The sequence below is a fragment of the Brevibacillus brevis genome (genome assembly GCF_031583145.1).
In the GTDB taxonomy this organism is placed as follows: Bacteria; Bacillota; Bacilli; order Brevibacillales; family Brevibacillaceae; genus Brevibacillus; species Brevibacillus brevis_E.
The window spans coordinates 4,102,027-4,159,697 of sequence record NZ_CP134050.1; the positions used below are offsets into that span (position 1 = coordinate 4,102,027).

The window sequence follows — 57,671 nt, forward strand, 5'->3', positions numbered from 1 at the left end:
CATCCTCCAACATGATCTGAATGAATGACTTCCTTTCTGCGGTTTTCCGAATGATCGCCTTAAGGGTTGACATGGTAAGGACTCCATTGATTACGAAATGAACCTGATACTGAACCATGAGAGAAGAGCTATCGTCGAACGGTTTCATCCCGCTTTTTAGGGTTGAAAGCAGTAAACTAATCACATTCCAGATTCGTTCGTTTGTTGATTGTCCTACTGTAATCGACTCTTCGGGTTCAATATAGGTTTTCCATAAGGCAGAAGAGACCGCTACCGGAATTCTGATCCCAATCTCTTTAGCCGTATCCGATACGTCGACTAATCTTCCTTCGCATATGGTGTTTATGGCAGGATAAAAGTGCAGAGAATTGCGGCGGAAAACTGCAGAGTTCCACCGCAATTCTGAGGCCATGAAAAAGGCACTTGCCAACATCCCCCTACAAAATCTACCCTTGGATTTGGCGAAAATCTGAGGGAGTGAGAGGAATGTTGAAAGTGCCACAACAACAGTATATCCGATTTTTGCGAGAAGTCGAAGGGTGTTCGATTCAGGAAATTGCGGAACGTGTCCAGGTGAATTGGCGAACCGCCAAGAAATATGCGGATCGCGACGATTGGAATGAACCGGTATGCAAGCGAAAAGGCCGCCATCCGGTGTTGGGACCGTACTTAGAGATTATTGACACATGGCTGGAGGATGATGAGCGTCTTCCACGCAAGCAACGCCATACAGCCGTCCGCATGTTTCAGCGGTTACGGGATGAGTACGGCTTCCCTGGCGGGCAGCGAACGGTATCCGAATATGTCTCCAAACGGAAGAAAGCCATGGCAGCCGAACGAGCCGAACATTTTGAGCGTTTGGAGCATCCAGGTGGAGAAGCTCAGGCTGACTTCGGGACGGTGTACGTGGTCAAGTCGGGAGAACTGGTGGAGCGGAAAGTATTGACCCTGTCGTTTCCGTACAGCAATGCCGCCTTTGTGTTCCCGGTTCCGAAAGAAAACACGGAATGCTTTCTGGAGGCCTTAGGGCGGCTATTTCAGCAAATGGGAGGGGTTCCTCGCAAGATTTGGTTTGACAACTTGTCCGCTGCTGTTGTGTCCATCCAGCAAGGCGGAAAACGAGAGTGTACGGAAGCGTTTCGGCGTTTCTGCGCCCATTACCGCTTTGAGCCCCTGTTTTGCAATCCATACAGCGGCCATGAGAAAGGCCATGTGGAAAACAAAGTGGGGTATGGACGCCGGAACTGGTGTGTTCCGCCACCGGTTATCGATACGCCGGAACAACTGGAGACGTATTTGGCGGAAGCTGCCCGTGCGGATATGCAGCGCCCTCACTATGTGAAAAAGCAAACCATTGCCGAGTTGTGGGAGCAAGAAAAATGCAAGCTGCTGACGCTGCCGACGACACCGCTGGAGATTTTCCGGCTGGAGACGTGCCACCTGAACAAATACGCTGAGCTGTCGTTTGACGCGGCTCTCTTCCCGTTGCCGCAGTGTCGGGCCATGCAGCCGGTTTTGGTGAAAGTCAAGTGGGATGTGCTGGAGGTGTTAACGGCAGACGGGACATATACCCCGATTGTGACATTGCCTCGTCCCTATACGGAGAAAGTCATTTCAGTAGATTGGAAGGCGGTATTGAAGAGATATGAAAAACGCCCGCGGGCGGTGATGTATTCTTCCTTTACCAACATGATGCCTCAGGCGCTCCAAACGTTTTTGACGGTGGAAGACATGAATGCACGAAAAGCACGAATTCGCCTGCTCCATCGATTGCTCGACACCTATACGTTGGAGGAAATCGGGCAAGTACTGGGAGAATTGTCGCATCAGCAAGAGCATCTGGCTGTTGCCTTGGAGCATGCCCTTTACGCGATAAAACACCCTGTTTTCCGCCCGGAACCGTTTTCAGAGTCGCATACACCCCCTGCCCTTCACGGGCAGATACCCATGCTGGATGAGTACGACCGGATCCTGGGGGTGAGGGTGGAATGAGAGAAGAGCTGGCAAAGGTGTGCAAAACTTTGCATTTGGCGCATGTGATGGAAACCTATGAACAGGTGCCGTTTGAAGATCGGGAGAGCTTCTTGCTGGGAGTCTTGCGGATGGAGATTCAACGGCGGGAGGAGACAAAGCTGAAGCGACTGATAAAGAAAGCCGCGTTTCCCCAACTGAAGACACTGGAAGATTACGCTTTTGAGGCAGTCACCTTACCGGAAACATGTACAAAGGAGGGATTGATCGACCTACGTTTTTTGGAGCGCAAGGAAAATGTGCTGATGCTGGGAAAAGTGGGCACGGGGAAGACCCATCTGGCAACAGCGCTTGGCGTAGAGGCGTGCCGAAGGGGATATGCCGTTCGATTCTTCCGTGTTCCCGATCTGGTTGCGCTCTTGCAGGAAAAACACGCGAATGGGGCACTGATGCGGTTTCAAAAAGAACTGGCAGACTGTGAGTTGTTGATTTTGGACGAGGTTGGGTTTGTTCCCTTTCACCAAACGGGGGCTGAGCTGTTGTTTCATGTTATCTCGGCCTGCTATGAGAGAAACAGTGTGATTGTGACGTCGAATTTGGAGTTTGGGCAGTGGAATACGGTGTTTGGAGATACGCGATTGACGGCAGCCCTTGTGGATCGCCTCGTCCACCACGCCCATATTCTGGCGTTTACCGGAGAAAGCTACCGACTGCGCCATGCTCTATCCAGCATGAAGTCTTCCTAAATTCTTTTGTATTGATGTTGGCAGTGTTCTGCATAAATTGGCCGCCAAACTCTGCATTTTTGAGTTGCAAAATACACGCATATGGCTCGTTGGAAATCCTCAAACGTTTCCAATTTCATGACTGGCAATCCTCCCCCTCGGATAAATAAAATAAGCCAGCACCTCCTTTGAGATACTGGCTTACGGTCCTTTGCAGTTTCCGCTGCAATTAATATACAAGCTCTTCTGGTATTCCCTTCTCCGTTATTTCACCTTAGAGGAACGGAATTGCTTACCGGACATGACACGAAAGACACCGTGTTCTTTCATCTGCTCTTCATCCCATCCCGTCTTTTTCATGAGCTTCGTTGCCTCAGTTGATCCCAGCTTGAAGAAATCAAACGGATTCAACCCTTTTTCCCGTATATGTCGGGCAAGAGCTTCCCAATTCCCTTCCCACGAATACGACGGAACAAAATCAAATTGGGTGTCTCCCACTACGACTTTTCCATTTTGCTCAACATACTGCTTTAGCTCTTCCTTCTTGGCTTTCAATATCGCTTCCAAATGTAGAATCTCAGCCGCCAATTGTTGAGCCTGGTTGTGATTTTCTTCTTTGTTTTCTTCCGGAAGATCCACTGGGATTGTTCCTTCATCAACCAACGCTGCCGCTTCGATATCCATCGGTTCATCCCATGGAAAAATCACCGTTTGACCGTTCATGTTCATGCAATATTCCTCCTCCATTTTGATCATGGGAGAAGCCGACCCATGCAGATCGGCTTCTTCGTTTTCGTTCTGTTAGACAGCCACCTTGGTAAGCAGTTCGCCGGCATCTTGTTCCAGCTCCACCCGAGCATCCCCTTGAAGAGTTTGGGCGGCACGGGTCATGGCCTGCATGACGTAGAACAGGTTGTCACCAGGTTCTACCATGTAATTACTGGTGATGGTATCCGTCACGGATTGACTGTATTTTTTGTCCTTGGCGAGCGTTTTGATGAAATCCAGCGGGTTTTCCACCTTGACCTCTTTGGCAGCCAAAGCCCGTTCCAACATGTCATCCCCGGCTTTGACGGCAGACGTAAACGCTTCTGCTACCCGGGCGTACATCTCCTTCTCCCGCAGGTGAATGTGGCGCTGCTTGAACACGTCCCCGTCATTGGTCCAGCGCATCAAGCCATTCGAGCAAACCAGGCGGTATACCATCGGTTGGATCGTAACCGAGCGAGCCCCCACTTCGGAGTTGGACAAATGGACCCCTACCATGTGGACATCCGGTCGACCCTCCAGTGTTCTCCCGATATTTCTTGTCAGATCAGGGAACACAATACGCAGGTGCATGCCGCGCTCATCGCGGTACCAGTATGAAATCCGATGGTCTTCCTCTGTCCCAATCATGGATTCGATCATGCCGAGGAACTGATCATCATCAAACCGACTATAATCCTTGGACAAGGCACCACGAATCATGGGGCCCAGTTGTTCGGACCGAGACCGATACGTACGCAACATCCATTCCTCGTCCCCTGGCAGCCGCTCTGCGAAGTAGTTAAAGTTCGTTGCCCTCAAATCACTTGGGCAGCGGCGCATGAAGCGAGCCGGCAGCTCCAGTTTTTGATACATCTGGTTTTCCGCCCATTCGGTTGCCGGGCTGGTGGCCTCATTCGTAAAGAGTGTCTGGAACGTAAAGTTTCCATCGTCACGCATCCGAATCTGATTGGCCGGTACAACGAAATCTTCCTTTTGCTGTGCTTGACGGTTCAGTTCGTCTAAAATCCGCTTGAAATTTTCTCCTGCATTGTGCATGTAATTCATGATTCATTCCTCCTCAATGAACTTGGTATTTTTTCGTCATGGGACATTCGCGGATATAGCTGCAGTTGGTGCAGCCACTTCCTAATTTGGGCGGGAATGCTATCTCCGGTGGGGTCCCTTTTTTTAGTTCCTGATAAGCGTGTCTCGCCTGATGAATCTGCGTCTTGGCCCAATCAAGGGTTTCCGCAATCGCTTCAGGCGTTACCTGTGCTGTTTTGATTTCATTCTTTCTCGGAAACAGATAAGCGACCTCCGAAGCGTAAAGGCCGGATTGCCATGCGCTCCAAGCATAGAGAAGCAGTTGTTTGGGCTTTTGCATGACCTCATAAACTGCCCAGGATGTTTTCCAGTCGTAAATTGAGAGGGAAAACATATCGTATTGGACAATGAGATCAATCACCACATGGAACAGATCCGTTTCCGTAATGGGAGTGATGATTTCACGCTCGACCGCGACAATTTCCCCTTTGAAAATGTGGGTCTGCAACAGTCGATACGCCTTTATCGCCAACTCCTGCACGTCTTTCGGAATTCCCGTCGGCGGAGGCTGCCGTAAAACAGAAGAAGCAATGACTTCGTGGAATTGCTTCCCGATCGCCATTGCTTCCGTTTCCTTCTCCGGCATCCCCAACACGTACCGGAAATAGTACGCGTGGGGGCAGGAGTCATATTTGAAGAGTCGGCTATAACTCCATTTCCAGGTCACGCCGTTCTCTCCTTCATGTTTTGCAACTCTCGCTGAATGGTCCCTTCCAAATCCGCCGCTTTCTCTTCGTTCCGAATTGCTTCTACAAGTTCGCGAACGATGACATCCGCTCGTTTGGCCCATTCCGCCCACAAATCCTTGGGGAGCTGATGCATCTTCACGGCTCGCTCCCAAAGGCTTTCAATGCCGGTATCTCTCTCGGTTTTCCTGACGAAATCCTCCGCGGCTTTTTCATTCGCCAGGTATTTGCCAAGCAGAAGGACATGGAACGCTTCCTTTGATTTCTCAGACGTGAATAGTTGCCACTCCCGCCATGCCCACTGAAGAACAGCACGTGCATAATTCGGGCTGGTGTGAAACATTTTCCCGTCGATCTTCCCGAGAAAGCCCATCAATTTCCATTGGTGTGCGGAAAGCTTCATTGCAGGATGATCTTCCCATGTCTTTTTCTTCCGCTTTTTCCTTCGGGCGGCTTCATGTTTGGCCTTGTATTCATCGATCACTTCTTGTTCGCCTTTTCCCTCCAGAAGACCGATGAATTTGGCTACACCCCCTTTTTCCTGGCAGCGAAAGCAGTGATACGTATTCTTGACCGGATTCAGGTAAAGATGGAACCCGCGATCTGCTGTACCGACAATCTCTGCGCAAAACGGGCAATGGATGCGAATCTCACCTCTCGGCGCAGCCTTTTGCTGTGCCAAGAGATTAAAACGATCTGCAACGTCAAGGATTTCAGGAAAAATGCTCATGCACTGCGCACCTCCTGAATCTCTTGTCCGCTGCGGCCAGCAATTGCCTCAAAATCTCCCATCGTGCGAGTAAGGAACTTTAACAATTGTCCCCCCATCAAGTTGTTTAAGTCTTGTTGGGCCACCGGATGATCTTCCGGAATCAGGACTTTGCTGCCGTTATGCAGGAACAAAATAAAGCAAGGTGTGTCGTTGATGGCTGTTCCTTGCACATCCGTTACGGTGCCCGTAATCCAACGGGGCGTATCGGACGGAGTGATGGCAGCGTGTTCCTTGTGAGCACCAGATTGATGTTGTGGCGAATGCTTCCCTTCTTGTCCTTGCAGCCGGTTTGACGTCCTTCTGCTTTCGTTCCTGTTGTGACCGGGCGTTCCATTCTCACGTCGTTGGTTGGGTTCATCCGATGGAGCCGCTTCCGCCCAATCTTTCAAGTCCTCAACATCCTGGGTAAAGATACCTGAAGAACGGGTTGCAGAAAGCACAGCGTCAATTAGACCGCGCTTCTTGGCCATCTTCAAAACGGTGTTCCATAATGAGTGGAGATCCTCATTTTCGATCCGGTATTTGATATAGGTTCCGTTTCCGTTCTTTTTCGGAAAACTCTTCTGTACCAAGGAGTTTTTATCAATCCCCCTCGGCAACTCGTTTTCGAAGACCCAACGCCAGCGATATTGACTTTCCATGGTATTGGCTTCCCCAACACCATCAGCAATGGTTACCCCACTGCGACGATGGATCAGGCTAATCGTTACCCGAGCCCGATAGTAGCCGGTATCTCTTTCCGCCGTTTCTTCGATCATTTTTACGATCGGTGAGAACCCATACAGTTCGCATAGTTTTTCGGCACCCGCTTTCAATAGCGTTGGTTTCGCAGTACCTTCCAGAACGCCGTAATCTTGCCCCTCAATCATGACTTCCTTGAAGAATTGCTGCGTCAGATTGAGTTTTTGTTTCATCTCCTGCAAGACAGCGTGCATCTCTTGGTAACTGTAGCCCTCCATCAAGCGAGTTTCCTGTCCATCGATGACCGTCAGTTGGTTATTCATGGAATCTCCTTTCTTCGCCTCTCGGCCAACGTGCTATTGTTTTCTCCCGCACGAGGGATTTTGTGTATACAAAAAGACTTCTCCCGAACCATCAGAGAGAAGTCTTTTTTGTCCTGCGATGACCCATTCCCTAGAACGGCAAATCGTCATCCGTAATATTGATTGGTTTTCCTGAGCCACCGAACGGATCGGCAAATGGATCTCCAGGGGCAAAGGGATCATGGCTTGGTTGCTGATTGCCCGTACGAGTCTCCTCTGCTTTCTCAAGGAAATAAGCACGGTCCGCCACAACCTCCGTCACGTATACCTTTCGTCCTTCCTGGTTTTCGTATGACCGAGTTTGCAGCCTTCCTTCCACCCCAACTTGTCGGCCCTTGCGTAAGTAGGTTGCGCACAGATCGGCAAGTTTCTGCCAGGTTACGATGTTGATAAAATCCGCTTGCCTTTCTCCTTCTTGATTGGCAAACGGGCGATTCACAGCCAACGTAAACGTCGTAACAGCGATCCCGTTTGTCGTGTAGCGCATCTCTGATAGGAATAGGTAAGACTTTGATGTTATCGCCGCCTTTTCCCCTCCTTCACACCGTACGTGAGAGTTTCCCCTCATACGGCGTTCCATCTTGGGTGCTTACTTAACCGATAAGTTCCAGCCCAGCTTTCTTCCGATACTGGTTGATGCGCTTCAGTACCGTCTTTGATGGCATGATTCGTATCAGCAGGTTCCGGATCGTCTCAGGGTCTGTGGCATGTATCAGTCTATGGACAACCTTGTGGATGATTCTGAGGTTGTCGAAATCATCCGTGCCACCAAGATGCTTGGGCAGATAGTGATGGCAGTGTACATCTTCGGCGAAGAGGAACATGCCCGTTATTTCACACTTGCCCATCTTCATGCTGTAGTGGCTTAGGCGGTTGTCCATATACTGTACCGTTGCGTTTGGAATGTGGGACTTCATCAATTTGAGAAGTTCCCATTCCACGTCACCCTGTAGTCGTTTGTGGATGAGTTCTCTACCCTGCATAGTGAATGGGGTTAGTTCTTGTTTGAATTGATAACTGTTCCATTCATGCTGTACGTCTGCCAGCGGGTAGAGATAAACCCCTGCCACCTTGTACGTTCTATAGGCATTCCTATAGAATTTGGTGTACGTCGGTGGCGGGTCTTCGGGATGCTCGTATCTGGAGAGACCCTTGAGCCTGTTATACAGGAACCTGCCTAGGTCGTAGGCAATGCGTGAGAATTCAATGTTTACGTGTGTTGCCTTCTTGAAGTAGTTATGGATTCCTAGGACGAAGCTGTTGTATCGTAGCACATTTTGGGCTGTCGGGGATTTCTGGATGTTTTTGATGAGTTCCTTGGCTTGTTTCTTGATTTGCTGTTTCTTCTTGTCCCGGATGCCCGTGTGCGCCACGTATTTCTTACCCTTTTTGATCGCCCATATCGTGAAACCCAGGAATTCGGATTTTCGTTTCCGAAGGTTCACGATTTGGGACTTTTCGGGGGAGATGTCGAGTTTCAGGCGGTCTTTCAGGTACAGGCGGACGGCGTGGTACCACTTTTGGGCGGTTTTCCAGTCCCGGCAAAGGATTTTGAAATCATCCGCGTAGCGGACGATGTATCCTTCTTTGAGATTGGTTTCCTTGAGGGCTCTGTTTTTCTTTTCGTTGCTGCTGTATTGGTGCCGTGTTCGGAATGTCTCCCATTGTCCTGCTACCCATTGGTCTAAGTCGTTGAGCACAATGTTGGATAGCAATGGGGAGATGATTCCTCCCTGTGGCGTGCCCTTGGTCGGTACTCCCTCACCCTCAATGGGGGCTTTCAGTATTTTCATGATAATGCGGAGCACCTTTCTGTCCCGGATTCCCATGTTCCACATCTGCTTCATCAGCAGGGAGTGGTTGACGTTATCAAAGAAACCTTTGATGTCGATGTCAACCACGTAATGAAGTCTTGCGTGGTTTACGAGGTGTTGCACTCGTGCCAGCGCATGGTGTGCCGAGCGCAGCGGCCTGAAACCATAGCTGTGCTTGTAGAAGTGGGCTTCGGTTATCGGTTCCAGTACCTGCTTAAACGCCTGCTGGATGATGCGGTCAATCATGCATGGGATTCCGAGTGGACGTTTGCCGTTTCTGCCTTCTTTAGGGATGTACACTCTCCTTACCTTTTTGGGTTGGTAGTTGGAGAGTATCCGCCTGACTTTTTCAACCAGTTCGTCCTCTGGTATCCTCTTAATATCCTCGATGGTAACCCCATCTGTGCCGGGTGTGACCGATCCCTTGTTGCTTTTGATGGTGCGGAAGGCAAGGAGGATGTTCTCACGGCTGGTGATGATGTCATAGAGGCGGACGAACCCCTTCCCTTGCTTCGCCTCTTCATGTAGTCTGGTGAAGGTATCGGTCATCCCGTAGTACTCCCAGTATCTTAAAGCCTGCACCGTGGCATTCCTCCTTTCGGAATGTCCCCACGTTCCTACCCGACCTTTGCAGTTCGCTGGAAAATCGGTTCTTGGCGCCCAAGACTGGGGGCTGTTCCTCCGCTCCCATTACAGGAGCTTCATCAGTCGCGCCCCCGCTCTCACGGCAGCAAACGCATTTCGGCTTCCGCCTTATAGCGACCACCCCGGATGGCAGTCCGTTTGGTGTGGGTGTCTGCCGCTTTCCCTGTTCCCTGTCCCCTAGCTATCCATGCCGGTTTTAGGTGACCCCTCTGGGCCTGTGGGCTGGATACCGCCATTGTCCGGTATAGCGTGTTTCCTAAAGACCATTCGTACTCCACGCCACCCACCCAGCTCCCGCTGGCAGTGCCTTTCGGTCATCGTGACGATTTAGACCCGTACATTCGGGGATTCGTCAGTCCGCTTTGGACGTTCTCACCATGACCGGCTTTTCAGCCGCCCGGCCTATCCCGCGCCATACCTTCCCTCTCGGGTGGCTCCAGGCGCGGTTCAGCCGCCTTTACCTGGCTTCACACCCCGTGCCCTGCCAGACCCGGCGCGTGCAGGAGTCTTAGCGGTGCAGTTTCAGGCAGACATGGTGCCGTCATTCCTGCACTCAGGGACAGAGTTGGGCGATTGCCCTCCCATTTCCCGCGTTTAGGCGGTTATAGGGAAACAGGTCGCACGATCTTTCGTCAGCCGACCAATCAAGACGACTCGATTCATTTCTTCTCCTTTCCGCCGATTTCTCGGCCCGTGCTTTTGGTACGCCCGCACGAGGGACAAAATAAAAAAAGACTTCCTAACCTTAGCGGTTGAAAAGTCTTGGTTTCCTGTGCCTGATGAAAAAACTCATGACAGGCTGTATTTACTTACAAACTCCTCCGGGGTCAAAAACTCAATCTCTTGGATGAGTCTTTTCCCCTCTTCATCGGTGACGTACTCATGGAGTGTCGTTAAACTCCGGTCATTGGAGACGACCGCTTGTGCACCACCATCAATTGCGCACTCAATAAACATGGAGTCATCCGGATCGTAGCACCAGGAATACACGGTTGTTGAGCGTACCCTATTGGCCCGAAGCAAATAAGTCGCCGCTACTCTCAATGGTGGTTTCGGGTTTTGCCCTTTCTTTTCTGCGACGATGACAATCGTGGCAGCAAGCTCTTTCGCCATCTCATCCGTCAGTAGTACCTGATGTTCCCGAATGGACAACGAAAGAGCCCTTTGAGCCATCCTATTTTGTTCCAACGTCGCGCGAATGATTGTGCTGGTGTCGATTACCACGTTCATTGTTCCACCACCTTACGGATGGATCTGCGAACGTCTTTAATGATCGCATCCAGTTCCTCATCGCTTAATGGCTTCGTGTTTGCAGCCTCTTTCCAGCACTCTTCCAGTTCTTTTTCAAGAGTGTCCATGTCATCCCTCTCCTTTTGCATGTGTATTCCACCTCCTTCGATACAACGTCTTTCTACCCATTGTATCTCAGAGGAGATGTCCTGAAAACGCAAAAAGGCGTAGTACCTCTTTTTGCACGAAACAATCCTGCAAAAAGCGTACTACGCCTATGCTTCCATCGAGAACATTCTTGTGGCAAGTTCTACAGTCATGCACAACACGTCTGCAGCTTGCGACCGTTACGAGTCCGTGCCTAGCTCTCTCGTAACCACCATATCGCCTTGTCTCTGCCAGGTAACGACAAGCACGATATCTTTTCCGCCCATGTTGTCCAATCTGCTTCCCTTCGCAGGATTGGAAGAGGCGCACCATGGGTCAAAGCCTCACACATTCCATCAAGTTCTGCGCTCAACGCAGATCATTAACCTCATAGGGAACAGGTATTGCCAACTACCCAACGGTATGAGGTATCCCGTTTCTTCGCAATCTCCCATGCTCAACATGGTTGATTGTATACGAACCCCTATCCGCTCCACGGAAAAAGCCTCTGATGATTCGTATATTGGACTTGATTTGCCCATATTTTACCTAAGATTTTATCCCTTCGTCAAGAGGGAGAGAGGTACGGGCGTCCAATTTTGTTCCCACTTCATCACCATTCCCTTTTCCCATACGTCCAGGGTTGCGGCAAAGTGTCCCGGCTGAACAACCGATCGAAACTCGTCCCAATTTCCTCCGAACCATAAGACCCGCTCCCGTTCGGGAGGGTGGACATCCCCATACAGAATCCGAATGTCCACCAGATCGTCTCCAATCCGGATCGTGCCCCCGCTTGGGTTTGTCTGAATGTCAATGGGCTCCACATAGTCCAGCCAGTGGTCCAAGACACGCTCCAGGATCAGTTTTTTTACGGCCTCTTCGCCGGCAACCGGTTCGATGGCGTAAACAGTCAGCTTTTGGTTGTCCTCGGATTGGGCTTGGCCCCGCATAATGATGCCAGCCGACAGAAGCTGCTTGATCGTTTCCCGCGTTTCCCTCTTGGTGGCATGAAACCAGTCTGCAGAAGTGGCCGTGATGATTCCGATGGTTTTCATCCATTCCAGAAGCGGTGAATGAACTTCAAGAGATGAGGTTTGCGTAGGTTCCCAGTTGAATGTCCATGATTTCCCGAACATGTTTTCTCACCCGATCACTCGGGTAATTTCGCCGCTCAACCGCCGCTCTTTGTTGTTGATCCGCTGCAGCTGGATGAACACCACTTGTCCCTCTTTGAGCAAGCCTTTGTGCAGGCTCCGCTTCGGATGCAGGCAGTACACATCCAAGCCAGGCACGAGTTCGACCCAATACCCAGCATCGAATTGCCGTTTAATCACGCCTTTGTACACACCTCGGAGGTTGAACCGTGTGCCAATCAATTCCCATTTGTCCTGGAGAACAGGGGCCACGATGAGCCTAATGGACGAAGCTGGCATTTTCTCGCCTTGATCTTCCCCGGCTGCCGCTTCACTCTGCTGCGCCGCATGCCCATCCCTAATAATCTCCTTGACTTCAACGGTGAGCGTGTGGCCTACCTGATACACGTCTCGCAAATTCTTAAACGGCAATTTCAAGTCGGAATTGGTAAACGAAAATGAGAACCCGGAGGTTTCCACGACGATGCGGTTCTGCGACACTTTCGTTACCGTTGCCGTGTATTGATCCCCTACTTTCATCCGCCGCAAGGCAATTTCCTGCATCAGGTCGATGGCACGGGTACGACTGCACAGCACTTGTTCGGCATCCTGGTCAATATGCAGGATCATGACCGGAATGGTCTGTCCTAGGAATTCATTCATCTCGGACGTTTTTTCCACGCCTGTTTCCATTCGCGGAACGATGCCTTTCACAGTACCAGTCGGCTCTACTTCCAATACCCAGCAGCGAACGGATTCTCCGTTTAATTTGTGTGTCTCCAAGCCGACAACATTTGCCTGAATGGCCATGTTATTTTGTTTGGCTGCGAACAGCTCCGCCCAAAAGTTCTTCTGATCTCCTTTGCGCTCCAAAATGTTTGCCAACATGAACAATTCCTCCTTTTTCACATGAATGTGAGAAAATAAAAATAGCCCTCATCCTTATGGGAGAGTAGCTATGATCATACCTTCCAATATCTTTCTTCTCGCTCGTCCAGAATAAATGCTCCCGTTTTTATGTCCACTCGGAGGAATGGAACGAACGGTACCTCCTCACTGACTTTTGCTGATCGCTTCTTTCGAGTTGCTGGCTTCTGGGTTGCCACCATCTGTTGTTTGTTGACAGCCGCTTGACTTGCCATGCCAAATCTCCACCTTTACCAAATATCTTGAAGCCCCCACTAGGAGAATGCCTCCAGAAGGGTTAAACCCGCTACTATCGTGATTCCTACCAAAACCAGGGTCCAAAATCGCCATTTCATCCAATGGACACCCCCACTTCATTTGAGAGGAAGCCGTATTATCCCGTTTTTCGTTTGGCTTTTCGTAACGTAAACCATTTCTCTTCCCCGGAAAGATTGGCCTGCTCCGGAAACACAATCGTGATCTTCTTTCTCGGCTGATCTCCCTCCTCTTGTGAGACTGCTGCTAATGTCTCCTGTGATTCGGTTGGGGAATCCCTCGCGATCATCTCTTCCTTCCGTTTTCTCGTCACTTTCTCTACCCATGCGAATGGTTTCCGATTTGATTCTTCCTCCTTTCCTTCCGGTATTCGAACCAATTCCCCCTTCACAAGTTTGGGTACCTGTAATTGCCCGTTCTTCACAAGCCTGGCGACAAAGTGATAGGCTGGCAACTCCATGAGTTGTGTCGGGGTAAACCGCGGTACTTCCTTTTCCGTCTGCGTCACTTTGTCCGCCGTGAATGCCTTTATTCCCATATGGGTGTCGTACATTTTGGTCTGATTGACGCGTTTTTCCGTCCCAAATAAGGCACTAAACTTCTTCGCATCCGCTTCGTGTTCGCAGGCGAAAATCAATTTGTTCCGGCAGTTGGTCATAATGGTATCCTCCAACCCGGGATATCCGTCCACCTTCAGTTGGGAAATATTCTGGATGGCGATCGTACACGCGTTTCGATATTTTCGCCCCAACGTCAATAGCCGGCGAAAATCCGGATTGAGGTATTCGGGCAGCTCATCGATGAAGGTGTAATGCGGGCGTCTCGTCCATTGGTTCCCCGGCCGACGGAAAACGGCATTTTGAAACGTCATGATGGCAAACTGACCGAAAATGCTGCTGAGATTCCCCAACTCTCCCAATGCGGAGTTGATGAGAACCACGCCTCCGTTAGCCAAATGCTCCTCAAACCGGACGCTTTCCTCTTTCTTTTTCGTTAGCAGTTTCAACACCAGCTCGTTCCCCACCAAGTCTTCCAACTGCATCCGAAGACCGGTAGAAATTTTGGTGAAGTTTTCACTGTCGAAAACCTCAACCTGAAAAAACTCCACAAGGTCATCTCGCCTGTGTTTTCGTTCATACTCCGTGATGTGTTCCTTCAGCGTTTTGAGATTCCGGAGCGCGCGGACAATATGCAGCAGATCGGCATCGTCTCCGTACAGCCGCTTCAACAGCAAAACCGCATTTCGCGCGGCCATTTCCTGCACCAATGCGAAAAAGGCTTCTTGTTTGCCAAAAAGCCTTTTTAGTACGGTCCTCGTCATTTCCGCAACGACTTGAGGTTCGCCCAGCAACGGGTTCAGACCATCGCTCCCGTGCCACGTTGGATCGACGCGTCGTACCGGGATTCCATAGGCAAGGCACCCCTGGTAAATATCCTCCACAAAGTCACCACTCGGCTCCAAAATCAGCATTCCGACACGGTTTCCCCGCTTATACGACTCCAAGACCTGCATGGCCATGGGAGAGAGCAAGTAACTCGTTTTCCCACTGCCCGTTGGTCCCACAACCAAGGTGTGCAAAAACGCGTCTAAGCCGCCATAGGTGACTACCATGTTCGTTTATTTTGCCTCCTTTCAATATCGACAGCTTGAAAAAATACGTTTTAGACTTAAACGACCTACCCACAAAAAGCAGTCTAAAACAAGAAAAAAGTTTTAGACTGCTAAAGTGGTTACTTCACTATAGATTCCCGTAAGTACAATAACTCTGAATCGTATTTATTCACTGTTGATATACTATTTACGGACCTTCCGTTGGAGGATTTAACACATGGTCTGCAAAGACATCTGCCATTGGCATACCACAACCACGAATTTGCTCAGCGGCATTCTGATAATCATATTCTGTTTCACGTAGTTCTACGTGTGGACCTAATAGAGCCCAACATGCTCCTCTAGCGGCACTTTGAAGTCCAACGCTACCTGCATTGACGATACGCTTACCAAGTACAGTACGGTCAAATTGAATATGTGTATGCCCACAAACAACGATTCCTTGACTTACTGATTCAATCATCGGAGCAATTTCATTATCTGGAGTGTCTTTGCGAATCGCTTCTTCATCGCTCCTTGGTGAGCCATGAACGAACAGTACTTCACCCAATCCATCGATGGTAAGCGTCAAACTTTCTCGTAAGTTCCGTAAAAATTCCATCTGCTGATTCGATAATCGCTCTGCACACCACCGATTTATTTCTGCTATCCAATCATCTAGCCCTTGTTCGACTCCGTATCTACCCGCTACCTCTCGATCAGCATTGCCTCTAATAAAATAGACAGTACCTCTAAGCGACAAAAGCCGTTCCATGACTAATGCTGGTTGCGGTCCCCAAGCTAAGTCCCCACCAACTACAATTGCATCGACATTACAATTCTGAATTTCAGACAGCACAGCTTCTAATGCTGAAGCATTTCCGTGGATATCATAAATTGCAGCGACTCGCTTAAGCATTCTATCCCTCCTCAATGAATTCATCTGTTTTTTTATTCTACCGTCTATCTTTACAAAAGTTGCTGACTAGCCCATGCGACTTGAAATTTGTATTTCGCTAAACTGCCCTAGCTTAACAACTCTCCTCTAGTCTAAATCTCTTTTATCCTGAACAAATATACCATCGAGCAGATGCTCCTAAACTCATCCACCGATTTTCAACTTCCCCCCGCTGTGTATCAACTGATCCCCCTTATTCTCCACCTGGACGAAATGGTTCACTAGTGATTTCGTTCGTACGGTCCATCCCCAACTGGAATTCGATCAACTCCCAATCTTGCCCCATCGCCTTTTTTGCCTTTTTGGTAAATGTGCCAATGGACGTCTGTACCCATTTGGGGAGGGCAACCGTAAAGCGGTGACACATCTTGATGCCGGCCACGGCATATAAGACGGTCACCGCTAATGTGATCAACAACCAGTTCATCGCCCCATCCCCGTTCCAATACTCCAAGGCCACCTGGTACAAGACGTGACGGACTTCATCTCCCTTCCATCCCATGAGAATCCAATAGGCCGCCCCCATCCACCAGCCGGAATAGGAATCCTGTTTTTTCCATACCCACAATGTTATCCACAATATCCACAGAATCCCCAACCAGAGCAAGAGAGGAATCCAGGTCATGGGGAGGGCGTTCGCAAGAACAAATCCCGCTGTGACGATCACGAGAAATGATGCCCTTCCTTCTCCCATCACAAGGCCCCCTCCGCTTTCCAGACGTTCCTCCCTGCTTTTCTCATGGCCGCTTCCCATCCGGCGCCAAGACTCAAAATCGCCATTCCTTCATCGTAGGGGAGAACGTACTCCCAATGATCCGGAAGGCCCCATTGTTCCATGCACCACCCATTTCGGCTGAGAACGATCACACCGTCCACGATCCCCCTCACCCTACGGGATTCTTCTTTCGCCCGGTAGATCGGCAATCTCCCTCCCTGCGGTTCGATTACGAACAAGGCATACTTTTGCTCTTCCCACATGAGGATGCCGCCAATACGAGATTGCTCTCGATCTTGGCGGCCCCACCCGACAAATTCATACTTCGGTATCCACACCCAGCCGACTTTTTCGCACGCTACTGCTACGTTCATAATCCATAGGCGGTTCCATTGCGCAACTTTGCTGTCATTCCGCCATTCTTCCCATCGACGAATCTCGATCTCCAACCGTTCTAGGCTCCACCCCTCAACGTCAGCCAACATTTCCAGCCCTTTTTTCAGTAGATACCAACAGTATCCCCTCGGCCACTCCCGGTTGTAGATTGCTCGTTTAGCAATGTATCCGCGCTCTTGTAACGTTGCAATTCGTGTATACCCGTATCTTCGACCGTCAAAAATCCGTTGCCGCAGTACATCTGATGTGCATCCACGATACGCCCATATCATCCGAAACAGCGCAATGTCATTTGTCGTGATTTCTGGTGTTCTCACCAGCGTTCCCCCTTCCTCGTTGCTGTATGGCTCGCAACCGTCGAGTGCGGGGCACTCTCCCACTTGCTCGCCCGTTTTCGTTTACCGATCAACTTTCAGACAACCAACATTCCCTCTTTCTACACCCGTGGAATTGCAGTTCTTCCCCCGGCATTTTGACCTCTCCCGGCTGCTGGTCACCTGGGCAGATTAGGGGCTTCAGCCTCCGGCCTTAGCCCCTAATCCCACCGGAATTGCCCTTTGATTGCACAACCCCGACCCCCAATCTCCAAAACCCATAGAACGACATGGGATCAGGACACTTTTTTCATATGGAATCTGTCTTTTTGCTCCTACCCCGTAGTTAACCCCCGAAAGGCAGATATGGAACCAAAGAATCTTCACAACACCCGGCATCTGAATTTTGCTTTCCTTAAATAGCAAAGTTCAAACATAGGGAATCAAATGATTCTAACTAACCCCTGTTTTCACCCTCTGTATCGTATGGATTCTAAATTGATTCCATAGGATAGCCGCTAACGTCATGTGGAAATTTCTGTAGATTTTTTTAATTCCATATGAAAGAGCGCTTTGATTCCATACGTATACAACCACTGTTTTTTGGGTTTTACACCGCCAAGAACTCCATTAATTTTCGTCTGGGCAGCACGTACATTTCCGTGTGGGGGTGATCGGCGTTTGGTTCATAGTCAAACAAAAGAGACACCCGACTTTTGTTGTCGTCGGGGATGAAATAGGCGTTTACCAACGCATCGATCATCCACTTGTACACGTGGTTGTCCAGGTCAATGAGAAGATTGGCGGGATAATGGTTCCGAATCCAGATCGCCACGGGCTCCTGGAAGTAGTAATTTCCCACTCCATCCCTCGTATTAAAACCATCCCAAGCCTTCTTGCGGTCCGGCTGCCAGAATGCTCGCAAGGCTTCTTCCGTCCCTACCAACCACTCCTGCTTGATCTGCTCTCGCAGTCCCGGTGCGTGGTTCTTCAATCGACTGAACACGGGAGCCAATTCCGGATAGACCAACCGAAAACAATGGTCTTCCAATGGTTCCAACACCGGTTGAAAAGAGCATGGATCTTCCACGGGATTCCTTTCTTTCATCCATTCCTTTAACTGATACTGCGCTTGCAGGAGAAGTTCATAGGTTTGTTCCACCCCTGTACGTTCCCACATAAAACCACCTTCTCAATAGATTGGGCAGAGGATACCTTCGCCATCCGTTGGGATACTATCGGCATACGTACCGTTCGTTCCAAAATGCTGTATTCTCGGCTCTCCGTCGTAATTGGTATAGGATACCGACAGTATCCATAGGGATGCTGTTACTGGTTTTCATGAAGACGAATCTTCCGAAGGGCATCAAAGCGGTTTCCTGATCGTTGGCCAAAGCGATTCGGCTGCTCCTCTTTCTTCCCCTCCTGATTCTCATCGTCTTTGGTGACAGCCGACTGTGATCGACTGAACACCGACTGAAATCCTCCCCCAAAACCACCCCCTCCGAATTTGTTCGTTTTCGGCTGATATGGGTTGAACGTAGACTGTTTCACATTTTTGATAGCGGCAGACACATCAACATCCACTTCCGATTCTTGTTGAACCTGCTCTTGTTTTTCCTTGATCTGCTGAAGTTCTTTCGCCAGCTCGGCGAATCGGCTTGGCATCCCCATCCCGGCAAAAAAGGTGTAGATGACCGCGTAATTTTCATTCCAGATCGGGTCGCCAAACTTGCCTCTCATCTGCGTGATCGGATTGTAGTCACTGATCACTTTTTTGATCGTCCGTTCCGTGATGACATCCTTGAAAAAGTCCGCGTTGGACGGCCGCAAAATAAAACCGCCGTACATCGTCGCCGTTTGGTACTGGTGCCCGCAAGCAAAGTACCCCTTTTCGATGCTTGCTTTCATCTTGGCTTCCAGTTTTTCGATGGTAAAATCCGGTTCCAACCGCGCTTTCGCTATCGTAAGAAGCTTGCCGGAGAGCTGCATCAACTTGATGAAGTCGGACGGGTCATAGGTTACGTTGTCGCTTCCAAAGTTGGCCGGGATGAGATTGGCCTCGTGGATGGTACTAATGATCGCATTATTCCCCTCGTCCTTCCAGGACAGTGTCGTATGTTGGAGTGTCCGCGATCCTTTCTTCAATGCAAAATCATGGTAAATCTTTTTGTTGTCGGTTAACATCACGCTGGCTAACGGCTTGGTGTCAGAGGATTCAAACAACTCTTCCTGTACCTTGAGAAACTCCTGAATCTCCTTTAGCAGTAGCAATGCGTTTGCGATTTCATCCGGATCGTCAAACGGCAGCGAAATAAGTAAGGTGATCGGAACCGGAAAGAATCCTTCCTTGATCAAATTAAGGGTAAGAGAGCCCCAACCGGTTCCCACCCCACCCCCGGCTCCAAGCGAAATGATCAGATGGTCCACATTTGCAAATTTCTTTTCCATGGCCACAGCCAACTGGCTTCTCAATTCATTCGCCTTGGGGTTTAACGTCGGATCGAATAACTCGACCACAAGAGATGGAGTCCGAGCAGCTCCTTTCATTCCGTCAAAGTGAATGCGATCCTTTTCCGGGATATTTTTCAGGTGAATCATATCCGCCTGGGCAAAGTTGATTGCCAACGTTGGGTAGCATTGTGTCCCATCCGCAAAGCGATAACCGGCAAAGATATCCGCATCCTTGTTCCCTTTTTGGCCGGCGCCTATCACGCCAAATCGCAAGGACACATCTTGGATTAGGCCACTGTTTGTCATGAACTCCAATTCTTTACTGTTCATCAGGCTCATGGTATCCCCCCTCGTTTGAAGTCAGCAACAAATAATCTACAAACGCTTGTCCTTCCTCGGAGAGCGAGTAGAGCGTTTCTCGTCTTGGTGTCCTCAACTTTAGAAGACCGGAAAAATACAACGCTTCAACACAAGCATGGACGACTGTTTTGCTGTATCTACTCGTGTCAATGATCGATTGTTTATTGATCTCTCCGCTCTCTCCGATAATGCAAAGAACATCCTTCATGGGTTCAGTCAGTCGGTTAGAAAACAAGGCATAGTGTCTCGACTCGTACAATCGGGTCATATATTCACCATTCCTTTAGCTGTCTCGATTTCTTTTAGAAGCCAAAAAGGTAACTCTCGTTTGTACATAATGTTTAGCTTTCTCAGCACGGTTTGGCTGTGTTTTTCCGCAGTATAAGGAGAAACTTCCAAATGAACGGCAACTTGCGGGATGGAGTATCCTTGCAGCAGCATGGACAGCACCTTCGATTCTTGGGGAGTTAGGCTATACTTTTCGGAAACTCCGATCATCAGTTTGTCAAGCAACCGGTTTTCTGTCATCGTCAACACCTCCCTATCCGTGATCCGGAATGTACACTGGCCTGTAAGAATCGCTCAAACTGATCGGCCGGCAGTGGTTTGCTGAACAAAAACCCCTGCATGACGTGGCAGTCTTTACGCAAGAGATAGTTTTTTTGTTCCTCTGATTCGACTCCCTCGGCAACAATCTGCAGATTCAATTCATGAGCAAGACGAATTATGGCTGAAGTAATCGGAACTTCCTGCTGGCTGTTTTCGACATCTCGCACAAATACTTTGTCGATTTTCAATGTGTCTACGGGAAACACACGCAGGTAATTTAGCGAAGAGTATCCCGTACCAAAATCGTCAATCGCGATCTTTATGCCGAGCCCTTTCAACCTGGCCAATATCGAATGGGTGTGTTCTTGTCGTATTGCAATATTCTCCGTCAGTTCAATCTCCAAACACTCTGGGGGTAACCGTGTTTCTTGCAAGACATTCAAGATAACCGTGACAAAGTCGGCATGTTGTAGGGAATGCGGGGAAATATTGGTTGCGATTCGTATTGGGCCATACGTGTCTTGCCACTTCCTCGCCTGTTGGCAAGCAACTGTTAAAACGTATCGGTCCAAATCGGTAACCAGGCCATTGGATTCCGCCAGTGGAACGAAGATACGAGGCGATATGTCCCCTAACAATGGGTGTACCCATCGTGTGAGAGCTTCCGCTCCAATAACCTGACCTGTCCCAACGTGAACAAATGGTTGGTAATAAATCTCGATCCCTCCCTCCTTTCCCGCTGCCAACGCTTTTCGTAATTCTTGTTCGCATATGTTCTTCGCGTACTGGATTACCGGCAGATCCATCGGCCCCTCCTCCATTTCTTTTTCCTTGCTACCCCATAGAAATCGTCGGCAGCAGGATCACGAATGAAAACGCGATAAACGGCGCAAACGGTACCTGAACCTGATTCATCACCTTGGAAAAGATGAGCCCCGACAAAAAAGACAATAAGATCACCCAATTTACGAGCGGGAACCCAAGCGCAAATCCCAAAAAGGTAAGGAGTTTCATATCCCCTCCCCCAATGCCGTCTTGCACGAACAATGAGAGTACCATCAGCATAAAGAACACAAACAAACCACCGAATACGGAATACCCCAATTGGTCATGAACGGAATGGTACAGGATCGCAACCACCATAGACGGATAGGTCAACCAATCCGGAATGATCCGCCATTTCCAATCCGTCCAAGCGGCGATCAACAGGACAATGGTAGAGAACCCAATGAGTATCACTTCCTCACCTCATCCAGATTTGTGATGTAAACGTGGCTGATGCCCGTAAGGGAACTTGAGCCGTGATCCCGATGATCTTCAAAGACTTGAACGTGTAGGTGGACGAAACGGCAATCACGCCTTCCTCCCCTTTTGCCAATGGACCGGCTGAAATTGTCAAATCCCATTCAGCAGGGTCCAGTCCGGCATCAGCAAACCGCTGTTGCAAATAGGGGATCGTGCCATCCAACAGCCCCCCATGTTCCCCCATTTTTTGAGTCGTGTCGTTGATACAAACCTGAGCATTCAGCCATTTTCCTCCCCATTGAACAAAGTCGCCCATGAGGATGAAGAACGGGAAAATTAGGGAGAAGATGATCAAATACTCAATACTGATAAACCCACTTTGATTTCTGAGCGTTTTCATTGGAGGATCACGCTCCGAAATTCATGTACTTTCCCAGCATTTCGTACACTGGCGGTATAGTCGGAAAAATACGAGTGGATCCAAGGTAAGGCCATGGAGGCCATACCGAAGATCATCACAGCAGCAACCACCAAGATCACTTTCTTTTCCATCAGAACCGTACCTGATGTATCAAGGTACCACTGGCCGAAAAACCTTTGCATTCGCTTCCTCTCCTTTCGAAATGCATTTCATAAATAGAAAAACCGGGCATTTCTGCCCGGTCCGCCCTTTTTACCAGCTCACTTCTTCGTTAATTTGGCTATTGTTTTTAATGTTGGTGGACGTTTGGTTCCAATAGTCTTTCAGGAACGTATAGCCAAGGCCACTGAATCCAAAAACGCCTACGACAATGACGACCAACAGAATTTTCTTTTCCATCAATACCGTACCACGATCGTTACGGATCAGTTTAAACAAGCCTTTCCCTTTTTGAATCATTTTGTTCCACATAGTAATCCTCTCCTACATATTTTTTTGGTTTGACTTCTTTGGTCGGTTGTACCGTCTCCACAGGGGGGATCTCTCAACCGAATCCCCCCTTTCAAAAGGCAGGTCCTTTTGACAGCATGCTGACCAAATACAACGCCATCAGCGTGGCAATAAACAGGATACCGTCCAAGGCAATGATCATATTCATCGCCTTTACCTTGGCGGGACGAACTTGCTTTTCGCGCTCCATGAGTTTTTTGTCCAACTCCCGAAACGTCGATTCCATCTGCGCCAAGATTTCCTGTCCATCTTTCCCAGGCCCTACCGTCATGTATTGAGAAAGAGCTGCACTGAACTCAATCAATTCCGGCACTTTTGTACTCCTGGCAAACTTTTGGACGGCCTCCTGCGGTGACAGAAACTCCAAGTCTTGTTTGAGTACTTCCGCATACGCTCTCAGCCCACTACCTGTTCCGTGTTCGCAAGCAATTCGCAGCGCATCTGCTGGGGTCTTTTGCCCCTTGAGCAAGAGTCTGACCGTCAATGCAAAGTTGGGCGTTTCCTTTCGTATCTCTTCCCGCAATTTCTTCGCTTTGTTTTTTAGCTCTCTCCTCGGCTCGAAGAAAAAGTATACGGCTAAAAGGATACCCAGACCGAGTATGAACCAAGATTTCACGAACAAGTGAACAATCAGAAACAGCAACAACACACCGACCATGTACACAAATTGTTCAACGCCAATCTGCTCAGGTGTCTTCCTCGAATCAGCATCCAGTAGTTCTTGCTCAATCGCAGCTCTGGTTCGCAGCAAGTACTTGTTGGTCAGAGGAAAAAGAAACCCGAATGACCGGTGCCATGTTTGATCGGGTTTGACTTCCTCTAAAAGGATTGATGCCCGATAGGTTGACGAGGGCTGAAACAGGTAAAACAGGATTAGAAAAAGGAGGAAGGCCAGTAACCCTCCCCCAAAAACGAGAAAGATCAACGATCACACCTCTTTTCGGATAATGAAATAACTCACGACGGGGACAAAAAGAGCAATCCCCAGATACACGGTTAACAAGCATTGGCCTACCAAACTATTTGTGTACACTGCAAATATTTCTGGCTGAAAGAACCGGAAAAATGCCACTGCAGCAATGAACAAATAGGACAGCCAACGATTCTCTCGAACAGCACTTAGCATAGCATTGGCCAGCTCCATTCTTGCCAATCGCTTGGTTTGAAAGAAGGCACCCGCAACCAATACGCCTTCGGCTGCGCTGTCGCCAACCGATTGACTGATCTCGGCCATCTTCACAAACAAGTTCATTTCGGGTACTTTGAGCCGTTCCATCATCTCCTGTAGGGCTTCCCCAATCAAAACATCACTGCTGTGGAGCTGGTACACACGCATGAACTCGCTTTTCAACGGCTCGTCCAGGCTCGGAATCGTGGTCTCCAACGCACGTTTCCAGTTTTTTTGAATGCGAAAAGCGGCACCCAAATTTTGAAGCGCCGGTCCCAACTGCTCTTTCGCCAAATCCCGAATATGGCGTTCTTTATTTAAGTAAAACATCTTGATTGAGAAGTAATTGGCGACCAAAACGAGTATTGGAATAAATGGGTTGAGAAAAAGAAAAGACAAGCCAACTCCGATTCCGAAAGCAAGTCCCCACCATATGACTTGTTTCTGAACCGAAACCCCCAGCCTTTCTCCCTCGGCAAAAAAACTATTGCGCTCTCTTTTTGCTGGCTTGTGCAGTTCAATCCACTTGATCGTCTCTCTTTTCCCGGACTCAAACCATAGCAAGAGAAGGAAGCAAAATAACGTGGCTCCTACAGCTAACAAAATCGCCATGCTCATTGTTGCCACCTCATCCAGCGGGTTGGAGATACTTTTCGTATCTCGTTCTTGGAATTTCTGCATGTTGGAACATTTTGACCAGACGTTCAGAAATGGGGTTGCTGCGAACAAACTTTTTATGATCCCAGTCATACTCGAAGATCGGGTTGAGGATCAATTCTCCGTCTTTGTCAACGCCAACAATCTCCACGATTTCAAACACGCGGCGGCGGTCATCTTCAGCAAAATGCTTCTGCATCATGATAATGTTAAGCGACTTGGATAACAGCCGATTGGCGTCCTGTTTGGTCATAAACCGTGCCAAAAGCATACTAATCCGTTCTGCCAATTCTGAAGCACTGAGGCCATGCATGGTAAACCACAACGGGTGCCCAATCAAGGCAGCCTCAATCGCCGCCAAGAGATCCTTCTCTTTGCGAATCTCCCCGATGATCAACCGCTTTGGTGTCTGACGCAAACTGGTAACGACCAACTTTTGGATTACAATGTCCAACGACTCATCTTCCATGATCCGACACTCTTCCGAAATAAAGTGATAGCCTTCCTCATAGGGATACAGCTTTTCCAATCGCATTTCGGCGGTGTCTTCAATGACAACGACTCGTTCGCCTTTTTTGATGAAGCCTGCCATCAGCTTAAAGGTTGTGGTTTTTCCGGACCCGGTACTCCCGCCCATGCAAATGGAGCAGCCCCCTTGAACAATTAGTTTGATAAACTCAAACATCTCGGGCGACGCTGTTCCTTTTTCCAAAAATTCCGTTTCCGTCAACGTGATCGGAGGAAACTTTCGGATGGTCAATATGGGCCCTTTCATTTGACTGATGGGTTGCCATACCACATTTACCCGGCATTCACCGATCCGCGCATCCACAATCGGATTCTTATCCGATACCGACTTCCCGCATGAATTCAGGATTTTGGTGACAATGATGGTCTCCAGGTGCTTCTGATTGTCAAATTGAATCAGATCCCCTGCTGGGCGGTCTTTTCCGTTTTGCTTTACCCACGGCTGATCGTACCCGTTAATCATGATCTCCGTGATGGAGTTGTCCTCCAACGCATCATCCAGCGGCCCCAATGAAAAAATGTCTTTCCAAATTCGGAGAACGACATCATCGATGCCCATGCCAGCCACAAACTTTCGTTCGATCTGCAGGTAGTTGCGGATAGTCCGCTCTACCTCCGGCTTTCGTTTTTTATTGAACAGCGCATCCTGGACAAGTTTGTTATGTTCATTCATGAGAAAGTTTCGTACTTCATTTCGCACCAATTCGTAGTCGGAACTGGTGTGTTCCACACTTTGTTCTTCGTCTGGCCGAGAAGACTTCGTAGCAGCCTGCTGGCTTTGCAGTTGTTGCAGGTTTACACGTCCTCTATTTAACAAGATTGTTTCATTTGGCATTGTTGATCCACCTCACACGGTTTTTTCTCGAAACAGGGAAAATTGTGAAAGGAGGCTGCCGCGTCCTGCCTTTTTCGAGCTGGCTTCCCGTCTTTTCGCTTCCTTCTCTAGCCCCAATAACCCCTCTGCTATTTCACCAATGGCTGACTCAAATGACTTTCCACCGAGCAAGTTTAATTTGTGAATCTCGGTAATCATCTGCGGATCATACGGAATTGTATAGGTGACACGACGTTGTAGGAACTCTTCAAATATGGCGATGTTCATCTTTTCAGGAAGCTTGTTGATAATTACCTGGGCACCGTCCACTGGAACACCGGTGTTCTCCAGCAGTTTGATTCGTTGCGGAAACAACCGCACAGCAGACGGACTGGTATCCGTGACAAAGACGCGCTGATCGCAGGCTCTAAGTATGGCCAAGTGTAGCGGCTCATCCGGATCGCTTCCCATGGAAAAAATGATGTTTTCAAAGAATGGTTTGGCTCCCTCCACGATTTTTTTCATGTAGTCGGTAATCTCGTTGAGGTCCGTCCCCAAGGTTGGAAAATACTCAAAACCAAGGTCGGCCGACGGAGACAGGACGTACAACAAATCCGGCAGCTTCTTGAAGTGTTCCGCCAGATGTTTGGTGACTTGCCCCATCTTGGACTTATGCAAAAAGTAGGGCTCCATATTGGGCCGCTCTTTGCTTTGTAGGGCCTTGAGCAGTCCTTCCAACGTGTATCGCGAATCCTTATACCCGATCAGATACGGTGCCTTGGGGAATCGAATGTCCAAGTCGATGTACAGCGTTTTCTTCCCATTCATGGCCGAATAAAAAGACAAGGCTCGGGCAATCGAACCAGCTCCTACCCCCGGTTGGATTCCAAAAAAACCGATCGTTCGTTTCACGTTCAAATGGGCAATGTGCTGTTTTTGCTCTTGCCTTTGCAGGGAGGACTGAATCCAGGCGTAAATTTGCTCCCACCTTACTTCCTTCCCCTTCAAAATGGAGATAGAGGGAGACAAATTGACGGGAGGATCGTACGCTAAATAAAGAACAGGAACCCCCTGGCTCGCCAACGTATTCGCCACTTCACCGGTCGGGTCGGTTGTATCTGACAGAATGACAGGTGATTGTGCATCTCCAAGATCATACCGTTCTTCGCACACGATTCCATAAGAGCGTGCGAGCTGAGTAATCTGCTCATAGCTGCTTGCGTTGATAATCATTGGGCATCCCCCTTTGTAGTTTCGAGAACTTGAAACGTTTTACTCAATTCTGCCGTCATCCATTCCCGCATCCTCTTGACTGACCAAAGCCCGTTATCCGCAGCTGATGTTGTTTTGCCATAGTCCTTGTAACTCACTCCCACTACTTGTATGGTTCCGAGTTTTTCAGCCAGTTGGATCAATGCGATCTGTTCATTATTGACCGCGAGAAGTATCGTTTGCGGCACGACATTTGCCCCGATGGTTACCGGCTGCTGCTCATCGCTGCTGTTTTTGGTAACGGTATCTGTCGTTGGACGCGACTTTTGAGAACTGGTTGCATACGTCCCGATCACCCTCACTTTTTCCAGGAACGGGCCGATCACCGGCTTTTTATCCTCTTTGGCCACCGCTGACAGCCACAGGTCGATGTAACTCCCTTCCGTAATCTGGGCCGCTAAGGAAGAGCGCAAATTTGTGTTGATCGCAATCATCTTCTCCCCTTCATTGAGGAGCATTGCCGCGCCATCTTTCATTTCCTCGGCCGTCAATACCTTTCCGACGTACAAATAGCTGTTCGGCGGCACCGTATAGTTGGTGGCTGTAAACTTATTCAGGACGTCTTCCGGTTTTCGGAACACATTTGGCGGAACGATCTTGGCCGGGTGCATGCTCACCTTGATCACTCCGTCGTCAAACATTTTTTGGGTAATCATGGTGCGGGGAGGAATCTCTTGCGAGACGGTCAATACTGGAACCAATGCACTTTGTCGTTTCTCATACTCTGTATATCCGAAGTAAACACCCCCTCCAACCAATGCGATAAGCAATAGCAGGATGACGATTCTCACATTTCTTTGCATAAGAAAAAGGCGCCCGTTGTGCGCCCATTCACCACCTTTTATTCGTAATTTTTAACGTCATACTTCGATTCGATGATCTCCGTTGTCTGAACCGGGACGTTTACAAGAATGTTGTCCTCCTTCAGCATTTTGAGAAGGGAACTGCTATAGTTAGCATCTACAGCAAGGGAAAGAAGCGCGGGCGACGTTTGTACGTTCATCCGCACGTTTAATTCCTTCGGACCCACATTCAGGTTGTTTTGAAGTACCCGACTAATGGTATCTTCCAATCCCTCCCGCATCAGATAAGGTGGATCTCCTACTCGCAAAGCAGCCCAATCCTGATGTTTGATAATGGCCTGCCGAGCCGCGGCAATCGCCGCACTTCGAAAGTCTTCTTTTCCGAATACGACGATGCTTACGTCTTTAAAGTACGCAATCACAAAAGCCAAGCAAATAAAAAAGGCTACCATCTTGGGTATCCCTGTCAAAGTGATCACCTCCGCGCCTCTTGTGGGTAGACGGAGAATTCCTCAACCTCAATCCCGTTGGAATTTTCCTTTCCGTTGCTGTTGTACCAGGGAACAAGTTCATCGAAGTACCATTCGTGTTCCAGCCAATCCCATCCCGGCCGAATGTTGTGGGGATATGGATTGTTTGGATCGACCCGTCGATAGATATAATCATCATGGGGGCTTCCTTGAATGTTATATGCTTGGTCAATACATGTGGCGAGACGCGGAGAAACAGGTGTTACCGTCGTATTGCCCTTAATATCCGTATGAGTGATGAAGGTTACTCCTGCCCCTTCGCCCTTCACCGCAAAAGGATACGTTCCATCCTTTTGATAAAAGCTGGTGTAATACTTGTTTTGCCCATCCACGTACTGACTTTCATCGACTTCCAATGGATCAAGCGTGTGAAGGTACTCGATGGCCTCTATGTCCTTCTGTCCCCGTTCAATCTTGGCCCGTGGAAATTGCCAGATGTTTTCTGATACCGGCGGAGCGTGCTTAGGCACCAACTCAACTGACGGCAGGACAATAGTATCTCCTTGGTACTCCTCTGTATCGAACTCCGCTATGATCTTGGAAAAATCATGGTTCGATCCATTGTGGGGATTGGAGTTGTGGTACTCCGTATTCAGCTTGTAGGCAAAACCCATCCCTGCTTTCACGGTTGCCGTTTGATACTCCGGTGTAACGACGATGGATTCATAATACTTTCCTGTGCAAATGCTGCAGCCAGTGGGTGTACAATTGCAATAGTACTCATAGGTGCCCGAAACCGCTGTCGTCTGGACCTTTGCCCCGCGACAAGCTGCCCCGACCACCTCTTCGGGCAGCAAAACAACACTCGCAGATTTGATATTGTCCGCGTACGTAATCTCGTCAAATTTCCGCGGCTGAGGATGAATCTCGGCTTCCAATTTGTATGTCATCCTTTCCAATTTCCCGGTTACAGGCCTCTTCCACTCGAAAGGAACCTCCCGCTCTTCACCCGGATTCAGATGAACGGATTGCCGGCCCACCTCCTTACCATCGAAACGCAGAACGAGATCGACCGCTTCGGGCATGACACTATCTGGAATATTCCCTACCTGTACGACTGTCGTAACGTTGTCTCCCTGACGATATACCCCACCTTTGACTGATTTGACGTACAGATTCAAGTTCTTCGTCAAATCAAGCGTGGTGACTTCCAAGTTGTTATGGAATCCATACAACTCAACCGGAGGAGCATTTTCATGTGGATTGAGCCGGGCATATACGGTATTTTGTAGTGGAAACGTTGCCGAAATCAATTTTTCTTCCCCAACCCCAAGCGAGATATTCGAGATCTCGCCCAATTTTGTTGCTTCTGCCCCCAAACCGTACTCCATGGATGTGACCAACGTTTGGGTACGTCCCGGCAAATCCTTTTGCTTCACAGGAAATTCGACTGTGATTCCAGTGGCTGTCTTACCGGTCAATATACCTTCCCCGATTTCTAAGTCTGGGAAGTCAAACTGAACGAGCGTGTTCGCGTGATTATCCCCGTAATCTTTTTCCAACGGATTGTGATCGGGATTCACCTCGAATTCCATCGCTCTTTCCTTTTTCCCCTGCATGTCAAACGTGATGGAAAACGATATGGCTTGGCGCCCCAGGTTCTCATACCTCCCCGGCAAGGTTACTTCCTTGACTTCCTGCCATTGTTGATCCCCCTCCCATTTCCATGCTACCTGCGTTGTTTTCGGACTTGGTGATTGATTTTCTACGGTGACCGAGACATCTCTTGTCTCCTTATCTCGTTTGATCAGGATCGGATTGGGACTCACCTCAAGCAGTTTCAAGTTTGTGTCGCTGCCTACAATAACCGTAACCGTATATGGTTGCGCCACATTCCCTTCTTCGTCTTTCGCATGAAGCGTGACCTCATACGTTCCCTTTTGAAGTGCAAAGGTTCCGGAGTTTGTCTTTTCTTCAAGCCATTGTTCTTCAAATACTGTTGTCAGTTGATTGGTTTCAGTGTTCCGGTACTCCAGGGAGACTAACGCCTTCTTGTTCGCCGAAAAGCTTTCCAACAAAATCGAATAACTCACTTCTCCAACGTCCGCGTATACGGTCGGAGCATTTTGTCCATTGATCGTCAGCGAATAGATCACAGGAGGCTTGCTCGTTGAAAATCCGGACGCGGGAAGAACCGTGACCATCAGGAACGCAATCACGATCAAAGGGAGCAAGGTTTTTTGTCTGTTCCTCAAGTATCCCACCTCTCACTTCTTGAAATTAACAATCGCTTGAATGGCTCCCCTTACCTGGTCTGGATACGTATAACTGGCCGGCATTCCATCCCTAGTTGCTGTAGCCTTAGCCCAAAAGCCGCTGTCAACCAATGGGGACGGGAATTGGATGGAATATTCCCCCTTGTACTTCTTAGTGGGAAGTACGATCTCCACCGATTGGCCTTTGTTCACAACATACCGTTTTAAGACCTTTTCTCCTTTTGTCTCAATGAGATAGGCCACCAATGGCTTCGTATCTTTTGAGTGGTTTTCCAGGATGACCCCATTTTTGCTCTTCCCGATCTTGAATTCCCATCGGTTCAGAAAGATGCTGGTATGAATGTCCGACACCCGAATCGGTTGATTCAGTTTGTCACCAATGCCGTTGTTTTTGTTAACAGATTCAAGTACGGAACAAACCGCGGAATTATACTGCATCCCCCATACGAGCGGCCCTCCGTATTTGATGGTCGATCCATCTGACACATCCGGGAAGTAAATTCTCTGCGTCGTATCCCTCATCTTCACAAGAACGGGTTGGCAGCCTTGTGTAATTCCATTTTGAATGACAATCGTTTTGGAAGCGGTTCTCCCAAACTTGTCACTGACCGTGAGTGTGACTTGATTTTGACCCTGTTTTAGACCAGGCAGTTCCGATAAGGGGACATTTCCCTCATAAGTCACCGTGTAATTGCTGACCGGCGTATTTTTCGAAAAGAGCTGCTTGGTAGCCGTTCCATTAACGGTGACAACCCCGGTGATTGCCGTATCAAAAATCGAGTGAGCCAACGCTTTGATGTGCAGACTTCCATTCGAGTTTTGTTCCAGGATCGGGATTGATGGCCAAGGTGTCGTCAAATATGTGGTAAGGAACAGGGGCCCCGTAATACCGTCCCCTTCGGCCCTTTTCATATCTGGTGCGCCGCCGCCAGAAAGGTAAAAAACAGCCCCTATGTTTACATAGGGGGTTTGTTGGACGAGGTATGTTTTTACTATTGGGTGGGGAGATGCCTTACTGATTTGTTCCCAAACCCATTGTGAATTTCCATTTGCCTTTGCTGATAGGTCTTTGATGAGTTCTTCTTCAAGAGGAATCAAGTGATACCCCGATTTGTCCTTGAATATGTCCTTGGGTTCGACACCAGGTAAAGGTTGGATATCGAACTGGACTGTCTTCAGGTTTCCACTCGATGGGCTTTTTACCCCAGTTATCGCGTTTTGCGTGTTAAGATCATGACGATAAACAATTGATGGGCGAGTTTGGATTCCAGACAGACCAGAATACGAAAGGTCTCCTTTAAGGGGGATGTTTTTGGTTCCATACACATAGTCGCCATAAGGATAGGTTGCGGCTGCCAAAACCATTGTTGTTAATCCCAAATACAAGGCAAGTGTAAAGCCTAGAACTTTTTTACATAACTTCATTATCTTTTATTCCCCCATTCAACTTCCATTTCGGGAAGTTTAACATAAACCTCGTTCTTACCTTCGTTACCTTGATAGATCACAAAGCTAAGCGTTCCCCTGCCGACGGGAATGGAAAACGCCTGACCTTCTTTGGTGCCTGTTAGATCTTTAGTCATTGTTTTATCAACCTTGTCGGTATAGAGAAGCCCCATCAAATAACCTTCCGGCAGATCGGGAACAACACCGGATATTTTTCCGTTTTCGTATTTCAAACTTGCAACGAAAGCATCAATAGCAGGCTCTGTTTCTGGATGTTTGGGCAGTAGCATATTAGGATAAGACGGAGCGACAACCGTAAACTGCCCATCCACACCAACTTTCGATCCTACACCTGAAGTTGACGTGTTTCCACTTCCCGGATTGGTTGTTCCTGGTTGGCCGGCGCCCGGTGTTGTTGTACCCGAAGTTCCAGTCCCATCAGGCAGGTTTGTGGTTATCAGTACAAGTCGTTCAGTTGCCAACCAGTCTACTTTTGCGCCGTAGGCTTCACTGACAAAGCGCAACGGGACGAACGTACGATTGTTTTGCAGCGTCGCTGCTGCATCAAATGTGATCTGTTTGCCCGCTACAATTGCTTTCTTTTCCCCAATTTTAAGCGAGATTTGCTTACTATCTTTGGTCATAGTAACCGTTTGTTTCGCGCCATCCCACTCGACTGAGGCGCCCAGTTTTTCACTAACAAATCGAATCGGGATCATTGTCCGACTGGTAGACGGATCGATGAAAGGCTTTGCATCTGGGAACTGGACAGAGACATTGTCGACTTTTACCTGGATGTCCTTACTGTCCGCCAAAACAGCGACCGGTTTGATGGCAGCGATCATAAGAGCTGCTCCAATGAGATACTGAGCAAATCGATTCTTTTTCATACAAAATCACCTCATGAAAATTTTAATTCCCGATATTTTCCTTTCTAATTATTTCATAATCGTTCCTCCTTTGAAAGTTGTCGTAAATTGCTTCTATTTAAAAGCAAAAGCCCCAGTCTAGGAGACTGAGGCTGAATCTACCAATCCATGGTATAATATGGTTTGCACAATAGAATCGGCTCCTCAAGGGTGGTCGGCTCATCCCCTCATGAAAGGGGGTGATGCTGATGGAGGTTTATCAAGCATTGACGCTGATGTTCATGTTCGGCATGTTCATCCTCGCTTTGCTGACCTACCTCAAAAAGAAATAGACCGCCCTTGAGCTGACAACTCGCGCGGTCTACTCCGAAATGAACTTGAGCCGCCCCCTTTTGGGGAACGTCTATTGTGCAAGACCGACAGCGTTGCCGCGCTGTTGGTCTTTTTTAGTGTATACAAATGCTGTTGTTTTTAGGATACCATAAAACGCTGGTGAATAAAAGCAGATCACCCTTGAGCTTGGCAGCATGGTGATCTACTTTCCCAGAATATGAGCCGACGCCTTTGAGGGCGGCTATTGTGTAAGACCGACAGCGTTGCCGCGCTGTTGGTCTTTTTTAGTGTGCACAAATGCTGTTGTTTTTAAGATACCACAAAACCCTGAAGAATAACAGTAGATCACCCTTGGGCTTGGCAACATGGTAACCTACTCCCCCACAATGTGAGCCACGCCTTGGTTATTGTTCAAGACGGGCAACGTCCCACCGCTGTGTTGTTATTAGGATACCACAAATCACTGGAGAAAAAAAGCAGATCCCCCTTGAAGCTAATAAGCCCTCATGTAGCCAATCCTGTTACTGAGATCTTTCCTTCTGTGGTAATCGTCTTGAGTTGCAAGTACCTGAGAATTTATAGGAGATCAAAATTTAGGCACTTACTTATTGTCAATACTTATATTACCATATCCTGTGAATGGGAGCAAGCATTTTTCTTTCAACCCTGTTCAAAGATAAAGCCCCTGTCATTAAGTCAGGAACGTATTTGGGTTTTTGCCTTATGAATGCAAAGAATCTCGCATAAACTGAACTAAGTAAGACTAACGATAAAAAGGACAACATAATGAAATGCTTGGTCGAGTTCAAGCATTACATTACCAGTCGATGGATGATCTGGCTGCTTAATACCTTTTACATACATAGCCCACCAATAAAGAAAATCCCTTTTATCAATGACAAGGTGACTGAAAAAAACCAGAAAAATGGCTCCCCAACTAAAGTATCCAAGGAATAGATATGCTGCACCTAGAACCGTAGCGGTATAAATTGCACAATGTCGAATAAGGTAGCCCCAGTTCTCCGATTTGAGCCTAGCTTGTCCGTCTGTCTGAAACAAGTAATCGGCGATTTTATGAAAAATGTACAGGACGATAAACAGTTCTACGTTCAATTGAATAGGAACCACCTCCGCTTGTTATCTGAAAAATGTATCACAGAAACCGTATAAAAATAAAACCCCGAATACAACCAAAAATAACTTGACGGAATTTATCGCATCGTTTACTCGAGCTACTTTCACATTTCGAATAAATGATACCTTCTGTAGCTCTATGGCAAGCTCACATAAGATATCCTCTGCCTTAGTATCCTTAAGTTTTTCCATATAGTCAGCTGTAGTCATCTTTAACTTAGGAAGTGCACGATCATGAAATAAATGTTTACCTGTTATGCTGTTATCCAACTGATGAAGGTAAAATAGCCCTTTAGGTTCGTAACCCGTACAGTCAATTTGGGCTAGTGGATTTATCTTCGGTGTTATTACTTTTAATGCAATCCAAATACTTCTAACAAAGAAAAACAACAGGAAGAAGATGCAACTGTACACAAAAAAGCGATCAAGAAAACCATCAACTGCTTTCAACCAGGGATACCAACTTTCATTTGTCCGCAATATGCTTGTTAGGACAATTCCCCAAAAAGTAATAACTGCCCCCGCTTTTCCGTCCGTGAAGCGAACGGTGTGTTGTGTATCTTCTATCGCTTTTGTCAGTAAATCAAAGCGAAACTTATGTAAATCCTTTTCTTCCATTTTAACCTCCTGCTTTCTTTTATAAAACAATGTAAGCTTCTTTCATTATGGTATTTTGATCGTTAATGGTATAAGCGTTTGCCAAAAACTCGCCTTCCTCCAACTTAACTATGAAGTAAACAGGAAGATACGGTTTCGAAAATAAACGAAGTAACTGCGTCATGGTTTTTTTATCGACAAATGAGGGCTCTAAACCAAAAGGGGCTGGATGTGAATGCCATGTCCTATGACAAATAAATCCTCTCGTAATCTCTCTTGTGTATATTGCTGCAAATAATTCACTTCAAAAACAACACCCGTTTTTGTGCGAATTGCTTTTTCACCTGCGTCGGACACATCAAGAATTTTTATCCACGAAGGATTCATTCTCCCAAAAAGTAAGCCACCATTTTCTACATCCGGATAGGCTGCTGTTAATTGTTTCATTTTTTCATAGGAATTAGATTTTAAATACACTTTTCGTTCCATCTATATTTATCTATCCCCCTTACAAGTACAGGCTGGATGACATTGTACGTAGCCGACCTTTGCTCTTGGAATGATTTCATCTGTTCCCCAATAATAGTTGACAAAGTCAAATGGAAATCGCCCATGTCTGCTGTAATAAGAAAGGATTGATACGATTTGGGTAGCTAAAAAATCCATTTTCTCCATTTGTGAGATCGTATGTGGATTCCCGCAGATATCAAATTCTATTGATGTAGCTGCCTTTATCTCTTCCAAAGCAATTTTTTGAAAGGTGGCTAGCTCTTTATCACTTTCTGTTAATGCATAATAACAGTTAAGGCAACCTGTCACTGATGTGGTGATCACAATTTCTTGTAGGATATTATTGGGGGAAGACCATGCCCAAATAATTGGTTTTGAATGACCGAGAAGTTTACGAAATGCAAGCTTGTCAAATGCCTGCCGATCCCCAACGGTTATAACCAGGATGTCCGATATTCCAATAACTTTTTCGTCCTCATTCATGTAAAAAAAATTGTTACTCAAGGTTTTAGTATTTAATTCAAATGCCAAGCCCCTAGACTTTAAATGACCGAGATAAAATGGAGACAATTCATGACGACCGATGTTCTCCATGGAAAGTACGTCATGGTCACTCATCACAACTCTCCTGGTCTCTTTTTGCGAAAGAAGCCTTGCAACCTGACTTCCGAGGGAACCTACGCCAAGTAGCCCAACTGTCATATCTATCGCCATTGGTCTTTTGGGCATACTCTCCAGTTTCATTAAATGGATCTGAAAATCCTCTTTCCCTTCAATGTACTCTTTGCTGGCAAGAAAAGCCACAGCCTCATCGCGACCTTTATCTCCTCTATACATAACGATAACCGGCATATTTTGTGACTTTTCCAAAATTTTATTTAGGTCCGTGTTTTGTTGAATAGTTTTAAGAAGCTGATAGAGCGTCTTAAATAAGTAATTTCCAGGTAATCGCACAAGAAGTAACTTTGATGAGATGAATGCGTCTCCCAATTTAGCTTTCATCAAATGGGTAAACGGATGTTCTTTAGGAGACTCTGGAAAAAAGTAATATATTCGTTTTTGAAAACTAATCTCATTAATTGGATAGGAATTCCCTTCCTTTTTACCAGATGCTTCTCCTCCAGAAGTAAAAACATATGGTGTATGAAAAGCTGTCATCGAAAAAAAAGTCTTCGCCTCTTCCTTCCTTAGCTCCTGTAAAAAATAATCAGGAAGGTACATAATCGCATTGCTAAACTGAGGGATGATTCTCCAGGTTGGTAGATCTTCATCCACATTCCAATTGTTAGTTACATTGGACTGAAGCCAGCTTAATATTCGCTCATAAATAAACTTTCCACCACGATCTGACCTAGCGCTCCAGTTATGCATGGAGCAGATATAAAATTTGGTACTTTTAGGGTCGGATGAAAAAATAAATTCATCCAAGTGTCTCCACGTTTTTGGAACACTTTTATACAGTTCACTATCGTCATTAATGGAGATGAGCCTTACCTCTGGTTGTTTAATCGGAAAACCGGTAAGCGAAATTTCGACCTGTATATATACACCATGAACATCCCCGTCTTGTGGAACCCGACCAGACAGTGTATTTTCGTTGATAAAAGAGAAGCCGAGTTGTAATAACTCAGCTTCTGCCATTTGTCGTTGTTTATCCATGTTGAACCTTCTCTTCTCCCCGCATAATACTAATACTTGCCATTTTTGCCGCTTCTGAAGCGTCATACACATTACATATACTTGCGACATCTTCAACGTTAATGACTTTATCTTTGTAGTCTTTACAATCAATATAATGGGCGTTGTAACATTTTTTAACGTTGTACATCGTCTTCTCGTATGTTGCGATTTTATTAACCTTTACATCCTCCTTAAAATCCATTAACTCTTTGTATTTATCACCAAACAAGAGGACTCTTCCATATTTAGGGGAGCCGTCTAATTCTCCTTTTGCTTTATTATAATAGCCTAACAGCTTAGCGGAAAAGTCGATCTCAAATGAAGTAGCCTTTACTTCTCCGATTGGCTTTTTCTGATTGTTTACATTGACAATCACGCCTTGCGGGTTCATTAACGTCTTTGGAGAATACTCAATTCCAACCTTGATGTCTAATAGATTATCTGCTTGTATATGAGCTTCTTTCCCCTTATCTTTTAGTGTTTGCTTGAGTTGTTCATTTAAATGATCCGCACTTTCAAGGATTCGCAAAGCAAGTAAAAACGCACGTGCACCTACCGTCCATTCGTCCTTATCATAGTCTTGTTCCCCGCCCAATAGTACCATGATTCCGTCACCGGTAATGGAGTGTATATGCCCCTGATAAAACCTTGCAAGCTTAATCCAAGTAGAAATCGCTTGTTGTTTTAGGCTTGCAATCTCTTCCAGTGTTTCAACTCCAGGATCATCAATAAACAGCGCCCGTTTGGTGAAGTTGCGAAGGTCTATAAACAGCGAACAGAGTTTTACATCCTCTTGCCGTTGTGTCTCAAAGTCAGGATAATCATTCACCTGATCCAAAAGATGATCATAGTCAGCATGTCCACCCAATTTAAAGTCTTCAGTTAATTCTTGATCCAAAATCTCTTGGATCTCTCGCTTTTCTTGCTCAGATACGTAACCCTTAACAATCATTAGGCTTTCGTTGAGAATTACGCGTAACGGATTGTAGTTGTATCGGTATCTTGCATCATTACGAAGAATTTCTCTGTAAGTAGATTTTTTCATTTTTGCCACACTCCCATAATTTTTATGAAAAGGGAGCAGGAATATTCATGGTCATATAGAATATATACAATGAAGATGAATGACCATTGGCGGAAAATTTTCCTGCTCATTTTATGTAGGCTTATCCTTTCTACCGCCACCAATAACCCAGTGAGCCCCAATCATTGGGTTATTTTGTTATACACAATTGTAAGGGATATGTTTAAAACCGGTCAATCATTTCTATCAAACATACGTTTTCTAACCACAATATCTTGTGGTTTATTTAGTGTTTTAAAGCTTTTTGCACAAAATATAGATTCTTCCTACATCATTGAGTTGGTTTAATTTTTCTTTCGACTTTGTCAAGCTTACTTAAATTTTGTCACATTACCTGCTCCTTTATCAAACCTTGTGACGTTTTTCATTTTGTCGAGTATATTAAATCAAGAAAATATTTAATGGATATTGATTTACACCTATACGAAAATATGCAATTTGTTTACCCCAAGTAAAAAGCCCTCGTCATTCTTACGACGAGGGCTACTGTCGATCAATTCTTCAATTCTGAATGAGTGAGAACTTCAATCTGCAAATGGTTTCCGCTCTTCGAGATGTTTACCACCTCCGGAGCTGTTCGGTTTGGGGTTGTAATCTCCCGTTGTGCACGATACGAGTATTTGCCGTTACGTACCTCGAACGAAACGACATAGACAGTGTTGTCATCCAGATTTTCAAAGCGTGCTTTTTTTGTGATCTCTTGAGAAAACCCTTCGATGGTTGCTGTCACGGCGAAGTTTGTTTGTGGTACCTCAACGTCGATCCAGGCTTTTCCGGAATTGAGCTGACCATCGGCGACCAGATTGATCGATTGGATAAACTGTGCTGCTTCTTTACGGAATGCCTCTTCTTCTGTTGTCCCTTTCTCCGGAGTTTTAATCGGATACTGCTTTTCCCTCATTCTGGTGCCGTCGCTCACCACGACCGTTAGAAGGTATTCCTTGTTCCACTCAAGGTCTCCATATCGAACGGGCGTGGCACTTAAGAGTTGGGTAACCCCGTTGAACGTCCCACGAACATCCATTCCTCGGGTGTTTGTCACGGAGACATCGACCCATGCGCCTTTATCGTCAGCGTCCACCTGGTATACAACCTCGGAGAAGATGTCCTTCGCAGCTTTGTCAAATTCCTGATCGGGGTCAGAAGTGACTGGCATCGTTCCTGTCCGGAATGTTTTGGAAACCCATTCGGAATACTCGTGATTGGAAGACTCAACCCGGACTTCATAGGTGTACTCCGTATTCTCCTTAAGTCCGGTTTCTTCGATCAAAGTTCCATTTACGACAGGGTTTCCTCCTTCACGTTTAGCCTCGATCAAAACATCATCCGGATTCCTATTGAGATTAACTTTTAACGTAATGCTCGTTGCGGTCACGTTTTGGACTTTCAAGATCGGCGGCGCCGGCTTGGTCCAAATGGTGATCGTATTTTTGTTGCTCATGACACTATTTTCGGCCCAAAACTCGTACGTGTACGGTCTTCCTGGTAAAACTGTATCATCTGTAAATGTTAAATCTGTAAACACTTTGGGCTCATCCCAGTCGGAGCGTTTCACCTTGTACACATGTGCCCCTTGCACAGGGTTTACAATTAGAGTGACTTTCCGATCGGTACTTTCTTGAGAAGCCAAGGTGGGCATGGCTGGTGCCTGAATGAGTGTAAGGGTCTCCGAGTATAAAGTCTCAATCCCTTTACCATTTCGTGCTTTGATACGGACGTACACGGTTTCCGCATCTTGCAGATCAAGCGTAAACGTATCTCTGTCATTGTGCGGCGTCCAATCCTGCACGACATCAAAAACAGAGAAGTCGGGGTCTCCCGACTTCTCAATTTTCATTTCCGTTCCCAATGGGTTATTCGTTTCAATTTGAACGGTGTGCGTATTTCCAGATACACCTGTTACAGACAAAGTGGGTACAGTTGCCAAGGTCCATTCCTCGTGCTCTGATACAGCTGACGGATTGGCCGCTACCATTACCTGAACAGGTTGGCCGGTTAAGATGACAAGCGCCAGCCCGACTGTTTTCCATGACTGCTGCATCTTCGTTCCCCCTTACTCTGCGTATCGCGCTTCTCCGAGCACCTTGTAATTTCGATTAGGCTGCAAACCGGTAAAAGTGTACGTCAGCTCGAAGGCGGCCCATCCCGTACCTTGTTGAGCCCAGTCGGTAACCGCGACTTCTTGACCGTTTTCATCCTGCAGGACAATTCGGAACTCAACATTCGTCGAATCCGAATTCGGTGTAAGAGTTACTGTGATCGAGTCTTCTGTCGGAACAGTCTCTACTGAAGGTGCAGCCGGTACAGTGCCCGTCACCAGCTCGATCTCGGCCGTTTCCTTCACATTCGGGTTTTGTGTGTTATTTCGGGCTTTTGCGTATACCTTATACCTTCCGGGCGACAAAGAGCTAAAGTTGTAGGTAAGGTCTGTAGTCCAGTCACTTTCATCAATGGCCGTACCATCTATTGTGGTGATACGATATTTGTATTGAGTCGTAGACGGATTCCCGTTTGCATCAATCGCAATTGCCAAAGACGTTTCTGTGCTGTCAGTCACTCGCAAATTAGCTGGATCTTTGGCATCCGTCCAGATCTTCACTTTATCTGATGGCACTGAATCGCCTGTCGTATTGGAATGAACAATGTAAAACTCATATGCGGTATCCGGTGTTAAGTCGGCCAATGTTTTGTTTGTGTCTCCGTCATCGATCGTGAGTTGCTGATCTTTGCCGTCAAACAGTTTGGTCGTCGTACCAGGCTCGTTCCCCCAGTTGACCGTGATGGTTTGGCCATCGACACTTCCAGTTGGTGCTGGCGGTTTTGCAGGTTTTGTCAAGAATTGACCGGTCAGGTACTCCCCGTTTGTTCCCGGAGGTGAATCCTGGTTGTACGAGGAAACCCGAAAGTAGTGCATCTTGTTTCCCGCCAATCCTGTAACCGTTTCTTCCATATCGTCAATGCCCTTGTCCTGCACAACCGTCCAGTCGGTTTGATCCTCAGACATTTCGAGAGTATACCCTGTATTTGAAGGGTTTCCATTCGCATCCCAAAGCAAAGGCAGCGACGTATCTGTCGCTGCCTCCGTGTCCAATGTCAAGTTAGATGGAGTCTTTGCCAAAGTTACCACGTTAACAGTCGTCGTAGAAACCGCACTTGCAGCGAACGAAAGTTGAGCAAAAGAAAAGCAACCTAACAGCGTTAGAATTGCCATCTGACGTACTTTTTTCACAATAACCACACTCCTCATTTGAATCTGACATCGACTTTAACATCATATATAGTGTTAGGATCAAGCCCATTGAAGGTATATTCTGCTTCGTCAATCCAGCTTGAACTTTGGATAATCTGACCACCTTTTAGAATGCTAAACTGACGTTCTACAAGTTCAGGGTACGTTTGGGTGTCTGTTACTCTTACGCTGTCTTCAGACAGCTCTAAAACATTCACAATCGGATTGGGCGGGCCTATCGACGTAACGAAATGTGAGGCAACACTCTCGTTACCCGCTATATCGATAGCTCTTGCGTAGATGTTTGCATTTTTTGTCAGCGTGAGCGGTGTGGTATAGGTCGTCCAGTTTCCATTGTCAATCTTGTACTCTTTTATATTTGCATCGGACGGAAAGTTAATCGTGATTGTTTTGGAGATTGCTTGTCCGATTGGATCTTCCGAAAAAGTTGGTGCTGCTGGAGGGGTTTTGTCCACCACAAAATTTCTTGATCCAATACTGCTAATTCCGCCTTTATCGTCTTCAACCCACACCTTCACAACGTGGCTTCCCTCGGAAATTGAACCATCAACTAAAATATCGTAATTATTGATGTTCTGGCTACTTCCGGTCGCTGTAAGAGTCTGGAGAGTCTGTACAGCTTTGCTGTCAATTTGATATTTCACCGTGAGGCTATCACCTACGTCAGTATCTTGGACAGTACCGGAAATTGACAGCTTATTGTGGCCAGACACTTCCGATAATGTTTGATTATTCGCAGGTGATGTAATATTAATAACTGGAACTGAATTATCAGTATAATTTAAAGTAACAGTGTATTGATAATAATAAGTGTAGGTACGTGTATCAGGTTTCGTTACTGTTCCCGAGTAAGAGTAGTTAGCATAATATTGAGTTTGTTGGGAACCGTCTGCTTTCGTGCAAGTACCAGCATAATTATGGATACCCTCAGTCTTGGAAAGAGTACCCGAATAACCTCCACTATCAGGTCCATAACTAATTGAGCTTGGGGCCGTTGTATATGAGCATGAACCTGAGGAAGCACTATTGTGGTTAGTATAAAAGTATCGGGTCCCTGGACTGTAGTTTGAGATTGACTTGCTATCGGCAGGTGATCCTCCTGTTTGAACACTTCTCGAAATTGAACCGTTTTTTAATGTAAAAGTAATTGTATCACCACTTATAGTATATGTTACTGTACCTGTATTCACAGAAACGCTATTTACAGACTTTAAGTTTGGTATCGTCCACGTTGCTGTCTGTGACTGTGAGGTGCTTTCTGGAAATGTCCTTGATTGTGTAGCTGCAGAAACCTTCTGTAAATAGCTATTATTTGTAAAAAGTGCGAATACAAATAAAAGCGCCAGTAAAGTTTTTGATGCCTTATTCAATGTCTTCCTCCCCTTCTAAATATTTGATTTTCATTGTCCCACTCCCCTTTATCTAGATTTCCTGCTCGTTTTGTTCATAGATAATTCCTTTCATTTTCAGAAAACGGACTATTATGGTAGCGGCTTCGGCCCGCGTGGTGTTACCGGAGGGGCGAAAGGTTCCATCTGGAAAGCCCTTCAATAGCCCTGCAGCAGCCACTTTCTTCACGTCTGTTGGATACTTTATGGCATTCTCGTCTTTGAACATAACTTGCTGCAAAGAGGTTTCTGGAACATCTATGGCTGTCCAGTTGGCAATCTCTTCGCGTGGGATCGCCTCATTAGGGAAGAAAAATCCTTCCGAATATATGACCGGATTAATGTTTTTGCGGACTACAAGAGAAGAAACCGGACCGAAAAACCAGTCACTTGGCTTTACGTCCATAAAGACCGCTGTGTCCACTGGCTGAGGAACTGATGATGTCATTTTTAACACACGCTCCAAGAGCGCAGCATATTCCGCTCTCGTGATGGTTCTTTCAGGTTTAATAGTTCCATCTGGATAGCCTTTCAGTAAACCAAGTTGATTCATAAGCAGGATGTCGTTTCTGGCCCAATGGTTTACTGAATCCATCGGTACGCTAACCGTAGAATCATCCTTTTCTCCAGTACTGTCTTCGTCCGTCTTTTCTCTTTTTTTGAGAGGAACCGTTATGATTTTGGGATCGATTTTGGTTTTAGGAACCGTAACCACCACAGTAATTTGATCCTCGTTGTACGTAAACTCCAAATCTACAAAATTCCCCTCCTTGTCCACGATTTTATAAGCGCTCGTCCCTTCCGGAATTGATATCGTAGCCTTTTTTTCCGCGGACGCAAAAGAGTGGGCGCTTCCCACTAGGGAAAGCGCCACTACAATTGCTAACCACTTTTTCTTTTTCATCATTTTTTCCCTCCAAACAGTCTTGCAAAAAATCCGCGTTTTTCTTTCACCACGAATCCGGATACGAGCGATTCCATCACTCCGATAAGAGCAACAGAAAAGGGATGGGATTTATCTTCTTGTACCAGCACCTTACCCTCATTGTGAATGGCCCGCATGCCGGACGCCTCCGGCAAAAAACCGATGATGGACAACCCGTTAAAGTATGCTTTGCACTTTTCCCTCGTAAGGGTATTCCGGTCTTTTTTCATCGGCTCAAAATTGACCAACACATTGACTTTTTCCAGGGATTGTTGCCGTCTGCTCCAAAAATCCAGATATTCCTGTGAATCCTTGATAGTTGCCAAATCGTAGTCAACGACCAACAGGGTTCTGTTCGCCATCGACATCGCCACACTGAGAAGGTCTTGCCGCTCTGGCCCGATATCAATCACCACGTAGTCGAAAGTCCGGCTGAGATGGGTCAAAATGTAGCCGACAAATTCGGGAGAGCAAGATTGTCCCACATTCACACCTGGCAGCACATACAGGCCGTTAGGATGCTTGACCACCAGTTTGGTGAGAATTACTTGATCTGTTACAAGCGCGTTGTTTTCGAAGTACGGCTCCCACGTTTTCAGATTTACTTCCGTCTTGATCCGCATTCGAGTTGCTACATTGCCGTGTGGGTGCATCAAGTCAACAAGAATGACCCGACCGTTTGCATAATCATGCAACAGCCGGGCCACGTTCATGGCAACAGTCGTTTTTCCGATTCCCCCCTTTGTAGAGGTAACCACGAACATCTGTCGCCCCCCGATGGGTCGGATGTGAAGTTCATCCAGACGTGTAAAGTTGACGGATACAGTCTCGGGTTGCTTGTCTATCGGAGGATGGAACTCTTGTTTTTCTTCCTTCCTTTGCTGCTCTTCATGGTCAATCGGTTCCGAAAACATTGACTGTTCTTTGCTCCGGGGAACCGAAGAAGATGGTCTTGTCCTGGGTACCAAGCGAATGACGTGTTCAACAGGCTTCGTATCCGTTTCTGTTTTATTTGTTTCATGTATAGCGGTGGAAATGTGATCCATACGATCCAGAAAGTCATGGGCACCATTCCGCAATGCTTCCTTCATTTCTTCGACATATTGTTCGCTCTTGAGATTCCCAAGGACATACACCGTTGCATGATCCCTCAGAAGGGGCAGCAGAACCTTATCTTCTGGCCAGAGGAGATACACGATGGCATTTGGAGTTTCTTGCACATGGGACAGGAGTTGATCGGGTGAAACAACCGTTGCGTCTTGATTCTTTAGGGGAACTGAAGAAAAAATGCGTGTTGTTTGAGTCGCGAGCATAATTACCTTCCTTTCGTTTGTTGTCTCATGGATTTTCAACACGAACAATTAACGTGCGCCACTCCCCTTTCGCCGGTGCTCGTATCTTTTGTTCGTCGCCATACATCTTCCGTAGTACACCTCTCCACTCTCTTTTTGTCATCGGAGCTGATTTGTCATGTATGATTGGCGCTACCTCGTAAGCAAGACCTAGCCGTTTGGCTGCATTCATCGCTGCAACCGTTAACGTTTGATGGGTCGTTCCGACGAATACCACCCTTTTTTTCGGATACGTTTTGGCGAAGTCGTACAACCGTTGCAAATCACGGGTGTACTGCCTCAATACCCGAACAGGTGTACTTTTTTGCTTTTCAACTGGTTCCATCAAATGAAGTTCAAACCAGATTTCGTCGTCGGACTCGTTATAGGGGATCAAAAACGTTCTCTCCAGGCCAATCCGCTTCGCTTCACGATAGTATCCTTTCTTGAGCGCGTCGCGTTTGCCAATCCCGTAAAAAACAAAAACGATGGCGCCAACATACAGAGGTGCTGCCAGGTACAAAAGAAACTTCCCTACATAAAAGTGAGAAAGAAAACAGATGACAGCGGTTGCCATCATCCCATAGAACAAACGATAGTCCCGTTTCTGCCATACACGCATGTCGTGCATCCTCATCCGATACCACTTCTCATGTACTGATGGAGTGGGTCCATTTGAATGATCTTTACCAATCGATCGCATAGCGCCTCATCTGAAAACGCTCGGGGGATGCCGTTTACAATGTCCCAATAGGCCTTACGATCATAGGGAAGCGTCAACACATGGAGAAGTGGAATCATGTCTTGAGGGTAACAAGCTTTTTCATAGGCCATATTCCAAATCAAGCCGGCAGGTTGGATTCCATCCAGCGACTTACTAATGATCACTTGCCGGGCATAATCAGAGTCTACGACTACGTACACAACTGCCCCTGGTGGGATATCATCCTTTTTGGCGGCTTCCACAATTAGTACACCAACCTTTGCGGAAGGTTTAGCATCCCTCCCTGCGACTGTAAGGGGGATGTCGGATAGCGTAAACGGGAACATTGGTGCGTTAAACCAAAGTTTCGTCTTGCATGTTGTTGTACAATCCTTGTACAAAACAGGAACTCGCAATCTTTTGGCTGCGGCAATGGCCATATTCACACCGACATATGTTTTTCCAGTCGCTTCAGGTGAATACAGCACGATAACCTTTTCCGGAGTCGTTTCGGGTTCTTTCTTGTGAACCCCTACGACCGATTGCTGAACCATTGTTGTAGTTTCAGGAGCTGGTGCGTTTTCCTTCCCGCGTGTTTCCCATTTCTTTCGCAGCTTTTCACTTACGTCCGTCATGGACTTGGCAATCCGATAGACTCGTTGACTAATTTGCCGAGAACCCTCCTGCTTTTCTTCTTCCGTCGTTACTAGCTTAATCTCTTTTGCCCGGTAGGTATCCTCAGAAGTAAGCTCCTCTTCCTGACGAAGGAGGTGTTTCACCTGTTTCCGAGTTCCAGGGTGGTGAAGAGCGGCAATTACCTGATCCACCTTGATGGTATCCCCTATGATCAAATCATAGATTCCCAATCCAATCAGTCTTTCCAAAAAAGGATGACCTGGCGGGCGTTCATTGAGGATCATGACAACACGAATCCCTTCTTCGACAATTGACTCCATGATTTTAAGAATGTTTGCCTCCGCCCCCACATGTCCCGCTTTTTGATCAAAACGGGATATTGGAATGGTTTCCGAAAACAATACAACGTCTGGTTTCAATGCAGGAACCATGGTGGCAAGCTGTTCCGCATACAATGCCCTGCCGACTTCCAAAATGCCATCCTTCTTGCTCACATAATCATCCAGCGCTTCGTCCCCTGTTGCAAAAACAATTCTCAAGGCCATCACCTCACTGGAGGAATTCAATGAATTTGCGTAATAATGGGACGCCATGGATTGTTAAGAACAATCCTAGTGCGACAAAGGCTATAAAGGACCAAATCCATGCCAGTATTTTTTTTAGCCCTAAAAAAAACAGCAGCACCGATCCCAATATGAGAAACGGTCCCACCATTAAGAGAAACTTCACGGATAGTTTCAAAGACAGTTCTGTTAACCATGATCGAATCACTTCTGTTTTTTTCTCCAACCAATCAAGGAACGCATCATTTTCTAAAGAGGACGACTCCTTAATGATAAACGTCCCTTTTTGACTTTCCTCCAATCCAGATAAAATGCGATTGGCCACGTCATTTTGGGGCTGCTGCCCTTGTTCGGCATAAGCGACCGAACTAACCAACAACCAAACAATAATGAGACACCATCCCCACTTTTTCATACGTCCCTCCTAGTGTTTCATGATCCAAACCCGACGTTTTTGTCTTCCAAATTGCAAGGCATCTTCTAGCTCGGGCATATAGATATCAATTCGATTTCCCTTGATGTCACTGCCCACATCTTCGACCACGTAGTAGGGCTCCAATCCTTCGATCTTCACAATGCTACCTGCTGGAATTACCGTCCAATCGGCAGCGATCGTATGATCGGGACGCACCGGTTTCCCAGAAGCTGTGATCCCATACCCGGGGTCTCCAGGCTCCTTTCCGGTTGACTCTTTGCCGGCCGTGTACGCAGTGATCTCAAATTCGCCCACATACTCCATCTTTTCTGTATCCGGATTGGAAATCTCGCCCCCTTCGAAACTGGGTTGTTCCCCGTAAACATCCAAAAGACCGTCTGCTTTTATGAAGTCGATCCACTTGAGTGGGTCTCGACGTTTTCCTCCAATGGTGACATCCATGTGTAGGTGAGCACCAGTACTTCTCCCTGTACTGCCAACATACCCAATCACTTCCCCCTGCTGTACCCTCTGTCCAGGAGATACCACGTACTTGCTTAAGTGAAGATAACGAACAACGATGTCCTGCGTACGATTATTTTCGTGAACTTGTGTATCCAATTTTAACGCTACATAATTTCCGGCCGAGTCCGAGTGTTTCGCAATCTGCACGATCCCTGAGTTAATCGCCAGGACTGGAATATATTCGGGAACGCCCCAGTCGACCCCATCGTGGAATTCTCGTTTACCATAGAGTTCTCGGTAACAAAAACAACTTGTAATGGGCCACGTACTGCCATCCCAAAATGTCTTTCCCCTCACTTCAAAGTTTGGAGGCTCAATTTGAAAGTCCGGGTTGAGAATATAGATGGGGATCGATTGATAATAAACCGTGTACGCACTACTCAGGGAAGCTTGAGCCTTAACCAACCTCTCCTCATCTGTCTCTTCTCCACCCATGAAAAGATAAACGACTTCCTCTTTTTTGGTTCGATTGGTGATGTCGTCTAACCAGGAAGTGAGGAGATCATAGGACAAAAATAAAAATTTGGCCACCTTATCGACGAAACGATCCGTTAGGATGTCATCATTGATGTTATCCGAGAATTCCTCCACAATGGCGTAACCGTACCTCGGAATATATACTTTCATGCCGAGTTGAAGACCGTACGGGTTATCTTTTGCAACCGCTATCGTTCCGAATCGTGATTCGCTTCCTCTTCGGGGAAGTGTACCAAGCGGTGTCCTGCCTTTATTGATACGCCACGAATTGTCGTAGACTTGAACTTTTGCATGCATGGATTCAATAAACTCTTTTGGCGTTCGTTCCGGCAGGAGAGCATACAAGTCGATTTCTCCCCGCTCATTTCTGGGGGCAGAACCAATTGGTGATCGGGCAATCACTTGTTGCATTTCCGGCGGCAGCAGGTACTTCACACGGGGATCTTTTAAGTCCCGATCAAACCCATAGGCTTGAAAAATAACGATGTCAACATTCTGGTTATCTTCCAAACCATAGTGTCGAAGAGACTGTTTCAGTTTTTCATACGAAAAGTCCGTGTCTACGTGGGCCAACACCTCACGACATTTTTGGGTGCCGTCCGGCTGCTTCTCATAAACGGTTTGGTAATGATACTGATAGGTCCCGATATAGGTATGAGCAAAATCAAGCAGAATTCGGCCGTCACAAGCCTTTCGAAAACGAAATTCCGGCTTAACCAGCTCGTAGGTTTGGTTCAAATACTTTTCCATTTGCGAAAGATCATCGAAGTTGTAGGCTAGTTTGTCGATCGCAGCCAGAATGCCCTATGACAACTGATGATCGTACTGGTAGACCTGGGCAATTTCTTCTTCTGTCAAACCTTCTTTCCATGTGTCTGCTTTCTTTTCGTACGCCGCTTTTATTTCCAAACCGATTTTAGGAACAAAGTCATCTCTTCCGGTGAAGTTCAGCATTCCCCCTGTAAGATTGAACATCGAATCTAGGGTTAACATCACGAGAAGCACAATGACAATCAGTGGAATCATGCTCAAAATGAGAGAGAGTGCCATTCGTTTGACATAACGAAAAAGAAGGCGGGCCATGAGCAGGCCCACCTTTTTCAATCGTTCCATCATTGGTTACGGAATCTCCTTTGGAGTTCCGATCCATCTTCACCTTTTTTGAAACTGCTGATAATCAAGTGTGCCTCCCCCTTGTTCTTTACTGTGTTTGCTGGAACCCCCAATTTTTCTAGTGTGTAGGCTTGTTTTTCAGTAACCGGATCAGCGAACCATGCGGGTTCAACGGGTTTAAACGTTTGTTGAAAGGTCGGCCGAAATGCCGTACCTGATGAACTTTGGGGTGAACGACTCCCTTGTGATACGGCCCGGAAAGCGGCTTGTTGTGGTGCCGGGGTAAATACCGGTTCAATACGGTACTTCCTCACCGGAACGGATGGTCCGGAAGGCGGCAAAGGAATCACCTTTCCGGTAACTTTTTCAAGATGCATTTTCTGCCCCTCTACGTTCATCCTTCTAGCCATAGCTTGTTGATAGTTTTCCGCTGCTCCTTGATAGGTTCGTTCCAGATCCTCGTATCGTGCACCTGCATGAGATTCTGCTCGCTGTACTCTCTGTGCAGCCTGGTTCACTTGATAGCCAGCTTCCAAATATTGTGCAAGGGAAGAACCCGGGCGATAACCGGCTTTTGTAAGTGTTTGAACATCTTGACTACGATACACAGGATTCACAGCCTGTTTCGCTTGCTGTAACTGCTTGAAGGCTTGTTCTACCTGCTGGCGAGCCATGTTCTTTTCCGGAGTGTTTGGTTTGATGGCTTGGTAATCGGCCAACGCCCTCTCATACGTTCGCTTGGCATCCTGAATTGTCTGGTTTGCATAAATCAACTGCGGCCGCGAACGGTGATACGCCTCTTCATGTTGTTGTAACAGATTTCTCGCTTTTACGCGTTCTTCCGGCTCCATTTGTTGATACACGGCGTCGAGGTTACGTTTGGCCTGCAGGTGATCTTGCTTCGCTGCAAAAACCGGGCTAATCTGGCTGTCAGCTTGGCGGAGAGCAAACGCCGCCTCCTCTTCTTGCTGACGGACCTCTGCCCACTTCTGTGGTAATTCCATCATCTGCTGGTAGGCTGCCGCCTTTTGGCGATGATAATCACGGTCCAAAAACGGAAGCCGAGATGCTACGCTGTGGAGACCCTTTCGTACTTCAGGTGACGACGCTGCCGCGGTGAGTTGGTTGGCCGCATATCCGGAAAGTCTGGAACCCACTTTCGTTCCTGCGATCATACCGGGCGCACCTGCCATTGCCATTCCAGCCAATCCTCCAAATGCCCCTGCACTAAACTGGAATCCACGCCGCAAGAAATGTCCAATGGATTGCGTAAAGCTTTCTCCAGGTTGAGCCAATCCGCTTTGTTGATAAGCGTCACGTATCCCTTGAAAGCTTTGCATGGCTAATTTTCCTGTGTTCATTACACCCGCAATTCCAAGACCTGAAAGAGTCAGATAGGCCATCTTCCGTAACCAACCAGCTCCCTCATGGGCAAATCCGCCCCCCTGAAAAACTTCCCGTACAAAAGCTCCTGATGGAATGATCGCAAGCAATAAGACAGCCGAGTAAGCAATCTTCTCCACATCAGGTGCATCCTGCATGAGATTGAAGGCAAAACAGTACAGCAAGGCATGAACCGGCTGCGTGAACAGGTTGGTCAGCATTTCCCGATTCCACAAACCAAACAGATGACGTTTGGACGGAAAGTTTTGCAGCATCGCAATGATCGGGAACAGCACCAATAACCCCATGATGACAATCTTCTGCATGAAGTAAATAAAAAAGATCATCCCGTGCTGAGCCAGGGCGATCAATTTCAACATGGCTTCTGTTAACTTGTCATCAATGGTGTAATTCAATAATCCCTGCACGACAATTTCCGGATCAACCAGATTGGCAAACAGGGCAACAAATAGCATGGCGATATCGGAATAGATCCCCACGAGAAAGGGAATAAACAGGATCGCCAATGCTGAAAGGACCATGGTGGAGATAATACTTCGGGCAGTAATGCGATCCTGAACACCGCTCGGGAACATCAGGTAGTTTGCCTGATATCCAACGATAATGACAGCACCCGCCCAAAAGATCCCCATCATGTAGTAGTAGATGTATTTAATGGTCTGCCACGTATTTTCGTCAAACCGATAGTAGGCAAAACGATCCTTGTCTTTAAATTGAACCTCTTCCGTACCGTCTTCGCTCTTCACAATTTCAAAGTTAAAGATTTGCCGCTCCGGCGGCGGAATCAATAGTTCTAACCATGCCGCTACCCTCTGAACGACAAATCCAACACTGCTGCCCAGGAAGTTGGCGTCATTAAAGGCAATATCATACGCTGAAACACCAATACCGGTGATGATCGCTCCCCATTTTGCCTTGTCATACACTTTCTTCGCTTTTTCCCCCGCTTTCGCTGCCTTATCCGTAATTTTTCCAAACCACCCGTCTTTGAACAGTTTCCCTATCCAACTTCCGACAACCCCACCCTTACCTGCATCCGCCTTATACACACCGAATGTTGTCAGACCAACTCCGGTAAGCATGACGATGGCCACGGTGAGGATTACGACACGTCTCCACAATGCTTGCTCACCCCCCATGCTCTGGGAAGAAAATCTCTTGTTCCCAGGGAGAAAACTGCGTCACCACACGCACACTGTATTTCGGCTGCTTAATGATCACGTGGTGAGCTAATCCCATCCCCAAAAATTCCAGTTCCCCTTCGGTTAGTTTGAACAGCTCGGCACATCTCTGCAGATCGCCTTCGTGTTGAGCAAAGATAATTTTCGTGTCGCTATTCTGAATGACAGCTCTGCCGTGTTCATTCTCATAAAACTTTTGGAAGTTCTGGGTTGCCGCAATCGGCCCTCCCTTTCTCTTGCGGAACCGCCGGAAATAGGTTTCCAGTGCCTTGGCAGAATACAGGTTTTTGAAGAGTTCTTGGCACTCATCCGCATCGACGCGGAACAACGAGCCATCGTCCAGATCGCGCTTTTTCAAAAAGCGGTTCTCCAGATAAGAAAGAACCACAATGTTTGCAATCGGTAATAACTCCGAATTGTGAAGATCCCTCAAACCGAATCCCGCACAAGGGGCCTTTCCGAGTTCCACATTAGTTTGACAGTCAAAGATCCCAAGGGTTCCCTTATCGGTAAAGCGTTCAAGGGTAAGTACGGTTCCTTGTAATTCGTTGATTCCTTCCGCGAGCGAACAAAACTCATGATAAAAGTTCCCAAATTGCGGCGGTTTCTTTTTTTGCTTGGTGACGAATTGTCCATTCTGAGGATCAAAGTAAGCATCATGATACAAACTTCGTGGATCTTCCGTAATCCCACACTTTTCATACGCCCTGCGCCACGCTCGGTCCATATATGCTGCAATTACCTTATGATCAGCACTGTCCGTTAACCCCGCCATCGCTGCTGACAGGTTGACCATATCCTCGATTTTCCCCTGTAGATCCACAATCAAGCCACGCTCTTTGTGCTGTTCTACCTCGATGTCTGCCGGGTTAAACCGCAAATCGGAGTAACGGCTAATCGGCAGGTAGACACCTCCCAAGGTTTCAATGGTTTTTTTCAGGTCTCCTTCCTGGTCAATCACTGCATGGTAAACGCCGTAAGGAACTTCCCCAGCAATGATCTTTTGAAGCATGGCGGTCTTCCCTGTTCCCGAAACACCGATCAAAGAGATTCCAAAGTTATTCACGTGCTCCTTGTTAAACCCATCGAAAAGGACAGGAGAACCAACGTCATAATTTAGTCCCAATATTGGGCCATCCTCATGCGGCCAATCCGATACGGTAAAGGGATACAGGTTGGTCCCCGCTGCCAAATTCATCTCCTTCCACGCTTCTTTTCTCTTGATGGCCAGAGGACTGACCGCTTTGAACATCAGGTCATGCTCATAATCAGCCGGCTTGAGGCAATCCTTGGTCCCTCCAAACTTTGACATAAGGCGGTCTGCCTTTTTTTCTAGCTCTTCCTTGTTGTTGGCAGCCAGAATGATGAAGTTATCGAAGTAGATAATGCGATCTCGATTGTTATCAATATCAGACCGCAATTGCTGGAGCATGGCCAGCTCCTCTTGTTTGGAGAGTACGCCACGGCTGGACGCTTGCTTGGCGCGATCAATGAGTTTGGATTCAATTCCTTCAATGCGGTTCGTTAGCCAAGACAAAATCTTGTCTTTATCAACAGGGGCGATATATTGGATGAAGTCAATATCCCCTGGGAAACTCACAAGCGGGTGAAGATTTCCAAAGTCAATTTCAGACGGCCATCCGTCTACAAAAAACGATTGGATGTACCTCTCACCTACCTGAATGTACGTAGCTGGTGAGAGATCAGCAGAATTTGGAGCCAACACTTCAATAAAATCATGGATCGGACGATATTCATCATCCTTCTCCTTCTTGGCCGACCAGATCAACTTGATCTTTGTTTTCAGGTTAAGCAAACGCGGGCACCCCTCTTACAAACAAGCTGTGAAATCCTTTTTCGTAGAGATCATTACCCGAGATGTACTTGGACTGTTTCTTATTGCACCAGGCGTGAAGAATATCGTATACGTCCGGAGTTTCCAGACGTTTGTACCGTCGTACAAATCGTTGGATACGACCCAAAGACTCTTCAATGCGATCGTTGAGAAAGTCGTTGGCTTTTTCCGGTGATCGAGTTGGGTCATCTAACGGAAATACAAGAAAATTACGGCGAACCGGTAGGTTCCTCGATGCAAGTAACTCCCGATTGAAGTGTTCTTGCTCCATCAAAAACGCCTCCGTCATTGAACCGGAAGCGTTATAGGTACGGACAAAATTGATCCGATTTTCTCTTTGTCTTTTCATCACTTCTTCCAGGTCAACTTGGCGACTTTGGATATACAATGCAATCTCAATCTCCAATGTCCGTAAGAAATCCTGCCACCCCAAGTAGACATTCCGTAATTCTTTTTCCGAGCAATGCGTTAAGGGTATCGGGAAAATCTCCAAATACTTTCGATAACGGCCATCTGAAAGGATCACAAGTCCATCCTGAACATCTTCCAGTTCCAGATACTCCGGCCAACTAATGCTCTTTCTGGAGTCCAATGTATCCTCTCCTTTCCCTTCGAATCACTCTTTTCGGTCTCAACCGAAATAAGAACCGGCGCCACCACACGATCCACGGAGATTCCCCTTTGATTTTTCGAAACATGAGATATCCCCCTGCTATGGGAAACAAGGGGACAATCTCGTAAAATTCAATGGATATGGAGACAAGCAACCCGGTAAATGAAACAATACAAATGATCCATTGTGTGTTGGACAAGACGAAAAGCGGGATGTCATTCTTTATCCCTTTCGGTACTCGTGCACGCATGGTACTCACTCCGCCCTTACTACGTCTGCAGCATGTTGTAGATGACCTTGGCTAAGGTAACCAGGCTGGCAATCAACAGCAATCCGATGATGATGCCAAATCCCCATGATTTTGCGGTCTGTCTGGCGTTTTGCCCCAAGGCTATGAAGTTAAGAAAAAACGCCAACAATCCACCGGAAATGACCGACGCAGACAGTGATATCCCGATCACCCAGTTAAAAATTTTGTTAATCAACTGGCTAAAATCAGTTTCGGGATTTCCTTCGGCCAGTCCAAATGGATCAAAATGTGGTTTGCCGTCTACCTTTGCATAGGCTACTTGAGCCTGATGAATTGGGACAAACAGTGACGAGAACAAAATGGCAACGAGCATCAGAATCTTGACTGATCGGACAGTCCAGCTCATACGAATTCTCCCTTCGTTTTGTCTACAATAAAAAATGTCGAGGCTAGCTGCGCGGAAACATCCTTCCTCCTTTCACGCATAGATTGCAGCGCCCCTCACAAATAGAAAAAAGCCCGGTACCGTTTGGATACCAGGCATTCAAATGCAGCACTCCTAGATAGAGAGATATGACTGAATAGTAATCCAAGCTGTGTAGAAAATCGCCCCCCATTGGACTATCAGCCGCTCTGCGGTTGAACCAGTCTGAAAAAACGTTACACCGAAGCGTCTTGAGCTCAACGGCGAAAACAGCGCAATCTTTTCAGAAATGAAATCCAAGGCGAGATGAGAACCGTACCCAATCAGGGCCGGTTTCCACAAGTTAGGTTGATACAACCAAGCAAATGCGACAACGACTCCGATTCCCACAAAGCCATGTGTGGGGCTTTCCCGGTTTTTTACAAGCACCAGTAAAAGCAGAAGAACCCCAATGACCATGAATAACAGTTCGTACTTTTCCCATCCGTAATAAACCAGCATCCCTCCTACCACCAAGAAAACAAAGGGACGGAGCCAGGAAGGTATGAAGGGCATCAACATCCCACCCATTCGACTTCTTGGCTCCGTTATATCAGGAAGTAACGATGTAAAAATGACCGTGCCTAGTCCCATTACCCATAGCGGCAATTCATCCCATTGATGCGGTAGATTGTACGAGCAGTACGCAGCAACCGCAACAGTCATATGTGTGCGTCCTAGCATGGAAGGCTCTCCTTCAGGTTGAGTAACTGCTTATTGATTTCATCTAACTTTTCCCGTAGAATGGCCACTTGTTCGGGAGGGCATGTACGTAACTCTCGCTTTAATCTGGCTCGCTCAGAAAGCAATCGTTGAACATTACTGTTGATTTCAAACAAAATCCCCATCGAATAAGCCTCCTTTCACATTACGTGTACAAAACAAAAAGCCCTTGCAACAGGGCCTCCTACTTCAAAGCTAGTAACCGACCAAATACGGTATCGAACATGTCAATTTTAGATTCTGCCGCTTTTCTCGCTTCCTCAAGTGATCCAAATACTTTCCCGTCATCCAAGGACCGATACTTTTTTGGAGATTCAATCTCAAAAACGTAGGTTTGGGTATCACGGCGAAATGTAACCTTCCCTCGATACCCCTTTTTCTTGAACGTCCACTCAACAGGCTGTAAATACGGAAAGTCACGTAAGGTCACGGGAATTAATTTCAATAGCAATACCTCCAACCATCATACAAATATGGATGAATTTGAGATGTTTGAGCAATAAAAATATCGCTTTTCCAAGCGATTCGGAATGTGCGTATAATTCAAGCACTTTCATATTGTCAATACATAGTATAAATCATCATGGGAATGTTTTCAAGTACCAATTTACCAGAAACTCACCACGACAAATTGTTCCACCTCATTTCCCCCTCCTACACGAGTAACAGAATTGAATGACATCCCCTGTTCCTCTTCCTGCTGCTCTCGATCCAACCGCTCAAACCGAAAATGTTGAAGATTTGCAAGCATGCTTCTTACCTTTACACAATAGTTGAACAGACGTGCTTTTTTGGCCTGCCATTGGCCACTTGCCTGTTTCATGACAAGGGAATTTGTACCGAGTAACTTTACCGCTGTAATGCCACGGGCGAGTATTTCTTCAAGCAACACCTGGAGCGCATGATAGTACGCCTCGTTCCGATCAAGTCCTTCAACACGCTCTTGAAATTGCCACACCCTTTCTCCTTCTGGAGAAATTAACCACGCAATAGCATACAAATTCTTCTTGTTTCGGGTAATGTCAAAGCAACCTGTATACATCTTGTCTGCACCATCCTTTTTTCATCCTTGCCGATATCGAACTCTCGCCATCGTACCTTGGAGACTGATCTTTGGCCGATCTACCGCGTAATAGTCTTCCCCATTATGTTCAATCCTGGTTCGTACCCAATATCCACCGTCCTCTTCTTCGTTCACCAATATTTCGATGGTCTCTCCGCAGGTGAAGTAATGATCCTCATTGATGGCATATCTGCCGCTGCTGTTTTTGTACAAACGTCCCTGAGCGGTAACCTTCTTGTTCAAATAGCTAAGATCATACAAAGCTGCTTCCAAGTGTTCTGTTACTCTGTTCAGCAGATGATATTCCAATCGCTCATCAGCAGATAAAACGCTCGGCTCTATATTTTCGAGGATTTGATTCACCTTCTGAACAGTTACCGATAATGGGAGTTTCCCCAGCAATTCTTTCATGGTATTGATTTTGCCCATTTTCCTCA

General features: G+C 47.0%; 60 protein-coding genes (2 of these 60 only partly in view). 3 read left to right on the plus strand and 57 right to left on the minus strand.

All coding sequences use genetic code 11. The features are described from left to right. Positions 1–433 carry the 5' portion of a DUF6573 family protein gene (locus tag RGB73_RS30635; RefSeq protein WP_396136118.1) on the minus strand. 101 nt of this gene lie to the left of the window's left edge, so the window shows 433 of its 534 coding nt (coding positions 1–433); it begins with the start codon at positions 431–433; its stop codon lies off the left edge, out of view. Positions 434–486: 53 nt separating this feature from the next. Between RGB73_RS30635 and istA the strand changes: the two genes are divergently transcribed. After that, complete coding sequence (gene istA / locus RGB73_RS20370; RefSeq protein WP_024985199.1) at positions 487–1,992, plus strand: IS21 family transposase; 1,506 nt, start codon at positions 487–489, stop codon at positions 1,990–1,992. Beyond that, complete coding sequence (gene istB / locus RGB73_RS20375; protein ID WP_023555238.1) at positions 1,989–2,717, plus strand: IS21-like element helper ATPase IstB; 729 nt, start codon at positions 1,989–1,991, stop codon at positions 2,715–2,717. The genes istA and istB overlap by 4 nt, the downstream gene beginning before the upstream one ends. Before the next feature lie 243 nt (positions 2,718–2,960). Here the strand turns inward: istB and RGB73_RS20380 are convergent, their stop codons facing one another. The 33 genes from RGB73_RS20380 to RGB73_RS20540 all read right to left on the minus strand — a co-directional run bounded on the left by RGB73_RS20380 (position 2,961) and on the right by RGB73_RS20540 (position 33,039). Beyond that, complete coding sequence (locus tag RGB73_RS20380) at positions 2,961–3,425, minus strand: hypothetical protein (protein WP_310764558.1); 465 nt, start codon at positions 3,423–3,425, stop codon at positions 2,961–2,963. Between the two features lie 72 nt (positions 3,426–3,497). After that, positions 3,498–4,511 (minus strand): DUF932 domain-containing protein, encoded by a 1,014-nt coding sequence (locus tag RGB73_RS20385; protein WP_310764559.1) that lies wholly within the window; start codon positions 4,509–4,511, stop codon positions 3,498–3,500. A gap of 13 nt (positions 4,512–4,524) precedes the next feature. Continuing rightward, positions 4,525–5,217 carry a PD-(D/E)XK nuclease family protein gene (locus RGB73_RS20390; protein ID WP_310764560.1) on the minus strand — a complete coding sequence of 231 codons (693 nt, stop codon included), beginning with the start codon at positions 5,215–5,217 and terminating at the stop codon, positions 4,525–4,527. Next, positions 5,214–5,966 carry a hypothetical protein gene (locus RGB73_RS20395; RefSeq protein ID WP_310764561.1) on the minus strand — a complete coding sequence of 251 codons (753 nt, stop codon included), beginning with the start codon at positions 5,964–5,966 and terminating at the stop codon, positions 5,214–5,216. Before RGB73_RS20395 ends, RGB73_RS20390 begins: the two co-directional genes overlap by 4 nt. After that, positions 5,963–7,012 carry a hypothetical protein gene (locus RGB73_RS20400; protein ID WP_310764562.1) on the minus strand — a complete coding sequence of 350 codons (1,050 nt, stop codon included), beginning with the start codon at positions 7,010–7,012 and terminating at the stop codon, positions 5,963–5,965. The genes RGB73_RS20395 and RGB73_RS20400 overlap by 4 nt, the downstream gene beginning before the upstream one ends. Positions 7,013–7,142: 130 nt before the next feature. Continuing rightward, entirely contained in the window at positions 7,143–7,538 is a 396-nt protein-coding gene (gene ssb / locus RGB73_RS20405) for a single-stranded DNA-binding protein (protein WP_310774450.1), read from the minus strand. A 106-nt stretch (positions 7,539–7,644) separates the two neighbouring features. Further along, positions 7,645–9,447, minus strand: a complete 1,803-nt coding sequence (gene ltrA / locus RGB73_RS20410; protein WP_310764563.1) for a group II intron reverse transcriptase/maturase — start codon at positions 9,445–9,447, stop codon at positions 7,645–7,647. Between the two features lie 852 nt (positions 9,448–10,299). Next, on the minus strand, positions 10,300–10,740 hold the full coding sequence (locus tag RGB73_RS20415) for a PIN domain-containing protein (RefSeq protein WP_122905048.1): 441 nt from the start codon (positions 10,738–10,740) through the stop codon (positions 10,300–10,302). Then, on the minus strand, positions 10,737–10,868 hold the full coding sequence (locus tag RGB73_RS20420; RefSeq protein WP_281274232.1) for a hypothetical protein: 132 nt from the start codon (positions 10,866–10,868) through the stop codon (positions 10,737–10,739). Before RGB73_RS20420 ends, RGB73_RS20415 begins: the two co-directional genes overlap by 4 nt. A 576-nt stretch (positions 10,869–11,444) precedes the next feature. Next, positions 11,445–11,942: a hypothetical protein gene (locus RGB73_RS20425; RefSeq protein WP_310764565.1), complete on the minus strand. Its 498-nt coding sequence runs from the start codon at positions 11,940–11,942 to the stop codon at positions 11,445–11,447. Between the two features lie 87 nt (positions 11,943–12,029). Next, entirely contained in the window at positions 12,030–12,908 is an 879-nt protein-coding gene (locus RGB73_RS20430) for a hypothetical protein (RefSeq protein ID WP_238504236.1), read from the minus strand. A 165-nt stretch (positions 12,909–13,073) separates the two neighbouring features. Next, positions 13,074–13,286 (minus strand): hypothetical protein, encoded by a 213-nt coding sequence (locus RGB73_RS20435; RefSeq protein WP_238504235.1) that lies wholly within the window; start codon positions 13,284–13,286, stop codon positions 13,074–13,076. A gap of 34 nt (positions 13,287–13,320) precedes the next feature. Continuing rightward, positions 13,321–14,814 carry a type IV secretory system conjugative DNA transfer family protein gene (locus RGB73_RS20440; protein WP_310764566.1) on the minus strand — a complete coding sequence of 498 codons (1,494 nt, stop codon included), beginning with the start codon at positions 14,812–14,814 and terminating at the stop codon, positions 13,321–13,323. A gap of 187 nt (positions 14,815–15,001) precedes the next feature. Next, positions 15,002–15,712: a metallophosphoesterase family protein gene (locus RGB73_RS20445; RefSeq protein ID WP_310764567.1), complete on the minus strand. Its 711-nt coding sequence runs from the start codon at positions 15,710–15,712 to the stop codon at positions 15,002–15,004. A gap of 232 nt (positions 15,713–15,944) precedes the next feature. Further along, a complete protein-coding gene (locus RGB73_RS20450; protein ID WP_310764568.1) occupies positions 15,945–16,445 on the minus strand; it encodes a hypothetical protein in 501 nt (166 codons plus the stop codon). Further along, positions 16,445–16,951: a hypothetical protein gene (locus RGB73_RS20455; protein ID WP_310764569.1), complete on the minus strand. Its 507-nt coding sequence runs from the start codon at positions 16,949–16,951 to the stop codon at positions 16,445–16,447. The genes RGB73_RS20450 and RGB73_RS20455 overlap by 1 nt, the downstream gene beginning before the upstream one ends. An 835-nt stretch (positions 16,952–17,786) precedes the next feature. Further along, positions 17,787–18,356: a hypothetical protein gene (locus RGB73_RS20460; protein WP_310764570.1), complete on the minus strand. Its 570-nt coding sequence runs from the start codon at positions 18,354–18,356 to the stop codon at positions 17,787–17,789. Positions 18,357–18,505: 149 nt separating this feature from the next. Next, positions 18,506–19,969 carry a cell division protein FtsZ gene (locus RGB73_RS20465; RefSeq protein WP_310764571.1) on the minus strand — a complete coding sequence of 488 codons (1,464 nt, stop codon included), beginning with the start codon at positions 19,967–19,969 and terminating at the stop codon, positions 18,506–18,508. Between the two features lie 285 nt (positions 19,970–20,254). After that, entirely contained in the window at positions 20,255–20,518 is a 264-nt protein-coding gene (locus tag RGB73_RS20470; protein ID WP_310764572.1) for a helix-turn-helix transcriptional regulator, read from the minus strand. Positions 20,519–20,520: 2 nt separating this feature from the next. Beyond that, on the minus strand, positions 20,521–21,345 hold the full coding sequence (locus RGB73_RS20475; RefSeq protein WP_310764573.1) for a putative bifunctional diguanylate cyclase/phosphodiesterase: 825 nt from the start codon (positions 21,343–21,345) through the stop codon (positions 20,521–20,523). 28 nt (positions 21,346–21,373) lie between these two features. Then, positions 21,374–21,778: a prepilin peptidase gene (locus RGB73_RS20480; RefSeq protein WP_310764574.1), complete on the minus strand. Its 405-nt coding sequence runs from the start codon at positions 21,776–21,778 to the stop codon at positions 21,374–21,376. A gap of 4 nt (positions 21,779–21,782) precedes the next feature. Then, a complete protein-coding gene (locus RGB73_RS20485; protein ID WP_238504139.1) occupies positions 21,783–22,184 on the minus strand; it encodes a hypothetical protein in 402 nt (133 codons plus the stop codon). Continuing rightward, on the minus strand, positions 22,181–22,387 hold the full coding sequence (locus tag RGB73_RS20490) for a hypothetical protein (RefSeq protein WP_238504140.1): 207 nt from the start codon (positions 22,385–22,387) through the stop codon (positions 22,181–22,183). The genes RGB73_RS20485 and RGB73_RS20490 overlap by 4 nt, the downstream gene beginning before the upstream one ends. 70 nt (positions 22,388–22,457) lie before the next feature. Then, the gene (locus RGB73_RS20495; RefSeq protein ID WP_035294754.1) at positions 22,458–22,676 is read right to left on the minus strand and encodes a hypothetical protein; all 219 of its coding nucleotides are present in this window, start codon (positions 22,674–22,676) and stop codon (positions 22,458–22,460) included. A 91-nt stretch (positions 22,677–22,767) separates the two neighbouring features. Continuing rightward, a complete protein-coding gene (locus tag RGB73_RS20500; RefSeq protein WP_310764575.1) occupies positions 22,768–23,640 on the minus strand; it encodes a hypothetical protein in 873 nt (290 codons plus the stop codon). A gap of 3 nt (positions 23,641–23,643) precedes the next feature. Beyond that, on the minus strand, positions 23,644–24,501 hold the full coding sequence (locus RGB73_RS20505; RefSeq protein WP_310764576.1) for a type II secretion system F family protein: 858 nt from the start codon (positions 24,499–24,501) through the stop codon (positions 23,644–23,646). A 10-nt stretch (positions 24,502–24,511) separates the two neighbouring features. Further along, positions 24,512–25,903 carry a TadA family conjugal transfer-associated ATPase gene (locus tag RGB73_RS20510; protein ID WP_310764577.1) on the minus strand — a complete coding sequence of 464 codons (1,392 nt, stop codon included), beginning with the start codon at positions 25,901–25,903 and terminating at the stop codon, positions 24,512–24,514. Between the two features lie 12 nt (positions 25,904–25,915). Then, positions 25,916–27,115 (minus strand): CpaE/TadZ family protein, encoded by a 1,200-nt coding sequence (locus RGB73_RS20515; RefSeq protein WP_310764578.1) that lies wholly within the window; start codon positions 27,113–27,115, stop codon positions 25,916–25,918. After that, positions 27,112–27,810 (minus strand): RcpC/CpaB family pilus assembly protein, encoded by a 699-nt coding sequence (locus tag RGB73_RS20520; protein ID WP_310764579.1) that lies wholly within the window; start codon positions 27,808–27,810, stop codon positions 27,112–27,114. The genes RGB73_RS20515 and RGB73_RS20520 overlap by 4 nt, the downstream gene beginning before the upstream one ends. 185 nt (positions 27,811–27,995) lie before the next feature. Next, positions 27,996–28,436, minus strand: coding sequence for a hypothetical protein (locus tag RGB73_RS20525; protein WP_310764580.1), 441 nt, complete (start codon positions 28,434–28,436; stop codon positions 27,996–27,998). After that, positions 28,433–30,682 (minus strand): hypothetical protein, encoded by a 2,250-nt coding sequence (locus tag RGB73_RS20530; protein WP_310764581.1) that lies wholly within the window; start codon positions 30,680–30,682, stop codon positions 28,433–28,435. The genes RGB73_RS20525 and RGB73_RS20530 overlap by 4 nt, the downstream gene beginning before the upstream one ends. A 12-nt stretch (positions 30,683–30,694) precedes the next feature. Further along, positions 30,695–32,128 carry a hypothetical protein gene (locus RGB73_RS20535; RefSeq protein ID WP_310764582.1) on the minus strand — a complete coding sequence of 478 codons (1,434 nt, stop codon included), beginning with the start codon at positions 32,126–32,128 and terminating at the stop codon, positions 30,695–30,697. Then, positions 32,128–33,039 (minus strand): copper amine oxidase N-terminal domain-containing protein, encoded by a 912-nt coding sequence (locus tag RGB73_RS20540; RefSeq protein WP_310764583.1) that lies wholly within the window; start codon positions 33,037–33,039, stop codon positions 32,128–32,130. The genes RGB73_RS20535 and RGB73_RS20540 overlap by 1 nt, the downstream gene beginning before the upstream one ends. Before the next feature lie 221 nt (positions 33,040–33,260). Between RGB73_RS20540 and RGB73_RS20545 the strand changes: the two genes are divergently transcribed. Beyond that, the gene (locus RGB73_RS20545) at positions 33,261–33,350 is read left to right on the plus strand and encodes a putative holin-like toxin (protein ID WP_134687556.1); all 90 of its coding nucleotides are present in this window, start codon (positions 33,261–33,263) and stop codon (positions 33,348–33,350) included. A 754-nt stretch (positions 33,351–34,104) separates the two neighbouring features. On the opposite strand, the gene RGB73_RS20550 is transcribed toward RGB73_RS20545, so the two are convergent. From RGB73_RS20550 to RGB73_RS20660, 23 genes are all read right to left on the minus strand, one after another. Continuing rightward, positions 34,105–34,464: a DUF3307 domain-containing protein gene (locus RGB73_RS20550; protein ID WP_238504152.1), complete on the minus strand. Its 360-nt coding sequence runs from the start codon at positions 34,462–34,464 to the stop codon at positions 34,105–34,107. A gap of 24 nt (positions 34,465–34,488) precedes the next feature. Further along, positions 34,489–35,103, minus strand: coding sequence for a Pycsar system effector family protein (locus tag RGB73_RS20555; RefSeq protein WP_310764584.1), 615 nt, complete (start codon positions 35,101–35,103; stop codon positions 34,489–34,491). A 189-nt stretch (positions 35,104–35,292) separates the two neighbouring features. After that, entirely contained in the window at positions 35,293–35,571 is a 279-nt protein-coding gene (locus RGB73_RS20560; RefSeq protein ID WP_310764585.1) for a hypothetical protein, read from the minus strand. 6 nt (positions 35,572–35,577) lie between these two features. After that, positions 35,578–37,251 (minus strand): ubiquitin-activating E1 family protein, encoded by a 1,674-nt coding sequence (locus RGB73_RS20565; RefSeq protein WP_310764586.1) that lies wholly within the window; start codon positions 37,249–37,251, stop codon positions 35,578–35,580. Further along, positions 37,244–38,317 (minus strand): hypothetical protein, encoded by a 1,074-nt coding sequence (locus RGB73_RS20570; protein WP_310764587.1) that lies wholly within the window; start codon positions 38,315–38,317, stop codon positions 37,244–37,246. The genes RGB73_RS20565 and RGB73_RS20570 overlap by 8 nt, the downstream gene beginning before the upstream one ends. Before the next feature lie 532 nt (positions 38,318–38,849). Next, the gene (locus RGB73_RS20575) at positions 38,850–40,397 is read right to left on the minus strand and encodes a fibronectin type III domain-containing protein (protein ID WP_310764588.1); all 1,548 of its coding nucleotides are present in this window, start codon (positions 40,395–40,397) and stop codon (positions 38,850–38,852) included. A 12-nt stretch (positions 40,398–40,409) separates the two neighbouring features. Continuing rightward, a complete protein-coding gene (locus RGB73_RS20580; protein WP_238504159.1) occupies positions 40,410–41,585 on the minus strand; it encodes a triple tyrosine motif-containing protein in 1,176 nt (391 codons plus the stop codon). A 14-nt stretch (positions 41,586–41,599) separates the two neighbouring features. After that, positions 41,600–42,976: a hypothetical protein gene (locus tag RGB73_RS20585; protein ID WP_310764589.1), complete on the minus strand. Its 1,377-nt coding sequence runs from the start codon at positions 42,974–42,976 to the stop codon at positions 41,600–41,602. Positions 42,977–43,028: 52 nt separating this feature from the next. After that, positions 43,029–43,901, minus strand: coding sequence for an S-layer homology domain-containing protein (locus RGB73_RS20590; protein WP_310764590.1), 873 nt, complete (start codon positions 43,899–43,901; stop codon positions 43,029–43,031). Continuing rightward, positions 43,898–45,232 carry a CpaE/TadZ family protein gene (locus RGB73_RS20595; RefSeq protein WP_310764591.1) on the minus strand — a complete coding sequence of 445 codons (1,335 nt, stop codon included), beginning with the start codon at positions 45,230–45,232 and terminating at the stop codon, positions 43,898–43,900. The genes RGB73_RS20590 and RGB73_RS20595 overlap by 4 nt, the downstream gene beginning before the upstream one ends. Positions 45,233–45,257: 25 nt before the next feature. Continuing rightward, entirely contained in the window at positions 45,258–45,872 is a 615-nt protein-coding gene (locus RGB73_RS20600) for a hypothetical protein (protein ID WP_238501357.1), read from the minus strand. Between the two features lie 11 nt (positions 45,873–45,883). Then, entirely contained in the window at positions 45,884–47,128 is a 1,245-nt protein-coding gene (locus RGB73_RS20605; RefSeq protein WP_310764592.1) for a hypothetical protein, read from the minus strand. Positions 47,129–47,138: 10 nt separating this feature from the next. Next, positions 47,139–47,567 carry a hypothetical protein gene (locus RGB73_RS20610; RefSeq protein ID WP_238501354.1) on the minus strand — a complete coding sequence of 143 codons (429 nt, stop codon included), beginning with the start codon at positions 47,565–47,567 and terminating at the stop codon, positions 47,139–47,141. A 9-nt stretch (positions 47,568–47,576) separates the two neighbouring features. Then, positions 47,577–49,319: a peptidoglycan DD-metalloendopeptidase family protein gene (locus tag RGB73_RS20615; RefSeq protein ID WP_310764593.1), complete on the minus strand. Its 1,743-nt coding sequence runs from the start codon at positions 49,317–49,319 to the stop codon at positions 47,577–47,579. Between the two features lie 54 nt (positions 49,320–49,373). Then, positions 49,374–49,685 (minus strand): hypothetical protein, encoded by a 312-nt coding sequence (locus RGB73_RS20620; RefSeq protein ID WP_310764594.1) that lies wholly within the window; start codon positions 49,683–49,685, stop codon positions 49,374–49,376. Then, positions 49,682–52,207 carry a GumC domain-containing protein gene (locus RGB73_RS20625; RefSeq protein WP_238501352.1) on the minus strand — a complete coding sequence of 842 codons (2,526 nt, stop codon included), beginning with the start codon at positions 52,205–52,207 and terminating at the stop codon, positions 49,682–49,684. The genes RGB73_RS20620 and RGB73_RS20625 overlap by 4 nt, the downstream gene beginning before the upstream one ends. A gap of 7 nt (positions 52,208–52,214) precedes the next feature. Then, positions 52,215–54,083 (minus strand): VirB4 family type IV secretion system protein, encoded by a 1,869-nt coding sequence (locus RGB73_RS20630; RefSeq protein WP_310764596.1) that lies wholly within the window; start codon positions 54,081–54,083, stop codon positions 52,215–52,217. Continuing rightward, positions 54,076–54,714, minus strand: coding sequence for a hypothetical protein (locus RGB73_RS20635; RefSeq protein ID WP_238501348.1), 639 nt, complete (start codon positions 54,712–54,714; stop codon positions 54,076–54,078). The genes RGB73_RS20630 and RGB73_RS20635 overlap by 8 nt, the downstream gene beginning before the upstream one ends. 290 nt (positions 54,715–55,004) lie before the next feature. Further along, the gene (locus RGB73_RS20640) at positions 55,005–55,391 is read right to left on the minus strand and encodes a hypothetical protein (RefSeq protein WP_238501346.1); all 387 of its coding nucleotides are present in this window, start codon (positions 55,389–55,391) and stop codon (positions 55,005–55,007) included. Between the two features lie 153 nt (positions 55,392–55,544). Further along, entirely contained in the window at positions 55,545–56,132 is a 588-nt protein-coding gene (locus RGB73_RS20645) for a metal-dependent hydrolase (RefSeq protein WP_238501344.1), read from the minus strand. A gap of 223 nt (positions 56,133–56,355) precedes the next feature. After that, positions 56,356–56,616, minus strand: coding sequence for a hypothetical protein (locus RGB73_RS20650; RefSeq protein ID WP_238501341.1), 261 nt, complete (start codon positions 56,614–56,616; stop codon positions 56,356–56,358). 162 nt (positions 56,617–56,778) lie between these two features. Next, positions 56,779–57,213: a reverse transcriptase-like protein gene (locus RGB73_RS20655; RefSeq protein WP_238501340.1), complete on the minus strand. Its 435-nt coding sequence runs from the start codon at positions 57,211–57,213 to the stop codon at positions 56,779–56,781. A gap of 21 nt (positions 57,214–57,234) precedes the next feature. Beyond that, positions 57,235–57,671: the 3' end of a DUF5348 domain-containing protein gene (locus tag RGB73_RS20660; protein ID WP_310764604.1), read on the minus strand. The gene runs 1,663 nt beyond the window's last position; only the last 437 of its 2,100 coding nucleotides appear in the window; the start codon falls outside the window, past its right edge — the gene reads right to left on this strand; it ends in the stop codon at positions 57,235–57,237.

What these genes read in the sequence shown, in the direction of transcription:
- RGB73_RS20620 (WP_310764594.1), bottom strand. Translation starts at nt 49,685, where the DNA reads ATGATGGAACGATTGAAAAAGGTGGGCCTGCTCATGGCCCGCCTTCTT.
- RGB73_RS20535 (WP_310764582.1), bottom strand. Translation starts at nt 32,128, where the DNA reads ATGAAGTTATGTAAAAAAGTTCTAGGCTTTACACTTGCCTTGTATTTG.
- RGB73_RS20515 (WP_310764578.1), bottom strand. Translation starts at nt 27,115, where the DNA reads ATGATTATCAACGCAAGCAGCTATGAGCAGATTACTCAGCTCGCACGC.
- RGB73_RS20455 (WP_310764569.1), bottom strand. Translation starts at nt 16,951, where the DNA reads ATGTTGGCTGACGTTGAGGGGTGGAGCCTAGAACGGTTGGAGATCGAG.
- RGB73_RS20430 (WP_238504236.1), bottom strand. Translation starts at nt 12,908, where the DNA reads ATGTTGGCAAACATTTTGGAGCGCAAAGGAGATCAGAAGAACTTTTGG.
- istA (WP_024985199.1), top strand. Translation starts at nt 487, where the DNA reads ATGTTGAAAGTGCCACAACAACAGTATATCCGATTTTTGCGAGAAGTC.
- ssb (WP_310774450.1), bottom strand. Translation starts at nt 7,538, where the DNA reads ATGCGCTACACGACAAACGGGATCGCTGTTACGACGTTTACGTTGGCT.
- RGB73_RS20520 (WP_310764579.1), bottom strand. Translation starts at nt 27,810, where the DNA reads ATGATTACCCAAAAAATGTTTGACGACGGAGTGATCAAGGTGAGCATG.
- RGB73_RS20460 (WP_310764570.1), bottom strand. Translation starts at nt 18,356, where the DNA reads ATGTGGGAACGTACAGGGGTGGAACAAACCTATGAACTTCTCCTGCAA.
- RGB73_RS20590 (WP_310764590.1), bottom strand. Translation starts at nt 43,901, where the DNA reads ATGATGAAAAAGAAAAAGTGGTTAGCAATTGTAGTGGCGCTTTCCCTA.
- RGB73_RS20540 (WP_310764583.1), bottom strand. Translation starts at nt 33,039, where the DNA reads ATGAAAAAGAATCGATTTGCTCAGTATCTCATTGGAGCAGCTCTTATG.
- RGB73_RS20560 (WP_310764585.1), bottom strand. Translation starts at nt 35,571, where the DNA reads ATGGAACGAAAAGTGTATTTAAAATCTAATTCCTATGAAAAAATGAAA.
- RGB73_RS20450 (WP_310764568.1), bottom strand. Translation starts at nt 16,445, where the DNA reads ATGGGAGAAGGAAGGGCATCATTTCTCGTGATCGTCACAGCGGGATTT.
- RGB73_RS20505 (WP_310764576.1), bottom strand. Translation starts at nt 24,501, where the DNA reads ATGAGCATGGCGATTTTGTTAGCTGTAGGAGCCACGTTATTTTGCTTC.
- RGB73_RS20425 (WP_310764565.1), bottom strand. Translation starts at nt 11,942, where the DNA reads ATGAAAACCATCGGAATCATCACGGCCACTTCTGCAGACTGGTTTCAT.
- RGB73_RS20440 (WP_310764566.1), bottom strand. Translation starts at nt 14,814, where the DNA reads ATGGTAGTCACCTATGGCGGCTTAGACGCGTTTTTGCACACCTTGGTT.
- RGB73_RS20395 (WP_310764561.1), bottom strand. Translation starts at nt 5,966, where the DNA reads ATGAGCATTTTTCCTGAAATCCTTGACGTTGCAGATCGTTTTAATCTC.
- RGB73_RS20570 (WP_310764587.1), bottom strand. Translation starts at nt 38,317, where the DNA reads ATGAAAAAATCTACTTACAGAGAAATTCTTCGTAATGATGCAAGATAC.
- RGB73_RS20420 (WP_281274232.1), bottom strand. Translation starts at nt 10,868, where the DNA reads ATGGACACTCTTGAAAAAGAACTGGAAGAGTGCTGGAAAGAGGCTGCA.
- RGB73_RS20565 (WP_310764586.1), bottom strand. Translation starts at nt 37,251, where the DNA reads ATGGATAAACAACGACAAATGGCAGAAGCTGAGTTATTACAACTCGGC.
- RGB73_RS20380 (WP_310764558.1), bottom strand. Translation starts at nt 3,425, where the DNA reads ATGAACATGAACGGTCAAACGGTGATTTTTCCATGGGATGAACCGATG.
- RGB73_RS20510 (WP_310764577.1), bottom strand. Translation starts at nt 25,903, where the DNA reads ATGCCAAATGAAACAATCTTGTTAAATAGAGGACGTGTAAACCTGCAA.
- RGB73_RS20470 (WP_310764572.1), bottom strand. Translation starts at nt 20,518, where the DNA reads ATGACAGAAAACCGGTTGCTTGACAAACTGATGATCGGAGTTTCCGAA.
- istB (WP_023555238.1), top strand. Translation starts at nt 1,989, where the DNA reads ATGAGAGAAGAGCTGGCAAAGGTGTGCAAAACTTTGCATTTGGCGCAT.
- RGB73_RS20655 (WP_238501340.1), bottom strand. Translation starts at nt 57,213, where the DNA reads ATGTATACAGGTTGCTTTGACATTACCCGAAACAAGAAGAATTTGTAT.
- RGB73_RS20610 (WP_238501354.1), bottom strand. Translation starts at nt 47,567, where the DNA reads ATGAAAAAGTGGGGATGGTGTCTCATTATTGTTTGGTTGTTGGTTAGT.
- RGB73_RS20490 (WP_238504140.1), bottom strand. Translation starts at nt 22,387, where the DNA reads ATGCAAAGGTTTTTCGGCCAGTGGTACCTTGATACATCAGGTACGGTT.
- RGB73_RS20640 (WP_238501346.1), bottom strand. Translation starts at nt 55,391, where the DNA reads ATGAGCTGGACTGTCCGATCAGTCAAGATTCTGATGCTCGTTGCCATT.
- RGB73_RS20485 (WP_238504139.1), bottom strand. Translation starts at nt 22,184, where the DNA reads ATGAAAACGCTCAGAAATCAAAGTGGGTTTATCAGTATTGAGTATTTG.
- RGB73_RS20400 (WP_310764562.1), bottom strand. Translation starts at nt 7,012, where the DNA reads ATGAATAACCAACTGACGGTCATCGATGGACAGGAAACTCGCTTGATG.
- RGB73_RS20645 (WP_238501344.1), bottom strand. Translation starts at nt 56,132, where the DNA reads ATGCTAGGACGCACACATATGACTGTTGCGGTTGCTGCGTACTGCTCG.
- RGB73_RS20475 (WP_310764573.1), bottom strand. Translation starts at nt 21,345, where the DNA reads ATGGATCTGCCGGTAATCCAGTACGCGAAGAACATATGCGAACAAGAA.
- RGB73_RS20595 (WP_310764591.1), bottom strand. Translation starts at nt 45,232, where the DNA reads ATGCTCGCGACTCAAACAACACGCATTTTTTCTTCAGTTCCCCTAAAG.
- RGB73_RS20465 (WP_310764571.1), bottom strand. Translation starts at nt 19,969, where the DNA reads ATGAGCCTGATGAACAGTAAAGAATTGGAGTTCATGACAAACAGTGGC.
- RGB73_RS20445 (WP_310764567.1), bottom strand. Translation starts at nt 15,712, where the DNA reads ATGCTTAAGCGAGTCGCTGCAATTTATGATATCCACGGAAATGCTTCA.
- RGB73_RS20415 (WP_122905048.1), bottom strand. Translation starts at nt 10,740, where the DNA reads ATGAACGTGGTAATCGACACCAGCACAATCATTCGCGCGACGTTGGAA.
- RGB73_RS20545 (WP_134687556.1), top strand. Translation starts at nt 33,261, where the DNA reads ATGCTGATGGAGGTTTATCAAGCATTGACGCTGATGTTCATGTTCGGC.
- RGB73_RS20495 (WP_035294754.1), bottom strand. Translation starts at nt 22,676, where the DNA reads ATGTGGAACAAAATGATTCAAAAAGGGAAAGGCTTGTTTAAACTGATC.
- RGB73_RS20555 (WP_310764584.1), bottom strand. Translation starts at nt 35,103, where the DNA reads ATGGAAGAAAAGGATTTACATAAGTTTCGCTTTGATTTACTGACAAAA.
- RGB73_RS20615 (WP_310764593.1), bottom strand. Translation starts at nt 49,319, where the DNA reads ATGGAAAAGTATTTGAACCAAACCTACGAGCTGGTTAAGCCGGAATTT.
- RGB73_RS20385 (WP_310764559.1), bottom strand. Translation starts at nt 4,511, where the DNA reads ATGAATTACATGCACAATGCAGGAGAAAATTTCAAGCGGATTTTAGAC.
- RGB73_RS20600 (WP_238501357.1), bottom strand. Translation starts at nt 45,872, where the DNA reads ATGCGTGTATGGCAGAAACGGGACTATCGTTTGTTCTATGGGATGATG.
- RGB73_RS20575 (WP_310764588.1), bottom strand. Translation starts at nt 40,397, where the DNA reads ATGCAGCAGTCATGGAAAACAGTCGGGCTGGCGCTTGTCATCTTAACC.